The following is a 56,772-nucleotide window of genomic DNA, read 5'->3' as shown; positions in this document are numbered from 1 at the left end:
ACAGCTGGAGCCAGCAGCCGCTGTGGCAAGTGCTGGGCGCAGTGCGCAATCATCAGGTTGCAGAGGTCGACGGTGACACCTGGGCCCGCAACCGCGGGGTGATGGCGTCCGAGCAGATTGCCGAAGACGCCCTGGCCATTCTCAAGGGCGGCAAAGCCGCCATGACGCCCTGAATGAGGCGTTGGTGGGCGATGGCGCTGGGCACGGTGGTCGTCGCCGGGCTGTTCTGGATGTCGCTGTACGCCTGGTCGCCGTTCACGATCAGCCAGGCGGATGCCTTCAACGGGCTGTTCAGCCAGGGCCGTGAGGGCGGCAACATGGCCTATATCGTCGCCCAGCTGCGGGTGCCACGGGCACTTTGCGCGGCGTTGGTCGGTGCCTGCCTGGGACTGGCCGGTGCATTGATGCAGGGCATTACCCGCAACCGCTTGGCGTCGCCGTCCCTGTTCGGGGTCACGGCAGGCGCCGCGCTGGGCCTGGCGTTGTTCTCCACGGGCCTGGTGGCCCTGCCGTTCGCAGGCGGCGCGTTGCTGATGACGTGTGTGGGGGGTGCCCTGGCCTGGGTGATCGTTTTCAGCCTGGGTGGCGCCTGGTCTCCAGCGGCGGCGCAAGGCCGACTGGTGCTGGCCGGAGTGACCGTAGCGGCACTGTGTGCGGCGTTGACGCGGCTGACCGTGATACTGGTCGAGGCGCAGGCACAGAGCGTGCTCAACTGGCTGGCCGGATCGCTGGCCAACGTCGGTGCTGCGCAACTGCAACTGTTGTGGCCCTGCACTCTGATCGGTGCCCTGTGGGCACTCTTCTGCGCGCCACGCCTGAACCTGGTGAATCTGGGCGAGGATGCGGCTCGCTCGCTGGGCGTCGGTATCGCCGGCCTGCGCCTGCAGGTGTTTTTCGCCAGCCTGCTGCTGGTGGGCGCCAGTGTCTGCGCGGTCGGCCCGATCGGCTTCGTGGGCCTGATCGCACCGAACATTGCCCGGCAATACCTGGGCAACGACTATCGCTGGCTGATTCCGGCAAGCGCCCTGTTGGGTGCGGCGATCGTGCTGGCGGCCGATCTGGTCAGCCGCGCCGTGGCCTTCCCGGCGGAAACGCCGGCCGGGGTGGTGACCGCTCTGATCGGTGCACCGTTCTTCCTCTACCTAGCCAGGCGTACGCAATGACCCGGCCCTACCCTCGCCTGCTGATCCTGCTGGCACTGTTGCTCGCTGCCTTGTGGCTGAGCCTGAGCGCAGGCACCTCCTGGCTGGCGCCAAGTGCAGTGTTCGAGCTGTTGCTGGCGCATGACCCGCTGGACTTCGAGGTGTGGAACCACCGCCTGCCGCGCGGGCTGATCGCGATCCTGACCGGCAGCGCCCTGGGCCTGGCCGGCGCCCTGGTGCAGGGGGTGATTCGCAACCCGCTGGCTTCCCCGGAGATTCTGGGGGTGACCCAGGGCGCCGGGCTGGCCCTGACCATTGCCATCATCGCGGTACCGCAGCTGCCCTTTACCTGGCTGCCGCTGGTGGCCGGCGTGGGCGGCGCCGGCGGCGCACTGCTGCTGGCGCTGTACAACAGCGGTGTGAGTTTTTCCGGCGTGCGCTTTGCGTTGTCCGGGGTGGCGATCGCCGTGACCCTGTCGAGCATCACCGAGTTTCTGATTCTGTCGCACCCGCTGGACATCAACACGGCGTTGCTGGCCTTGACGGGCAGCCTGTGGAGCCGCAGTTGGCATCATCTGGCGCTGGCCCTGCCGTTCGTGGTGCTGATGCCATTGGCGCTGGGCCTGGCGAAACCGCTGAACCTGATCGGCCTGGGCGACGAAGCAGCCCACAGCCTGGGTACCGCACTCAAGCGCACACGCTGGCTGGCGATGGGCGCAGCGGTGCTGTTGAGCAGCCTGGGGGTGGGCATCATCGGCCCGGTTGGCTTTCTTGGCTTGGTCGCGCCGCACATGGCGCGCCGCCTGGTGGGCGGGCATCATCAGCACCTGCTGCCGGCCTCGATGCTGATCGGTGCTCTGTTGCTGGTGCTGGCCGACACGCTGGGACGCACACTGATCGCGCCCAGCGAGATCCCGGCGGGCGTTCTGACCGCGGTCATCGGCGCACCTTACTTTCTCTGGCTGCTGGCACGCTTCAAGGGCTGACATCATGAGCATCATCAAGGCCGACGGCGTCGATATCGGCTACGGCGCCACGCCTATCGTACGCAATCTCTCGTTCACCCCGCCTGCCGGGCAAGTCACCGCGCTGATCGGGCCCAATGGCTGTGGCAAGTCGACGCTGCTCAAGGCCCTGGCACGCATCATCACGCCGCAATGCGGGACGGTGAGCCTGGATGGCCAACCCTACGCGCAGCTGTCGTCGCGCGCGTTGGCGCAGCATGTGGCGTTCCTGCCGCAGGTATTGCCCATTCCCGAAGGGGTCAGCGTTGCCCAACTGGTGGCCTATGGGCGCAGCCCGCACAACAGCTTCTGGGGGCGCCTGAGCGGCACGGACCGCAATGCCGTGGAGCAGGCCCTGCAGCGCATGGGCCTGGAATCACTGGCCGACACCGCGCTGGCGGACCTCTCCGGCGGCCAGCGGCAAAGGGCCTGGCTGGCCATGGTGCTGGCGCAGGATACGCCGGTGGTGTTGCTCGACGAACCCACGACCTACCTGGATATCAGCCATCAGGTCGAGCTGCTCGACCTGATGCGCCAGCTTGCCGCCGAAGGCAAGACCGTGGTTACGGTGTTGCACGATATCAACCAGGCCTGCCGCTACGCCGATCATCTGGCGGTGATGCATCAAGGTCGCCTGGTGGCCGATGGTCCGCCTGGGCAGGTCGTCGATGCCCAATTGATGCAGCAGGTATTCGAGGTGCAGGTGCAGATCGTCCGTGAGCCGGTGGCGGGCACGCCGATGTGCGTGGTGGAAAAAAGCACGCGCGCCTCGACGTGAATGGCCTGGCATCCGACCGGGGCTGGCCCGCCGGGCGTCGGCACGAACCTGCCGGTTGGGCCCTCGCGGCTGCGAGTGAAGGGCAATACCTGTAGAATCGGGCACGATTGCACCTGATGAGAGAACGAAAACACCATGTACGACTGGCTCAATGCCTTGCCCAAGGCCGAACTGCACATGCACCTGGAAGGCTCGCTGGAACCCGAGCTGCTGTTCGCCCTGGCCGAGCGCAACAAGATCGCGTTGCCCTGGAATGATGTGGAGGCGCTGCGTGGAGCCTATGCGTTCAATAACCTGCAGGAGTTTCTCGACCTGTATTACCGCGGTGCCGACGTGTTGCGCACCGAGCAGGATTTCTACGACCTGACCTGGGCCTATCTGTTGCGCTGCCAGGCCCAGAACGTCGTACACACCGAGCCGTTCTTCGATCCGCAGACCCACACCGACCGCGGTATCGCCTTTGAAACGGTGCTGGGCGGCATCACTGCCGCACTGAATGACGGCCGTACCCAGCTGAACGTCGACAGCGGGCTGATCCTTAGTTTTCTGCGCCATTTGAGCGAAGACGAGGCGCAGAAGACCCTGGATCAGGCCTTGCCTTTCCGTGATGCGTTCGTTGCCGTGGGTCTGGACAGCTCCGAGATGGGCCATCCGCCGAGCAAGTTCAAGCGCGTGTTCGACCGCGCCCGCGACGAGGGCTTCCTGACAGTCGCCCACGCCGGTGAGGAAGGCCCGCCCGAGTACATCTGGGAAGCCCTGGACCTGCTCAAGATCCAGCGCATCGACCACGGCGTGCGTGCCATCGAGGACGAGCGCCTGATGCAGCGCATCATCGACGAGCAGATTCCACTGACCGTATGCCCGCTCTCCAATACCAAGCTGTGTGTGTTCGATCACATGAGCCAGCACAACATTCTCGACATGCTCGAGCGCGGCGTGAAGGTCACGGTCAATTCCGATGACCCGGCCTATTTCGGCGGCTACGTCACCGAGAACTACCACGCGCTGTACACCCATCTGGGTATGACCGAGGACCAAGCCAAACGCCTGGCGCAGAACAGCCTGGATGCTCGCCTGATCAAGCAATGAGGCCGGCGGGGTCGAACCCCGGCCTCACCCGCCCCATCACATACCCAAGCGACCGATCTCGCTCATGCCCAGACGGGTAACCTGCAGCGTGCGGCTGTCTTCGTTGAGCTTGAGCCAGCCCGACTGCAGGAACAGGGTCAGCAACCCTGCACCCAGTGCGCCGCCGACGTGCGGGCGCTGGGTGCTCCAGTCGCAACAGCTGTGCAGCGGCTGGCGCTCGCGATTGACCAATGCCTGCGTATAGATGCCTTGGCTGGCCAGGCGGCTGCTGCCCAGCGCCGTCACTTCGAGCCGCTGTTCATAGTGTTCGAGCCAGCCGTTCTGGACCATGCGCTGGAACAGGTCGGCCGCCAGCACGCCGCCCAGATGATCACCGCACAGCCGCACCTGATGCAGGGCCTTGGGCGAGCGCGGTTTGGGCACGCTGATGCGCGCCGCCATTCCCGCATTGGCTTGCACCAGCGAGACGCTGGCCAATGCCTCCACCGCCGCCCCTACTTCAGGCTTGGCCAGACGGAAGAAACGCTTGCGCCCACGCGCTTCGAGGGTCAGCAGACCACCTGCCGACAGCCGCGCCAGATGCGCGCCTGCCGACGAGGGCGAGACACCTGCCAGCGATGCCAGCTCGTCGGCGCCTCGCGTGGTGCCGTCGATGAGCGCCCAGAGCATGGCGCTGCGCTTGGGGTCGGCCAGCAATGTGGCGATCCGGCTGATGCAAGGTGTTGGTTGCATGTGTTCACTCCCTGTGGAAACGTTCGTCAATCTGGCAATGGTTGCCGGGGTGATTATATGCACCCCGCCGTTGTACGGAATTGGACGAAAGCGCCGGGGACGAGCATCGAATGCGAGGGGTGTGCAATACCCTGTACTTGTATGGCCCGCCCTTACCGACGGCATTTTCCGGGACGCTTGCTCAAGCGCCCGCAACGCGTCGCTCTGTTGCCTGAAGACCGGTTGGATACATCATTCATTACAGGTTTGACCCCACAGCCGGGGCGGACTTTTCCCGCAATGTCCGTCCTTGCAGACCTACATGATTGTTTGGTTCGCGCTGCCTCGCCGTCAGTCTGACGGGCACCCGATGACACTCGCACGCCCGAAATGAGGACTACACTGGGTCCTCATCTCGAGCCCGAGGACATCGCAATGAAAGTTCTTCTTTCTGAGTTGAAGCAACCACGTGGCAGCTGCTGGCAGGTGCGTATGGACCAGCATGCGGTGTCATTCCGCAGCGAAGCCGAGGCGCGGGCCTTCATCGCCACCCTCGAAGCCCGCTTGCAGGCGCCCCACGGCCTGCCGCAGGCGCGGGGGGCCAGCGCCGGTTAGCGGGCTGTCTGCAGGTCGCGCCGTTGCTGGCAGCGGCGTGTCAGTACTGCCGCACAGACGGCAAGGATGCCGCAGCCAGCGATCACCCAGGCCATCGGCATTGCCGTGCCGTCGTGCAGTAATCCGACCAACGACGCGGCGGCGGCGGCAAGACTGAATTGCAGGCACCCCAACAGCGCCGAAGCGCTGCCGGCGCGTGAGCCCTGCCCGCTCATGGCACACGCCGAGGCGTTGGGGATGATCCCGCCCAGGCTCGCCAGACAGACGAACAATGGGATCAGCAATGGCCACAAGACCGTTGGCCGCAGCGCACTGAGTGCCAGCAGCACAGCACCCGCTGCCATGTACACCCATACGGTGCGTGACAGCAGCAACGCCGGACCGCGGCGCGACAGAAGGCGCGCATTGACCTGCGCCATCAGGATGAACCCTGCGGCATTGCTGCCGAACAGCCAGCCATAGTGTTCGGCAGGTACGCCGTAGAGCTTGATGAATACGAACGGTGACCCGGCGATGTAGGCGAACATGCCGGCCATGGCGATTCCGCCGGTCAGCGCATGCCCCATGAACACAGGGTCCAGCAACAAGCCGCCGTACAGCCTGGGGGCGCCTGCAAGGGGGCGTCTGGGTCTGTCGGCGGGCATGCTTTCCGGCAGGCCCAAGGCGACGGCCAAGGTGCAGGCGGCGCTGAACAGGGTGAGCAGGATGAAGATCCACTGCCAGCCCCAACTGTTGACCAGTACGCCACCGAGCATAGGTGCCAGGATCGGCGCCAGGCCCATGACCAGCATCAGTTGCGAGAACACCTTGGCCGAGCCGACTGCATCGCACTTGTCGCTGACGATGGCGCGGGCCAGCACCATGCCAGCGCAACCGCCCAGGGCCTGGACGAAACGGGCAACGATGAGCCAGTCCAGGGTGGGTGCGAAGGCACAGGCCAGCGAAGCTGCGGTGAACAGCGAAACGCCCACGAGCAGGGGCACCCGGCGACCGAAGCGATCGGCGACCGGGCCGTATATCAGTTGGCCGATCGACAAACCGAGGAAGTAGGCAGCCAGGGTGGTCTGGATGTGCTTTTCGTCGGTGCCGAAGGCAAGTGCCATGGCAGGGAAGCCCGGCAGGTAGAAGTCGATCGCCAGGGGGCCGAATGCGCTGAGCGCCCCCAGGATCAGAATGGTCTTGAAGTTCATCGGGTATTCACTACGTCCTGACAATACAGGCGACGTAGTCTAACCGGGTTACGCGGGTGTCGCGCTGTAGCCTTCTTCGCTGATCAGCTGGACGATTCGCTCGGGCGGCAGGTTGCTGTCGATTTCGACCTTGCCGACTGCCAGGTCGATCTGGACCTGGGCAGCCGGATCCTGAGCGGTGATTGCCTGGGTCACGGCGCGTACGCAGTGGCCACAGGTCATGCCTTGCACGGTGAACTGTTGCATGGGTGATATCTCGCGGGACGGGATTGCGATCATTCTCAACCTTCCCATCGGGGCAAGGTCAAGGTAAAGATCAAGTTCTGCACGGATCGGCCGGGCTGGAATTCCCCGTGCAGCTCGTCCAAGCTGGACGCTTGCCACCCTGCCAGGAGTAACTCGATGCGCCCTACCACTGCATGGCTTTTCGGAATATGTGCCCTGGCAGCGCAGAGCTGTTGGGCCGGTGCCAGTACCGGTCAGCCATACGGCATTCTGATCGTTTCCCGCGAGCGCCTGGAAGTCGCCACGTCCTGCGAGATAGGGGTGTACCTGCAGGACCAACTGGTCGGGCGGCTGTTTCAAGAGCAGGCCACATCGTTCAACCTGCCGCCAGGCCCCGTGTCGGTCGGTTTGCGTCAGCTTCCGGGGCAAACGCCTGGGTGTGCGCCGGGCATGACCGAGTACAAACCGGTAATCGTGACCCTGCAGGCCGGGCAGATTCAGAAATTCCGTATCGCTGCAGGCAGCGCCGGCTTGTACTTGAAGCCCGAGCCACTGGAGTATTGACCTTGCCGGAGGGGCAAGGTTGATACTGGCGCAAACGCATCCGAGGACATTTCGAGCATGAACATTGGCCAGGCCGCCCGTGAAAGCGGCCTCAGCGCAAAGATGATCCGTTACTACGAGTCGATCGGCCTGCTCGCGCCAGCCGTGCGCAGCGACAGCGGCTACCGCCTGTATCAGGCAGCGGACGTGCACACGCTCGGTTTCATCAAGCGCTCGCGCGACCTTGGGTTTTCCCTGGAGGAAGTGGCCAGGCTGCTCACGCTGTGGCAAGACCGCAAGCGTGCCAGCGCCGACGTGAAGCAGCTGGCTCGCCGGCATATCGACGAGCTCGACCGCCGCATCGGCGAGCTGAGCAGCCTGCGCAACACCCTTGAACACCTGGTGGAACACTGTCACGGCGATGACCGCCCGGACTGCCCGATCCTTCAGGAGCTGGCATCCGGGGGCTGTTGCAGCTGACAAGGGGAAAACGGCGTCAGCTGGCAAGCAGGCCGCTTATTGCAACCAGGGCGGAGGCGGTTCTTCCGTTGTCTTGGTCGGCTGGTCATCGGCCTCGCGTGCGGCGCGTCGGCGAATGTCGTCCAGGCGCGCGGCCTCGATTTCACGCATGACCCCGCCCACATCGGCTTCCACTTCTTCCTCTGCGAACTCGCCGGTCAGCACACTGGCCGGGTGCAGTTTGCCTTCTTCGTACAACGCCCACATTTCCTTGGCATAACGCGTCTGGCGAAGCTCGGGAGCGAACCTGCCGAAATAGCTGGCCATGTTGCCGACGTCACGCTCGAGCATGCTGAAGGCATGGTTGTTGCCCGCCGCATCCACAGCCTGCGGCAGATCGATGATCACCGGGCCATCGGGCGTCAGCAGCACGTTGAACTCGGAGAGGTCGCCGTGCACCAGGCCTGTGCACAGCATCAGCACGATCTGGTGGATGAGGAACGCGTGGTACTCGCGCGCCTGGTCCGGTTCCAGCTCGACGTCGTTGAGACGTGGGGCTGCATCGCCGTCGCCGTCGCAGATCATCTCCATGAGCAAGACGCCCTCGAGAAAATCGTACGGCTTGGGCACACGCACACCGGCACTGGCCAGCCGGAACAACGCCGCGACCTCGGCGTTCTGCCAGGCGTCCTCGGTTTCCTTGCGGCCGAACTTGGAGCCCTTGGCCATGGCCCGAGCCTGTCGGCTGTTGCGCACCTTGCGGCCTTCCTGATATTCGGCCGCCTGGCGAAAGCTTCGTTTGTTCGCCTCCTTGTAGACCTTGGCGCAGCGCAATTCCTTGCCACAGCGCACCACATAGACAGCTGCTTCTTTACCGCTCATCAGCGGTCGCAGCACCTCGTCCACCAGACCGTCCTCGATCAGCGGTTCAATGCGTTTTGGAGTCTTCATCAGCTTTTATTCTGGGTCCTTCGTAGCCAAACACGCGAATTCTGGCGGCATCGTCTCACAGCGAGCGCGGCTTGCCGACCCGAGCCTGTAAAAGGATGCAAACAACTCGCCAAGCGGTGGACGATCATAGCGCTTTCGCAGCTGATGGACAGCGGCGCTCATGCATTAAAGCTCGCCCGGGGTGAAACCGAACAGCGCCTTGAACGCTGCGATGAAGGCCGATGTGGATTCGTAGCCGTTGTTCAATGCGGCCGTGGTCACACTGTCACCGTTTTCCAGCGCCTGCAGCGACGACAGCAGCCGCATGCGCTGCCGCCAGGCCCGATAGCTCATGCCGGTTTCGCGCTGGAACAGGCGCATCAGGGTCTTTTCCGACGTCCCCAGGCGATGCGCCCATTGGGTCAGCGTGGTGGCCTGATCGGGGGCGGCAATCAGCTGGTTGCACAACGCCAACAGCCGATGATCCCTGGGCAGGGGCAACGAGAACGCCACCTCGGGCAGGCCTGCCAACTGATCCAGCAATACCTGCACCAGACGTGACTGAGCGGTGTCACCGGCTGGGTAGTCATGGGGCAACTCGCAGAAACCCTTGATCAGTTCGCGTGCCAGCGGGGTGACCTCAAGCACCTTGCAGTGCTCCGTGAGGAAGGGCGACTCTTCTCTGCGCACGTACAGACTGCGCATCTCGGCGCGCATCGAGGTGACGACCTTGTGTTCCACTCCCGCCGGAATCCAGATACCCCACTGCGGCGGCGCGAAGAAACTGCCTTCATCGGTGTGCACGCCGAGGACGCCGCTGATGGCGTAGGAAAACTGCGCCCAATCATGTCGATGGGCGGGCGTCCACGATCCCGCACCCAGGCTTTCGGCACGCGCATACAACGGTCGAGGCAGGCTTGCCAGGGCGGGTATGGGGCGTGGTGACGATGCATGTCCGTTTGGCGGCATTGATTGGCCCTCTGTCGCAAGACGGCAATAGAGTGCCTGAGTTAGCCTGCCGTTCTCAATGTCCATCGACGCACAGGCGATTCATTCATGCACATTCTCAAACACCTCAAGCGCGTGGTAACCGATTGGTTCCTCTGCGGCATGGTGCTGGCAGTCCTGCTGGCCTGGATTTTTCCAAGGTTCGGCGCCACCGGCGGTGCCATGCACGCCGGTCTGGTGACCAATATCGGCGTGTTCGTGGTGTTCTTTCTGCATGGCATGAACCTGTCCAGCGAGCAGATCCGTCACGGATTGAAGAACTGGCGCCTGCATGTGATGGTGCAGGCCTTCACCTTCGTGGTGTTCCCGCTGCTGTGGCTGGCCTGCGACAAGACCCTTGGCGCGTTCATTCCCGGCACCTTGATGGTGGGCTTTCTGTACCTTGCCGCCCTGCCCTCGACCATTTCGTCATCGGTGGCATTGACGGGCAGTGCGGGCGGCAACGTGCCGGCAGCGATCCTCAACGCCAGCCTGTCGAGCGTGCTGGGTATCTTCATCACGCCGTTTCTGTGCGCGCTGGTGGTTGGTGGCGGATCGGGGGGCATCGACCTGGGGGAAACCCTGCTCGACCTGTGCGCCATGCTGCTGTTGCCGCTGGTGCTGGGGCAACTAATGCGGCCGTTGTTCGGCAAATTCTTCGGCCGGCACAAGCGCTACACCAACTTGATCGACAAGGCCGTGATCCTGCTGCTGGTGTATGCCGCCTTCTGCAATTCGATGGTATCGGGGCTGTGGCAGCAGCAGGGCGCATCGGTATTGGCCATGGCCGTGGGCGGGAGCGCCTTGCTGTTGGCGCTGATCCTGCTGCTGACCACACGCACCGCCAAACTGCTGGGCTTCAGCCACGCCGACAAGGTGGCCGCCGTGTTCTGCGCCAGCAAGAAGTCATTGGCGGCGGGAGCACCGATGGCGGCGCTGATCTTCGGCAGCAACCCCGGACTGGGCTTGATTCTGCTGCCGATCATGATCTATCACCCGCTGCAGCTGATCGTGTGTTCGATCATGGCGGAAAACTATGCCAACCAACTGCGTGTGGAAGCGACCAGCGTGCCCGTGGACGCAACCGTCAGCGCTCGATGATTGCCGTGACGCCCTGGCCACCGGCTGCGCAAATCGAAATCAGGCCTCGACCGCTGCCTGCGTTGTCCAGAAGCTTGCTCAGGTTGCCGAGGATGCGCCCACCGGTGGCCGCGAACGGGTGCCCTGCCGCCAGTGAACTGCCCTTGACGTTGAGGCGGCTGCGGTCAATCGAACCCAGCGGCGCATCCAGGCCCAAGCGCGTGCGGCAGTAGTCTGCATCCTCCCAGGCCTTGAGGGTGCAGAGCACTTGTGCGGCGAAGGCCTCATGTATTTCGTAGTAATCGAAATCCTGGAGGCTCAAGCCGTTGCGCGCCAACAGCCGCGGAACCGCGTAGACCGGCGCCATCAGCAGCCCTTCCTGCCCCCCCACGAAGTCCACTGCAGCGGTTTCCCCATCGCGCCAGTACGCCAACACCGGCAGCCCGCGCTCCCTGGCCCAGGCTTCGCTGGCCAACAGCACCACCGACGCGCCGTCGGTCAAGGGCGTGGAATTGCCTGCCGTGAGCGTGCCCTGCCGGTTTTTCTCGAACACGGGCTTGAGCGCCGAAAGTTTTTCCAGGGTCAGGTCGGGACGCAGATTATGGTCGCGGACCAGCCCGCCGAATGGCGTGGTGAGATCGTCCTGCCAACCTTGCGCATAGGCGGCGGCCAGGTTCTGGTGACTGCGCAGCGCCAGCTCATCCTGTTCGTGACGCGGGATGTTCCAGTGCTGCGCCATCAGCTCGCAATGCTGCCCCATCGACAGACCGGTGCGCGGCTCGCCATTGCGCGGCAGTTCGGGCCGCAAATGCTGCGGCCGCAGTTGCAGCAATGCCTTGGCCCGTTCGCCGAGCGATTTGGCCCGATGCGTCTGCAACAGGATCTGACGCAAGCCTTCATCGACCGCGATGGGCGCATCGGATGCACTGTCGACACCGCCGGCAATGCCGCATTCGATCTGGCCCAAAGCAATCTTGTTGGCCACCAGCAGCGCGCTTTCCAGACCTGTGCCACACGCTTGCTGAACATCGTAGGCGGGCGTTTGTGCCGACAGCCGCGAGCCCAGTACGCTTTCACGGGTCAGGTTGAAATCGCGGGAATGCTTGAGCACCGCACCGGCCGCGACCTCACCCAGGCGCAGGCCGTGCAGACCATAACGTTCGATCAGGCCTTCGAGTGCGGCCGTGAGCATGGCCTGATTGCCGACTCGGGCGTAGGGCCCGTTGGCGCGAGCGAACGGGATACGATTGCTGCCAACGATGGCAACCCGGCGCACCGTATGCGTGTCTAGGTTCATGTCGAACCTCCTGGATTGAAAGGCGGAAGCGAGATTCCGGGTCGAGCATGATGCATGGCACGGGGCCCGGGCGAACGACGCGCGCCTTGCCGTGGTCCACACTTTGAACCCTTTGAACCGGAGCACGTTCCATGTCCGATCGATATATCGACTTCGCCAACTCCGACCTCGGTCGTCGCCTGGTAGGGGCCATCGGCCTGCCTTTGCCGGCACGCCTGGAGCGCTGGCAAGGCGGACGGTTGCGACCGGTAGAAGGTGCTCTGCTGCTGGGCGGCGGCGGGCTCGCCGACAAGGTGGCAAGCTTCGCTTCGCGCTTGACCGACACCGCGTACGGCGCCGCCGACCTGCCGAGCTGGACCGCTGGCCTGGGGCCCAAGCTCAAGGCCGTGGTGTTCGACGCCAGCGAGATCGTCGATGGTACCCAGCTGGCACGCTTGCGCGAATTCTTCCAGCCGGTGATCAAGAGCCTGGACCACAACGCGCATATGGTCATTCTGGGACGCAACCCCCGCGACCTCGAAGACCCTGAAGCACACATCGCCCAGCGCGCCGTGGAGGGTTTCAGCCGGTCGCTGGCCAAGGAGTTGCGCAACGGTGGCACCTTGCAGCTGCTGTACGTCGCGCCTGACGCCGACGAACAGCTGGAAGGTGCGTTGCGCTTCTTCCTTTCGCCCAAGAGTGCGTTCGTGTCGGGCCAGGTGCTGTCGCTGCAGGCCAGCGCCCGCCAGGTCACTGACTGGACCCGCCCGTTGGCAGGCCGCAAGGCGCTGGTCACCGGCGCCGCACGCGGCATCGGTGCGTCGATCGCGGAAACCCTGGCGCGCGACGGCGCCGAAGTGATCCTGCTCGATGTGCCCCAGGCACGCCATGACCTTCAAGCGCTGGCGGCACGGCTGGGCGGTCGCACGATAGACCTGGACATCTGCGCCGACGACGCTGCAAGCCAGCTGATCGCCGCGCTGCCGGAGGGAATCGACATCGTGGTGCACAACGCCGGCATTACCCGCGACAAGACCCTGGTCAACATGACACCCGACTATTGGGACTCGGTGCTCGCGGTCAACCTGCTCGCTCCGCAACGGCTGACCCAGGCGCTGTTCGACAGCGGCACGCTGCGCGATGACGGGCGCGTGGTACTGCTTTCCTCGACGTCAGGGATTGCCGGCAACCGTGGGCAGAGCAACTATGCCGCGAGCAAGGCCGGACTGATCGGCCTGGCGGAAGCGTTCGCCGCCAGGCTGGCCACGCGCGGTGCGACCATCAACGCCGTGGCCCCTGGCTTCATCGAAACCGGCATGACGGCGCAGATGCCCTTTGCCCTGCGCGAAGCCGGGAGGCGCATGAGCTCACTGGGCCAGGGTGGCCAACCGCAGGACGTTGCCGAGGCCGTTGCCTGGCTGGCGCAGCCCGGCAGTGGTGCGGTCAATGGCCAAGTGCTGCGCGTGTGCGGCCAAAGCATTCTGGGGGCCTGACATGGCAATCCACTGGCAGACTTTGGCACGCAATCCCGACCTGCCCAGCGCCTATCTGAAAGCAGCGCTCAACCGCAAGATCACTGGTGAGCGTCTGCCTGAGCTGGGCCTGCGTTGCAGTCTGTCGGCAGACCCACGACACCTGGCGGCCTACCGCGAACTGTGCGGGTTCGGCGAAGGCGGCATGCTGCCGGCCACTTACCCGCATGTGCTGGCGTTTGCCTTGCAGATGCGCTTGATGACCGATAAAAGCTTTCCGTTTCCCCTGCTGGGCCTGGTGCACCTACGCAACCGCATTCAGGTGTTGCGGCCCTTGGGCGGGGTGGCCGGTGTACGGGTCAGCGTGCATGCGCAGAACCTGCAGCGCCATGAAAAAGGCGTGACGTTCGATCTGGTGACCCAAGTCGATGACCCCTTGGGGCCGCTGTGGCAGGAACACAGCACCTTTCTGTGTCGCCATGCCAGAATCGAAGGCCTGCAAGAGCCCGTGCACGCTCCTGCCCAGCATCAGGACCAGGCTCTGATGGAGGTGCATCGCTGGTATGCGGCGGCGGACACCGGACGCCGTTACGCACGCGTCTCCGGCGATTACAACCCGATCCATCTGAGCGCCCTGAGCGCGCGTCTGTTCGGCTTTCCCACTGCCATTGCCCATGGCATGTGGAGCCTGGCGCAAAGTGTGGCAGCCCTGCGCGAACGCCTGCCGTTGAGCAATTACCAACTGGCGGTGGAATTCCACAAACCGGTACGCCTGCCCAGCGAGTTGATCTTGCGCGCCAGCGCTGCAGGGCTCGGCGGGCAGTTGGCATTGCATGGGCGCGACGAGCTGTTGCACATGAGCGGCACCTGGGGACCTCTGGCTCTGTAGCTATTGCGTTCGGCAAAGTTCGGCTTGAAGCTATGCGCCTTCAGGAGCTTTGCAATGAACCTAGACGCACTTACCCAACGCCTCCACCAGATACGCGAAAACAACGATTGGCGGCGCTTTCACAGCCCGAAGAACCTCGCAATGGCGGCCAGCGTGGAAATGTCCGAGCTGCTGGAAATCTTCCAGTGGCTGACCGAAGACCAGTCACGACAACTGTCGGCCGAGCAGCTCGAACATGCCGGCCAAGAAGTCGGTGACGTGGTGCTGTACCTGTTGCTGCTGTGCAGCGAACTGGGCCTGGACATGGACCAGGTGGTACGCGCCAAACTCGCTGACAGCGAGCGGCGGTTCGCTCGATGAACGATCGCCATTTCGATCAACTGGCGACCCGCTTTGCCGAAAAGATCTATGGCGGCGCCAAGGGCGCGATCCGCCTTGCCGTGCTCCAGGCCGACCTGCGCGAAGCCCTGCCTCAGCGCTCCCTGCGCGTGCTGGACATTGGCGGCGGCCTGGGCCATATGGCCTTGTGGCTGGCCGAGCAAGGTCACCAGGTCACCTTCAGCGAACCGGCCGAACCGATGCTCGAGGGCGCGCGCGCGCGCTTCGCGGCAGCGGGCCAGAGCGCCACGTTCATCCAGGCGTCCTGGCAGCAGCTGCCCGCGCTCGGATTGCCCGCATTCGACCTGGTGATCTGCCACGCCGTGCTGGAATGGCTGGCCGAGCCCCATGCCATTCTGCCCGTCCTGCATTCGCTGACTGCCGCCAACGGCTGGCTGTCATTGGCGTTCTACAACCGCGATGCGCTGGTTTACCGCAATCTGCTCAAGGGTCACTTTCGCAAACTGAACAGCAATGAACTGGCAGGCGAAAAGCAGAGCCTTACGCCTCAGCAGCCATTGGACCCGCGCGAACTGGCCGCGCAACTTGACGGCGCTTGGCGTGTCGAATCCAGAAGCGGTGTGCGCGTGTTCCACGACTACATGCCCATCGATTTCCAGAAGCGCGCCGACTTGGAACAACTGGTGACAATGGAGCTTGCCCATCGGCGACATCCGGCGTTTGCCGGTCTGGGTCGCTACCTGCACTGGATCTGCCGCCCCGCTTGACCGGTATTTCGGAGACTGCCATGCGTCGCCTGTCCCTATCCGCTGTTTGCCTGACCCTGGCGGCCTGCCAGAGCACCAATCCCTATGTCGCCAGCTCCAGGCCCCTGCCACCTGCCCCCCCGCAGGCAGCGCAGACGTTCGATGCCAGTGCCTACCCCGCGCCTCCGCGCGACTATGCCCGGTATCGCAATTGGGCCTGGGCCAACGGGCAGCTACCGGCCGGAACCAGTTGGGCGGACTCTGCGCAGATCGCCGAAGCGGTCAGCAATGCCCTCGACCAGCGCGGCTTGCGCCCCCAACGCAGTGGCGACAACGCCGACTTGCGGGTCGGCACCAGCCTGCGCATGGAAACCCGCCTGCAACAAACCCGCGACGATGTCGGCTACGGTGCCGGCTACGGACGCGGTTACGGCGGCTATGATCGCTACGACCGCTATGGCGGCTATGGCGGCTATGGCAGCTATCCGGTGGTACGCACCTACCAGATCCAGGTGATGGTGGTGCGCATCGACCTGTTCGACGGCAAGAGCGGCCAGCCCGTCTGGAGCGCAAGTGCTGAAACCAGCAGCCAGGGCAGCCTGAGCGATCGTAACGAGGCGTTACGCAACGCTGTGCAAAAAGCGCTGACGGCTTATCCTCCGTCCTGACCCACAGGAGATTTCACCATGTTGCGTCGCCTTGCCGTTCTACCGCTGGCGCTGTTGCTGAGCGCCTGTCAAACCCCTCGAGTCAATCATGATTTCGATGCCAGCCGTGACTTCGCGGCCTACCGCAGCTGGGCCTGGAAAGAGCCGGCGGTGCAATATCGGCCGGACGATCCACGGGTGCGCAGCGACCTCACCGAGCAGCGCATCCGCCAGGCCGTGAGCAGTCAGCTCGACCAGCGTGGACTGCGCCCAGCGGCTGCCGGTGGCCGTGCCGACGTCACGCTGCAAGCCTACTTGATCGTCGACAACCGTCAGCAGCAGGTCACCACCAATTATGGCGGTGGCTGGGGTGGGGGCTACTGGGGTCCGTATTGGGCCTCGCCCGCCATGAACGAAACACGCAGCGTCGATTACAAGGTCGCGACCCTGCAGCTGGACATGCTCGATGCACGGGACGGCAAGCTGGTGTGGCGCGGCAGTACCGAGCAACTGGTCAACGACAATGCCGTTTCGCCGAGCGAGCGCAGCACTGTCATCCAGAAGGCGGTGAACGACATCCTGTCCACCTACCCGCCTCGCTGAGCCTGCCGCCAGCAGCAAAAAAAGTGTCGCAGCAACCCCATCGTCAGCGTCAGGCGTCTAATCTGAAACACAAGGTCTGTTTCAGAAGTGAGCCACTGCCGTATTCAAGTGGGTGCTGCCATGCCAAGTCTCGTTCTTCTCCTGTGGTTTACCCTGTGCGCCGAGCAGGACATCCGGCACCGGCGCATCGCCGACAAACTGACCGTCGGCGCAGGGGTGCTGGCGCTGGTGTGCCTGTTCGCCACCGGGCATACCTGGATCGGCTCGAGCATGGTCGAGGCGGCCGCAGCGCTGGTATTGAGCATGGCGTTGACCTTGCCTGGCTACCTCAATGGCCGCCTGAGCTGTGGCGAGGTCAAGCTGCTCTGGGCATTGGCGCTGGCTTCGGACAGCAGTCACCTGGTTGGCACGCTGATCGGCGGTATCGTGGCCCTGGTGCTGTGGGTCTTCGTGTCACCGATGATCTGGTACCGCTTGAGCATTCGCTATAGGCGCAAGGTGGAGTACCTGAACCCCGAGTCGGCAGCCGTGCTGCCGCTCACCCCGTTTCTGCTGGCAGGGTTCGTGCAGACATTGTTCTGGCTGAGCTGATATGCCGGGTTGGCATCCGACAGGCTCAGTCCACCACGGTCAGCTCGGCCCTGGCAGTCTGCCCCGCCTCGTCCAGCACCGTGACCTGATAACGTCCCGTGCGCTCGAACACCGCGTTCAGGCCAGTGCCCTGCGCACTGCTTTGCTGGGGCATGCCATTGATGAACCACCAACGCTGCCCCTGCCCGCCGAGCGTTTCGAGGTGTATCCGCAGCGGGCCGGCATCGGCGGCCGGATGGCGCAGCCGATCACCGCTGCGCACGCCGACGATCGACAAGGGTGCCATGGCCGGCAACGGTGGCGCGGGGCATTGTGGATCCGAGTCCGGCACCCGCATCCGGCGATGTTCGGCCTTGGCCAGCCAGGGTTCGAGTGCGGCCGGCCACAGGGCGATGGAGCGTGCCTGGGCGCCGGGGCAGGAGGCACTGGTGCGCAGCCCTGCAGGCGAGAGCCAGACCTGTTCCTGCAGCCCGGTACCCAGCGGTTGGTCCAGCGCCTGCAAAGTGGGCGGGATGGTCTTGTCCAGTGTCCAGGCAAAGCGCTGGCGCCGACAGTTGGGGTCGCGGCGATCCAGTGCTTGACCCAGCGGCCAGCATATCGCAGCCACGCCGACGCTGGACGGTACGCGCTGGACAGGCGTCGAGATGGCCCGCTGCGCATCGCGGTTGCTCAGGACGTCGTGTACCTGCAGCATCAACGGCGCGGCCGAAGCCAGGCCGAACTGGCCGGGTACCGGGGTGCCATCCGGGCGACCGATCCATATTCCGATCAGATAACGCGGCCCGATGCCGATCGACCAGGCGTCACGAAAACCGTAACTGGTACCGGTCTTCCAGGCCAGCGCCGGACGCTGGACGAGTTCGGCGTGCAGGTCTTGATCCGGGCGTGCCTGCCCGCTGAGGATGCGCCGCACGATCCACGCCGCGCCCGCCGACATCATCGGCCGCTCGCGCAGTACATCCTGCGGTTGCCAACGCAGTGAGGCACTGTTGCCGCTGCGGGCGAAAGCACTGTAGGCGGCGACCAGATCGTCGAGCCGACTGCCCATCCCGCCCAGGATCATCGCCAGGTTGGGCTCGGCGGCCACGGGCCAGCTCAGGTGCAGGCCGCCGTTGCGCAACTGCGCGGCAAAGCGCTTGGGACCCAGCGCCTCGAGCACCTGCACCGCTGGCAGATTGAGCGACAGGGCCAGCGCCGAACTGGCCGCGACCGGACCGCTGAACCCTGCGGAAAAATTGCCGGGGCGGTAATCACCGTAGCGGCGCGGGACATCCTGCAACAGAGACTCGGAGTGAATCAGGCCGGCATCCATGGCCATGCCGTAAAGAAACGGCTTGAGCGTGGAGCCTGGCGACCTGACAGCACTGACCATGTCGACGTGACCGAAGCGCCGGTCATCGGCCAAGTCCACCGAGCCCAGGTAGGCACGCACGGCCATGGTCTGCGCATCCACCACCAGGATGGCCGCCGAGGTTCGCTCGGGCAGCCGCGCACGCCAGCCCAGCAGCAGGTCTTCCAGGCGCCGTTGCAGGCTGGCGTCGATCAAGGTGTGGATGAGCGGCGGGCTGTCGTTGCGGTTCAGGCGCCTGGCCAGCAATGGCGCCAACGCCGGCTCCTGGCGCGGGGCCAGCAACAAAGGCTCCTGTTGTGCTTCGCGTAACTGTGCAATGGGCCACACGCCGTGCTCGGCCATGCGCTTCAGCACTTTGTTGCGAGCGGCTTGCGCCTGCTGCGGATGGCGGTCGGGACGCAGGCGGCTGGGCGCTTGGGGCAACACCGCCAGCAAGGCGGCTTCGCTCCGGGTGAGCTGCGCAGGCGACTTGCCCAGATACGCCCAACTGGCCGCCGCCACACCCTGCAAGGTGCCGCCGAATGGCGCGCGGTTCAGGTACAGCGTGAGAATCTGCGTCTTGCTCAGGTGCCACTCCAGCTGCGCGGTTCGCCATAACTGATGCAGTTTGCCGGAGAAGGTCCGTGAATGCGGATCGAGCAAGCGCGCCACCTGCATCGACAACGTACTGCCGCCCGACAACACCCGACCGCCGCTGAGGTTGAGCCAGGCAGCACGAGCCAGTGCCAGCGGGTTGACCCCTGGATGCTGGTAGAACCAGCGGTCCTCGTAGGTCAGCAAAGCTTCGAGATAATAGGGCGAAACCTGGTCCACGCTGACCGGATATCGCCATACCCCTTCGGCATCGGCGAAACGCCACAGCGGTGTGCCGTCCTCGGCAAGTACCACGCGCGCCAGATCATCCCGGGGCAACGGTAGTGGCCAGAGGCGATCGGCCAGCCACAGAAGAACGACCGGCACACAAATCGCCAACAGCGCACGGCGCATGAATCTGCCTCGACGCGTTTTCGGAAAAACTGCAAAGCTGCGGCTCAAGTGCGCCAACCTTGCTGGCGCTGTCGGGAACTTGGTTCGCTGGCGCATGGCCAAAGGGGGCACAATGGCATGAATGCCACTAACCGAATCAGGACGCAACTATGCATGTAGAAGGCTTTTTCGAGTGGCTGGGGCAGGCCCTGGGCGCAATCATTCGCTGGGTGGTAGACAGCCTGAGCTGGCTGTTCAGCCTGCTCGGCAACGCGGGCGGAAATTTCGTCGACGGCCTGTCGAGGACCCTGGGCATGGACACCAATGTCGTTACCATCGCCGCGTTGATCGTCGGCTTGCTGTTCCTGTACTCCGCCGTCCGGGCTTTCATGCGTGCATCGATCATCATGGGTGTCATCTGGGCCGTACTGGGCCTGTGGTTGCTGAGCTGGATCATTCAGTGAGCCATGGGTCGAATGGCAAGGGCAGCCGTTCGCTGCCCCTGCCCGGCCTCACCTCGGGCGTACCGTCAGGTCCGCTGGCGTAGCACCGACAGCCTGCCAGTTGGGCCGGTACATCGATTCCACCTGCGGTGGCGGTACCTTGTAGATACCCGGCGTTACCGCACGCGCCAGATACAGCAGGTGGGTGCTGCCATAACCATCGAGCTTGAGTGCGGCCACGTAGCGGTCATCGCGAAACTCCTGATGCTGCAGATTGGCGTTTTGCATCGACTCACGCCACTGCCGGACGCTGCTGCTGGCGTTATCCAGGCTGGCGGCACTTTGCGCCAGGTTCTGGTTTTCGATTTCCAGGCCAGCGGGCAGCAGGTCGACGACCAGGGCATCGGGCACGCGCTGCTTGGCGCCCACCACCAGATGCACCAGCACCAGCTCGCCACTCTTGAGGGTATCGAGCTTGAGCGGCTCGCCGTCCAGGCCCAGGTATTGGCGACGGATCGACAGATTGTCTTGCTGCGGCGCCGGCGGCCGTACCGGATAGCCCGACAGCGTCACCTGCTGATACAGCGGCTGTTGTGCCTGGCTGGTAACGGTGAGCGACTCGGACAGCGCGCCGTCCGCCAGTTTCAGCGCCGGCTGGGCGTCACTCAACAGGTGACTGACGTCGGCGCTTTGTACCTGGGCAGTCCAGGCCTGCTCGGGCAAGGCCAGCGCATTGCGACCGGCCAGATACAAGGCATTGCGCTCCTGGGTCGATAGCCAACTGCTGCTGGCGAGCATATCCGAGAGGGTGAACAGGCGCTCTTCGAGTGTGGCTTTGCTCAGATCGTTCTCCTGCAGCAAGGCCAGGATCAACGCCTGGTCACGTAGCGGGCTGCCATAGTCGCCGAGCCAGTCGCTGTCGTTGCGTGCTGCCGCCAGACCGGCTTGCAGTACCTGATCGGCACGGGGCTGATCACCCATTTTCTGCAGGGCGATCGCCAATTGCACCAGTGGCAGGCCCGAGCGCGCATCGCTGCGCCGTTCGAACAGGCTGCGCAGTGCGCCTAGCGGTGCCTGTTGGCTACGCGCCAGCACCAGGCCGGCATAGGCCTGGACCGCAAAGCGGGTGTGGTCGAGATTGTCGCTGTAGTCAGCCTCGATCAAATCGCGCTCCTGCAGATAGCGCAACAGTCGCTCGCTGGCTTTCTTCACGGGCTCGGGCGGTACGGCGTAGCCCTGATCACGGGCACGCAGGAGGAAATCGGTCACGTAGGCAGTCAGCCAGTACTCTTCCTCGCCATCCGCACCCCACAGGCCGAAGCTGCCGTTGTAGCGCTGCATGCCCAGCAGCCGCTCGATACCGATGTCCATCTTGCGCGTGCGCTCGGCGTCGGTGTTGCTTTCCACACCTAGCTTTTTCAGGCTGGCGGCATCGGAATACAGCGACGGATAGAGGCCACTGACGGTCTGCTCGAGGCAGCCGTAGGGGTACGCCTTGAGCGCCTTGATCTGCTCGCCGATGTTCAGCGGCGGCCGGTTCGACAGGCTGAGCAGGGCTTCGCGCCCAGCGGGCTCGAAGGGCGACAGGGCACCGGCGGGAAGCGTCCAGGGCTGATCCTTGAGCACGTTGCGCAGATGCCTGACCAACGCCGGATAGGCGGGACGCACGCCCAGGGTCCAATCCCGGGTAATGGCAGGCAAGGTTTCGCCGGGGAGGTTCAGGCCGTCGATCCGTACCTTGATGTGCCCTTGGCCCAACCCGCCCGTAGCCTGTACCTGCACGTGCAGGGTCTGACGTTGCCCCTTGGCCAGTTGCAGCGGTTGCCGGGGGGCGTCCAGCAGGGTCAACGGGCCGTCTGCGCTCACCTGCACGGTCAGGGTTTGCGCTCGTTCGGTGAGGTTGGTGATGTCGAGCGCAATGCGGGCCTGGTCGCCACCGGCCAGGAAGCGCGGCGCGGACAGTTCTGCAACCAGCGGCGCGGCGACCACCGTGCGCGCCTCGGCCATGCCGAAGCGATCATCGGTCCAGGCCTGGGCCATCACGCGCAGTTCGCCGTTGAAGTCCGGGATATCGAGGGTCATCTGCCCCTCGCCTTGCTCGTTCAACGTCACCGGAGCGCTTTGCAACGCAACGATGGTGACGCTGGTCTGCGGGCGCTTGCCGCCCTTGGCCAAATCGGCCGCGTCGCCACCGAACGCCAGGCTGGCCAGCCGGCCCTGCCCCGCTTCGATCAACTGCCCATAGATATCCAGTTGGTCGACGCCATAGCCCTTGCGGCCGAACAGCGCAGCGAAAGGATCGGGGGTGGCGTACTGGGTGATATTGAGGATACCTACGTCCACCGCCGCCAATAGCACATGGGCCTGACGTGGGATGCTGCCGTCGCTGTTGCGGGCCGTCACCTTGACCGTGAGGGGCTGCTGCGGGCGCATGCTCGCAGGCGCGTCGAGAGTCACCGCCAGCTTGCGTGGGGCGCGATCGAGCGGCAGGTGCAGCAGGCCGACCGCACGCTTGGGGGTGACGTTGGCCTTGCGTTCGCCGGGGCGGACCACCAGCGCGCTGATGTAGAGGTCATGGCGGGCCCATTTCGGATCGACCTTGATGTCGAAGGCCTTGCCTTCGGCGGGTACGTCGATCTCCTGCCACCACAAGGGGCCCTCGGCGGACTCCACCAGCAGATAGCCGGTACCGGCGGCGGGCGGCGTCACTGTCACCCTGGCCGTATCGCCATCTGCGTAGTGGGGTTTGTCCAGGGCGAGCTTGACCTGATCGGGGCGTACCGCGCCGCCTTCGGTGTTGTCCTGCCAGCTGTAGCCGGCCCAGAAACGCAGGCTGCTGACCAGCCCGGTTTGCGGATCTTCGACCTCGACCCGGTACGGCCCCCACTCAACGGGAAAGCTGACCTTGGCGGTGCCACCCTCGGCAACTGCAACGGTTTCCTCGCTCAGGTTCAGGTATTTTTCGTTGTAGTTGTAGCTCCAGCCGTCGCTTTCGGAGTAGTTCCAGTAGTAATCGCGACGCTCGCGCACCAGGCGTACCTTGAGAGCATCGGCAGCCAGCTTGCGACCCTGAACGTCGGCGACGAGCAATTCGAACTCGGCCGGTCCATCGCCGTCCACGTTCTCGCCTTCGAACGTTCCTCGCACACCGGGCAGGCGGTCCGCAGGCCATACCGGTTGCACCAGGCGACGGGTGATGGGCCGGCCACCGGATTCCTGCAGGCTGGCTTGCAGCACGACCTGCAGCGGGGACCTGGTTTCGCTCCAGCGGCTGTCGATGGCCAGAGTCGCCCTGCCTTGCGCGTCGAGGGTGGTCTCGTCCAGCTCCAGGTCCTGACTGAGCTCGCCTTCGGTCAGCGAGCCGAACTGGAACCCGGGCAGCGTCGACACCGCTTCGCGCAGCGGACGCACGTAAACCTGGCCGCTCAAACGATTGCCCGCAGCCGGCGCGCCGTACAGATAGCGGCCGGTCACCTCGACAGCCAGCGCATCGGCGGGCGCGATGGGCGTGTCCGCGCCCTTGAGGTCCAGCGCCATGCGCTCGGGGAGAAAATCTTCCACCTGGAATTCGTGAACCTGAGGCTTGCCGTCGCCCAGGTCGAGCAGCAGTTGCCAGCGCCCGGTCGGCGCTTCGCCAGCCAGTGGCAACTGGTACTGATACAGGCCGGAGGCGTCTGGCTGCCAGACGAATTTGCGACTGAGCTGGTCGTCCGGGCGGCGCACCTCGACGCTTACCGGTTGCGGTTTGACCGGGTGCCCGTCGTTGTCGCGCAACAGGGCATTGAGCAGCACGGTTTCACCGGGACGGTAGAGGTCTCGCGGACCGAACACGAAAAACTGCAACGGGTGTGCCTTGGCTCCGGCGATGTCGAACTCGGCCAGATCCAGTGCCGCAGTGTTCAAGCGCAGCAGGCTGGTCTGGTCGCCCTGATGCGCCAGCAATACTTCGGCTTTCACCGGCGAGGCGAGTTCGGCATGGCCGGCGGCGTCGGTCTTGCCTTCGCCGATGACCCGGCCCTGGGCGTCGAGCAACTGCAGGCTGACGTCGGCCAAGGCCTTGCCGCCCTCCAGGGCCTGGGTGAATACATCCATGCGGTCGGCATAGCGATGCACGGACAGGCCGATATCGCTGAGGGTGAACAACGTCGCCGGCTGCGCATAGTCGTAGCTGCCGGAGGCACGCATCACCGCCAGATAGACGCCCGGTTGCTGCAATGGCTTGATGCCGCCGAGGGGCAACAGCAGGGTCTCGCGGGTATTGCGTGCGGGATCGAGATCGAAGCGACCCCCGTAGACCAGTTCGGCCATGGGCAACAGCTCGCGCGATTCGTAGCTTTGCAGGCTGCTGTTGCGGCCCCAGCGGCTGAGAAAGGCCGGCAGTTGCTCGGGTCGTACGCGGAAGAACTCGACGTCGACCTTGTCGACATTCAGGGCAATGACCGGCAAGCCTTCGGCCAGCCGGGTGGGCAACAACGAGCCGCGGCTGGCGAAGCCCACGGTGGGTTGCAGGTCTCGGGTTTCAAGACGAACGGTGTGTGGCGCACCCAGGGTGTTCTGGTTCACGGAGAGCAGCCCGGCATCGACCGTGAGCACCAGCTTGCGCTTGGGCTCCAGGTGGCGAAAGCGCAACTCCATGAGGTTGTCGGACAGTTCCCAGGCGCCGTCCAGCTTGCCGCGGGTGCTGTCGACCAAGTGAACCTTGTCGGCGAAGTTCTGCTTGGGATCCAGCGGTGCGGTGAAGGTCACTGAAAGGGTGCTGGCACCGTCCAGCTGGACTTCGGAGGCGTCGGCTACGGCGAGTTCACGGCCCTTGTAGCGTTGCGCCAGGGCCGGCAGATCGACGCTCGCCGCAGGCTTGGGCACCGCATTCACGGCAGCAGGGGGCGAGGGCTCGGCAGGTTTCTGCGATGTCGATGAATCGCACCCGCCAAGCAGGGCCAGGGCGCAGGCCAGAAACAGTCCTTTGTTCAATTCGAGGTACCCAAGGCAGTGAAAAGCAAGGCTGGGAATATATATCAATATTGATGGTTTCGTGGCCGGGGTTACCGGCTGAGACAAGTGTAGTGAAGTGTGTAGGGTATACCGCGCGGATTCCTTCGCGGCCACGGACCGCTCCTACAAGGATTGCGATCATCCTGTGGGAGCCGTCATCGGCTGCGAAATGAGCGCTGCGGTGTGTCAGGGGTATCGCAGCGTATTCTTCGCGGCCACGGACCGCTCCTACAGTGGGGTGGGCTACAATCGCGGCCCCGACTTCGGAGCTTACATGTCCATCCTACTGACCGATTGGCGCCATCGCCCTACTCACAAGAGGGTCTGGGCCCTGGCTGCGCCGATGATCCTGTCCAACCTGTCGGTGCCCCTGGTGACGCTGGTGGACAGCGCGGTGATCGGCCATCTGCCCCATGCCCACCAGTTGGGCGCAGTGGCCGTGGGGGGCAGCCTATTCACCTTCATGGTGTCGCTGATGAGTTTTCTGCGCATGGGCACCACGGGGTTCGCCGCACAGGCTGCCGGACGCCGTGATGGTCGTGCACTGCGCCAGATTCTGGTGCAGGGTCTGGCCCTCGGCCTGCTGTTCTCCTTGCTGCTATGCGTGCTGGCGCTGCCCTTCAGCCATCTGGCCCTGAGCTTCATGGCGCCGTCTGCGGCACTGGAACAAGCCACCCACGATTTCTTCCAGACACGTCTGCTGGGGCTGCCTGCCGCGCTGGCCAGCTACGCCTTGATCGGCTGGTTCCTTGGTACCCAGAATGCCCGCGCGCCGTTGCAGCTGCTGCTGACCACCAACCTGGTCAACATCGCCCTTAACCTGTGGTTCGTGCTCGGCCTGGACTGGGGCGTGATCGGCTCGGCGCGCGCCTCGGTGATAGCCGAATGGGTCGGCGCCCTGCTCGGCCTGGCACTTACCCGGCCCTCCCTGCGAGCGTATCCGGGAGCTATGGCCTGGGCGGCGCTGAGGTCATGGCGCAACTGGCGCCCGCTGCTGGGGGTCAACCGCGATATTTTCCTGCGCAGTCTGGCGCTGTCCGGGGTCTTTCTGCTGATCACCATCCAGGGCGCCCGCTTCGGCGACGCCACTGTGGCCGCCAATGCGCTATTGCTCAATGGCCTGTTGATAACTGCCTATGCGCTGGATGGCCTGGCCCATGCGGTCGAAGCCTTGTGCGGCCACGCCATCGGTGCGCGCGATCGGCAGACGCTGCGCCGCTCGATGGTGGTGTCCCTGGGGTGGTCGCTGATTGCCAGCGGCGGGTTTGCCGTACTGTTTCTGCTGGGCGGGCATGTGTTCATCAACCTGCAGACCGATATTGCCAGTGTCCGCGAGGCGGCCTACCCGTTCCTGCCATACCTGGCGGTGCTGCCGCTGATTGCGGTAGGCAGCTACCTGCTGGACGGCCTGTTCATCGGCGCCACCCGCGCCCGGGAGATGCGCAATGCCATGCTGGTCAGCGTAGCGGTGATGTTGCCGATCGGCTGGTGGAGCACCGGGTTCGGGAATCATGGCCTGTGGATCAGTTTCCTGCTGTTCATGGCGCTGCGTGCGGCGACGCTGGGGTGGATTGCTTGGCGATTGCAGCGCAGGGATGAATGGGTATCGTAGCGGATGGGTATGAACGATGTTCCACACTCCGTTCACAGCTTCTATACCTCGAACAGCACCCATATATCCCTATGGCAAGAATTTCAATACGATAAACTGACAATCAATCAGCTAAACGTTGTTGGTCAATGCCGGCACTTTCTTATAACAGGAAGAGTCAACATCCAATCTGCATAGAGTACAGCAAAACTTCGCGAGATCATTACTAGAGGTAACAAGGCCTTCCCTGCACTTTCACGACTCCGCCTCCAGCCAACTGTAACCATTAGTTAAAATCACGCTGACAAGCGATACATATTCATATCCTGCCTATAGACTACGCCGCCTTCCACTTCACTATCGATTGGAAATCCGTAAATAAGGAATAGGGATGCCTAAACTTCGCAGTTTGTTTGCCGCCACGCTTATCGTATTGACCACTGGCTGCGCGAGCGGACTCAACTCCGCCCAGCAATCCGAACTTGCCATGCTCCGCGCCAAAAACCTCGCCGTGGAAGTCAAACAACCCGTCCTCGGTGCCGGCCTTGGGCTATTGCCTGGCGGTGGGTCGTTTTATGGCCGCGCCTATGGCTGGGGCGTCGTCAACCTGCTTCTGTGGCCAGCGTCCATTCTATGGGACCCGGTCAGCGGCTACGACGCTGCCGAAACTTTGAACTATCACGCTAGCAGAGAGCATGTCGCCAGTTTGAGAAAACGTGACATGAATGAGCTTGACTCCAAACTCACCACCAATGAGATCGATCTGAAAGCCTACACACTAGAAAAGCGCAAGATCGAAGATAAATACCAGTGAGCCTTTGACCTCACAGAAAAAGCCTGCCATAGAGCGGGCTTTTTCCATATGGAATTTTGATAATAGCAGAATGCTTGGGCGCTGCTTCCAAGGCTTTTGCAACTGTAAGATTCCGCCCTCACCCTGAAACGCGCCAGGCTCTGGCTCAATGACCTCTGCACCCCGCACTTTCAGCATCTACCATAATAAAATCTGACAATAACGTCTGCGGCGAACCGGCAAGATTCATTTATTCGCGCAAACGGACTTCCGCTGCTCCAGGCTTGGCCTTGACGAACCGCTCGACGTCCTCCAGCACGGGTGCCAGCCAGCGCAGTGGCCAGGCAAAGGAGGCGATCAGGGTGCGATGGTTCAGGCGCCGGTAATAGCGCTCCTGCACGGGGACGCCGGCGGCGCGCAGCCGGCGGGCCAGGCCCTCACTATTGCGCACGGGGTCGACGGTGCTGTCGTGCGTGGCGGCGATCAACAGTGCCGGGGGCGAGCCTGCCAAAGACTGGTTGATGGGTTGCGATTGGGGCGGTGAATCGGGGAAGAAGAATACCGGCTTGGCTTCGGGATTCTCGATCGGCAAGAAATCATAGGGGCCGGCCAGGCCGATCCAGCCGCGCAAGGCATTGGCCGGCACGCCCGCATCGCGCAGCCAATGCCGGTCGAGGGCGAGCATGGCGGCGTTGTAGCCGCCGGAGCTGTGGCCCATCACGAACAGACGGCGAACGTCGCCACCGTACCGAGCAATGTTTCGATAGGTCCAGGCAACGGCATCGGCGCCGTCTTCGAGAAAGCTGGGATAGCGCACCTGTGGATAGAGGCGGTAGTCGGCGACCACCACCAGCAACCCACGGGCGGCCAACGCCTGGGCGACGAAACGATAGTCGCCTCGCTCGCCGCTGTTCCAGGTACCCCCATAGAAAAAAACCACCACCGGGGTTTCCGGCAGTGGTCGAGTGGGACGGTACACGTCTAGCTTCTGCCGCGGATCGGCGCCGTAGGCCACGCCCTGCGTGAGCTGGTAGCCGCCGGACGCCGTCACGGCATCCAGAGTGTGCAGCCCGGAACAAGCGCTTAGCAGCCCCAGCAGGGCGGCGAGCGCGAGGAGCCGGGCAACCAGACCCACTCGTTACGACGACAGGTAAGAAGAACGCGTCAAGCCCAGGCGCAAGGCGTCCAGGTACTGGGTGCGCTCGCGCGCGGTGATCTTGGCGCTGGCAACCTTGTCGCGGTAATGCGTCATCAACTCTTCGGGAGACAGATGCACGTAGCGCAGCATGTCTTCGATGGTGTCGTGGGTTTCGATGCCGGCGCTGTAGACGCTGCCGTCCTGGCGCTGATAGATGTTCACCGAGTCGGTGTCACCGAACAGGTTGTGCATGTCACCGAGGATCTCCTGGTACGCGCCGACCAGGAAGATACCCAGCAGGTAATCCTCGCCCTGGTTGACGGCGTGCACCGGCAGGCTGGTTTCGATGCTCTGTTCATCGACGTACTGCTTGATCTTGCCGTCGGAATCGCAGGTCAGGTCCTGCAGTACGGCGCGGCGCAGTGGCTCCTCGTCGAGACGGTGCAGCGGCAGGATCGGCAGGACCTGGCCGATGGCCCAGGTATCGGGCAGGCTCTGGAACACCGAGAAGTTGCAGATGTACTTGTCGGCGAGCTTGTCGTTGAGCTCGTCCAGCACCTGGCGATGCGAGCGCTGGCGGGCCTTGAGCGAGTTGTGCAGGCGGCGGCACACGGCGAAGTAGCACTGTTCGGCCAGGGCCTTCTGCGCCAGGGTGACCTTGCCGTCGGCGTACTGCGCCGCGATGTCGCTGATGTAGTGGGTCGCGCGCCAGTAGTTTTCAGTGACCATCTCGATGTCGGTCGGACCCAGCAGATCGACCAGCCACTGCAGGGTTTCGGGCAGGCTTTGCTTGTCGACGATCTCGGGCACTTCGTCGTTGTGACGCTCGACGTCGGTGACCTGCACCACCAGCATGGCGTGGTGCGCAGTCAGCGAGCGGCCACTCTCCGAGAAGATGTGCGGATGCGGCATGCCCTGGGCATCGCAGAACTCCTTGAGCATCCCCACCACGACACCGGCGTAGTCGTCCATGTCGTAGTTGATCGAGCTGGCATTGCGCGAGTGAGTGCCGTCGTAGTCCACACCCAGGCCGCCGCCCACATCGATGTGATCGACCGGCAGGCCCAGCGAACGCAGCTCGCCGTAATAGCGAATGGCTTCTTTGAAACCGTGCTGGTAGTCCGCCAGGTTGGCGATCTGCGAGCCCATGTGGAAGTGCAGCAGGCGGATGCCCTGGTCCACGCCCGCTTCGCGGAAGCGCTCGACGACCGACAGCAATTGGGCCGCAGACAGGCCGAACTTGGATTTCTCACCGCCGGTGTCGGCCCACTTGCTCGAAGCCAGGGACGACAGGCGCACGCGCAGACCGATCTGCGGCTTGACCTTGAGCTCGGCGGCCTCTTCGATCACCAGCGCCACTTCGGACTCTTTCTCGATGACGATGAAGACGTTGTGACCCAGCTTCTGGCCGATCAGGGCCAGGCGGATGAATTCGCGGTCCTTGTAGCCATTGCAGACGATGGTCCCGCCCTTGGGCGCCAGGGCCAGCACGGCCAGCAGCTCCGGCTTGGAGCCGGCTTCCAGGCCGATCGACACGCCTTCGGTGGCGATGATGTTTTCCACCACCGCTTCCTGCTGGTTCACCTTGATCGGATACAGCGCGGTGTAGCGACTCTGGTAGTCCAGGCGAGCGATGTTGGCATCGAATGCACCGGTCAACTGGCGTACGCGGTCTTGCAGGATATCGGGGAAGCGCACCAGCAGCGGCAGCGACAGGCCGCTCTTGCGCAGTTGGTCGACCTGCTCGTAAAGATCGATCGGCGAGCTGTCCGGGCCGTTCGGACGAACCTCGACACGGCCGGCCTCGTTGATGGCGAAATAACCAGCGCCCCAGTGGCGAATGCCATAAACGCTGCGGCTGTCGGCCACGGTCCATTGGCTGCCATCGTCTTTACGTGTGCGTCGTACGGACATCGAGGTCCCCTATGAAAAAAGTCGGTTGTCGCGGGCCGTGGGGCCCTGCGCAGTGTAGAGGGTAAAGATGACGATTGCTGCGCCTGCTGGGGTAGACCCCGGCGAGTACTTCAAGTTTACAGGGTGTGCGGCTCAACCACCGGACTTGCGGGCCTTGAAGCCCTGCTTGACCAGCTCGGCGAGCAGCAGCTCGACATGGTCGCCCTGGATTTCGATGACGCCGTCTTTCAACGCACCGCCTGTGCCGCAACGGCGCTTGAGGGTGGTCGCCAGCTCCTTGAGCGCATCGGCCGGGAGTGGGACACCGGTGATGGTGGTCACGGTCTTGCCGCCGCGACCTTTGCTTTCGCGCCGCACACGGGCGATGCCGTCGCCCTCGGGCACGGCCGTTTGCTTGCAGGTGCAGGCGTCGATGGGCTGACGGCAGTCCGGACAATGCCGACCGCTGTCGGTGGAGAACACCAGGCCGCCGAGGGCGGCGAAGGATGCGGCTTTCTTGGCCACCGGCATGCCTCATGTGAAGTGGATCAGGCCGAGCAGTTTAGCGGGAAACCGGGTGCATGCTAAGTGCCTGGTGGAGGCAATTGCCGAGGATCGAATGATTTCATGAAGTGCGAGGCTGTACAGGGAATACCGCGATGCCCGTTTCGCGGCCGATGACCGCTCCTACAGGGCGCAGGGGATGCACGTAGGAGCGGTCAGTGGCCACGAAAAGCACAGCGTGGTGTATCAGGCGAGCCGCGTCGTGTGATTCACGGCCGATGGCCGCTCCTACAGGGCGCAGGGGATGCACGTAGGAGCGGTCAGTGGCCGCGAAAAGCACAGCGTGGTCTATCAGGCGAGCCGCGTCGTGTGATTCACGGCCGATGGCCGCTCCTACATGATGCTGCACGGAGTCAGGCGTTGTCCCGGCAGGTTAGGAATCGCAGCAATGCAGCCAAAGAATCGGGGCAATAGGGCTCGGTGGTGCTCTCATCCAGAGCCTGCTGGACCGGGACGAACCGGGCCTCCAGCACTTCCTCGGGCTGCAGCTCCAGCGGGCCATCCCAAACCGCGGAGAACACCGCACACCAGACTCGGTTGCCTGGCTGGTCGAACAGAAAATGCTCGTGTGCAATCAGTTGGACGCCACGCACACCCAGTTCTTCCTCGAGTTCGCGCGCGGCTGATTCGATGTAGGTCTCGTTGCCCTGCACCATGCCACCTGCAGCCACGTCCCAGTAGCCAGGGTAGATCGCCTTGCTCAAGGTGCGCCGGTGCACGCACAGCTCGCCCTGGCTGTTGAACAGGAGGATGTAGGTGCCGCGGCCGATCAGCCCACGTTCGCGCAGCTCTGACCTGGGCAAGGTCCCCAGCAGCTGATCGGACTCGTCGACCCAGGCGATCGACTCGGCATCGGACGCTGCACGATGTTCGACCTCCTGGGTCGAGATCGGCATGTCTTCAGCCCTGCGACAGCAGTTGGCGCAGGTCGATGACGGCGGCGTTGGCCCGCGAGATGTAGTTGGCCATCACCAGCGAGTGGTTCGCCCACATGCCGAAACCGCTGCCATTGAGAATCATCGGGCTCCATACCGGTGCCTGGGACGCTTCCAGTTCACGGATGATCTGGCGCACGCTGACGGTTGCATTCTTCTTCGCCAATACATCGGCGAAGTCGACTTCGATAGCGCGCAGCAGATGCGACAGCGCCCAGGCCTGACCGCGTGCCTCGTAGAACACGTTGTCGATCTGCATCCACGGTGTCTCGACGATTTCTTCGTCGACCTGCGGCGCCTGGCCTGCAATCACGCTTTCGGTCTTGAGCGTGGTGTTCAGCTTGACGCGACCGACACTGGCAGACAAACGCTGAGACAACGAGCCCAGACGCGTACCGACGTCGCCCAGCCAGTTGTTCAGGTTGTCGGCACGGGTGTAGAACAATGCGTTGGTCTGGCTAGGATCGGACAGCCGATTCTGGTAGCGGGTAAGCAGGTTGATGCCTTCCTGGAACTCGGACTCGCTGGAAGGCAGCACCCAGCTCTTGTTGTCGAAGTTGAAGCGCGGCTCGGCGCGGGCCAGATCGGCGTCTTCGGCGGACTGCGACTGCGAACGAGCGAAGTCCTTGCGCAGCGCACGGCTCAGATCGCGGACCTGGACCAGTACACCGTATTCCCAGCTAGGCATGTTGTCCATCCACAAGCCAGGCGGAAAGCGGTCGTTGGAAATGTAGCCACCCGGCTTGTTCAGCAGTGTCGATGCCACTGTCTTGAGGGTTTCCACCGTGGTGTAGCCGACCACCATCTGACGGCCGTCACGTTGTGCGGCCGACTGGGCATTCTGCTGCACCGGGAACAGTTCGGGCTCTTCGCTCCAGTACCAGCCCAGCAACAGGGTCACCACCAGATAGACAGCCAGCGCACCCAGCACGGCCTTGCTCAGCAGCAGGCTCTTGACATGGCTGCGTGGGCCGCCACTGCTGTCGGCACGCTCGCGTGCTCCGCCGTTGCCCGCACGATTCTTCCAGTCCAGCATGACTTATGTCCTTTCTATCGCGGAATTCATGGGTTCTGACCTCGCCACCCGGCTAACGTGCCTCCCATGGGCAAAGTTTTCCAGGCAAGGCAGTATCGCCACTATAAAGGATGCATCGGCATGTCGCAGTCGCGGTAAAGACATCCGGATGTGTCTGAGCGTCGAATTCAATGGCCGACCTAAAATACAGGCCATATGCCATCTTTTTCAGATTGAAGTCACGCGTCTGTAACAGACCGCCCCTACCTTCACGCACTGACCATTTCGCTGTTGGTAGTGCCCCCCATGCGCCTGAAACTGCTTACCAATCTGAACACCCTGCTGCTGGTCGCCGTGTGCACCGCCCTGGCGGCGACGCTGTGGTGGTCGCAACGGGCGCTGGAAAAACCCTATCTGTTGATGGAGCGCTACCTGCAACTGTCCCGGCAGTTTCAGGACGACGTCGTGCGCAACGTCCAGGATTACCTGAACAGCGGCGATGCGCTGCGCCATGCCGAAGCGACCCAGGGCTTGATCCGGCTGCGTGAGGGGCTCGCCACCTTGCCCAGTGAACTGAGCGGCCCACTGCACGGCGATGCCGATGCGCTGAGGATCTTCACTGCCGAGCAGTTGCTCGCTGCCGGCAAGCTGGCGGGCGATCCACAGGCGCTGCTGGTGCAGGCCGAGCGCGAGCTGGGCGGTACGTTGGAACAACTGGCTCGGTATGCCGCGAGCAACGGGCCCTATCAGGCGGCACTGCTGCCTGCCAGCCAGCACCTGGCAAAACTGTCCCTGGCACGCGAGAAGATGATCAGCAGCGGGCGCAGCGAACTGGCTGCGGACGTCGAGCGCGAACTGGCCGGCATCAGGGCCCAGGCCGATACGCTGCAAAGCCTGCCGCTGCTGGGCGTGGCCAGCTCCACCGCGTCGGGGGCCGATGACTTTGCGGCGCTGATGGGTTTGCAGAACGAAAACACCGGCGAGGCTCAGGATGATGGCGTGGACCTCAAGCGTGAGCTGGCCAGCTTGCTGACGCGCTATCCAGCCGAACTGGGCCGTACCCGCGAGCTGATCCAGCGGCGTACCGAACTGGCCGATGCCGCCCAGCAACGCATCGGCGCAGTCCAGCATGGCCTGAGCGAACTGGAACCGGCCGTGCGTGGGGAGCACGCCAGAATCCAGGGTGAAGTGCGTCTGCTGCAAGGGGCCATGATCGGCCTGATCCTGTTGATCGCATTGCTCATCGACCGCATGCAGCGCCGCCTGGCCGGTGCGCTGACACGCCTGGATCCGGCCCTGTCGACCTGGGCCGAGGGGGATTTCGCCAAGCCCGTCGCTCTGGGCCGTACCAACCATGAGTTACAGGCCATCGAAGCGTCTCTGAACCGCTTGCGCCTGTATCTGGTCGCGTTGGTCGGCACCATTCGCCAGAACGCCGAGCAAGTGGCCGGCAGCAGTCACCAACTGGCCGAACTCAGCGGTGGCCTGCACCAGGGGGCACTGCGTCAGGCCGGCGATACCGCACAGATTCGCGATGCGCTGGGCGAGCTGGAGGCAACCATCGGCCAGGTAGCGGACGATGCCAGCCAGGCAGCTGCGGCCAGCCGATCGGCGGGCGAAGCGGTGGAGCATGGCAAGCATGTCATCGGGCAGAGCCTCAAAGGGCTGCATGCGCTGGTGGGTGAAGTGCAGGGCAACGCGCAGATGATCGAGCAGCTTGCCGAGGAGTCGGCCACCATCGGTGGCGTGCTGACCGTTATCCGCTCGATCGCCGACCAGACCAACTTGCTGGCCCTCAATGCCGCAATCGAAGCGGCGCGTGCCGGAGAAATGGGCCGCGGCTTCGCGGTGGTTGCCGAAGAGGTCCGTTCGCTGGCGTCGCGCACGACCGGGGCGACCCATCAGATCCAGAGCTTGATTGGCAACCTGCAGACGGCGGCGCGCGAGTCCGTGCACGGCATGCGCGCCCAAGTCGTTCATGCCCAGGCGACGGCCAGCCAGGCCCAGGCAGCGGACGGGGCGTTGGCGCAGATCGTCGCGGCCATCCAGACCATCTCTGCCACCGCCGTGCGCATCGCTGATTCAACCGCGCAGCAAAGCGGTGCCGTGGGCGAGATTCGCGAGCACGGCGAGCGCATTCATGGCTTGGGTGAAGACAACCTGCTGCGCATCGGCCAAGGGCGCGCGCAGGGCGAGCATCTGTTGCGTCTGGGTGGCGAATTGCGCACGGCGGTGCAGGCGTTCAGGGTCTAGGGCTTGTAGCGGACTGGGCGACCCTGTACAGGCGACCCTATCTGGGCGACCCATCCTGTTACATGAAATCGGGCCCTGGCGATTCGGCAGTACCGCATCGCTCCAGTATGATGCGCGCTCAATTGCTGTTCGAGAACTGTCATGCGCCGCCTGCTTTGCCTTCTGTTGTTGGTTTTCGCACTGCCCGTCGCGGCTTCCGGCCTGCTCGACGCTCGGCCCAGCGCCACTCTGGGCGGTGCTTCGCTGAACAACGGCGCCGACTTCCTGCCGGTCGGCCAGGCGTTCCAACTCGAACAGGTAGAGGCTTCTGCGCAGGACATCACCCTGCGCTTCGTGATTGCCGAAGGCTACTATCTCTACCGCCATCGCTTCGAATTCAAGGCCGAGCCTGCCGACATCGCGCTGGGGGCCGCGCAACTGCCGGCCGGCGAGCAGAAACACGACGAGTATTTCGGCGATGTCGAGGTCTACCACGGCATTCTCGACGTGAAGATCCCTCGCCCCGCCGGAGACTCGCGCGCCTTCACCCTGGCTGTAGGCTTCCAGGGCTGCGCCGACAAGGGCCTGTGCTACCCTCCGGAAACCCAGCGCCTTTCCGTACCTGGCATCGGCCAGGCTGCCCCGGTGGCGAGCGATGCCGGGGCCTCAGGAGGCTGGCAATGGCATGAATTGGCATTGTTCTTTCTGACCGGTATCGGCCTGACCTTCACGCCCTGCGTGCTGCCGATGCTGCCAATCTTGTCCGGCGTGGTGCTGCGCGGGCAGGTGGGCGGGCTGCGCGGCTTCAGCCTGTCGCTGGCCTATGTGCTGCCGATGGCCGTCTGTTTCGCCCTGTTGGGTGCGCTGATGGGCAAGTTCGGCGCCGAACTCAACCTGCAGGCACGGCTGCAGTCGATGTGGGTGCTGGTGCCGTTCTCCCTGTTCTTCGTGGTATTCGCGCTGGCCATGTTCGGCCTGTTCGAGCTCAAACTGCCGGCTGCCGTGAGCCAGCGCCTCGACCGCGTGGCCGGCAATGCCAAGGGCGGCTCGCTGTGGGGAGCCGCCGTGCTGGGGGTCGTGTCGAGCCTGCTGGTGTCGCCGTGCGTATCGGCGCCGCTGGCCGGTGCGCTGCTTTATATCAGCGCCAGCGGCGATGCCCTGGGGGGCGGACTGAAACTGTTTGCACTGGGTCTGGGCATGGGTGCGCCGTTGCTGCTGGTGGCTACCGGTGGCGCGGCCTGGCTGCCCAAAAGCGGGCCGTGGCTGGTGACCGTGAAGAACGCCATCGGCGTCTTGCTGCTGGGCCTGGCCATCGCCCTGCTCGCTCGGGTGCTGCCAGGCAGCGTGACCCTGCTGCTGATCGGCCTGCTGGCAGCCGGCATCGGTGTGTTCATGGGGGCTCTGGAGTGGGTGGCCAAACCTGCGCGCCAGCGTCTGCAACAGGTGCTCGGGCTGGCCTTCGTGTTTTATGCCCTGGCATGCTGGCACGGCGCTTTGAGCGGCCAATCCGATCCGTTCCAGCCGCTGGCGCGCCCGGCCACGACCGGTGCACCAGCGACTGCCCCGACGGCTGCGCAGGACGCCTGGCAGACGGTCACCACCACCGAAGGCTTCGAGCTGGCACTGCGCCAGGCAACTGCCGCCGGGCAACCGCTGGTACTGGACTGGTATGCCGACTGGTGCATCAGCTGCAAGGTCATCGAGCATGAAGTGCTGACCGATGCGCAGGTGATCGCAGGGCTGCAGGGTTACCGCAAGGTGCGCCTGGACATCACCCAGAGCAACGCGGAACAGCGTGCCCTGCTCGATCGCTTCAAGCTGTTCGGGCCGCCCGCATTGCTGTTCTTCGACGGCAACGGCAATGAACAGGCAGCCTCGCGTGTCGTCGGTGAAGTCGATGCGGCAACGTTCCTCGGGAAAATACCTCCCGCCGGCAATCCATGACTCGGGTGGTGACCGAAACCGACAAGCGAGTCACAAATTTTGCGCAAACATCGGACAACGTGCGGGCTATTGCGCTTAACTGGACATACGCCTGAGGTTTCCGGCATAGTTCGCCCGCTTTGCCCGTGAAGCCGAAGGCGAGACACCGCTTGAAATGGACATGACTCGACAGCTTTTCATGACCGATGTCACCCCTGACGTGACGCGCTGCTGTCGATGAGCATCCCACTGTTCGACGTGCGTATTTTTCACCGGCACGTTCGAGAATTTTCGCCGTCACTCGGCCCTTTTCAACGGCACATGAGTGTTTGCAGCCTTCTTCGAAAGGCGCATGGCAAGAACACCTACTGAACGCCCCTGACCGACCCTTGGGAGTTGATGATTGATGGATATTCGTAAAGTCAAGAAACTGATCGAGCTGCTGGAAGAGTCCGGCATCGACGAGCTGGAAATCAAGGAAGGCGAAGAATCCGTACGGATCAGCCGTCACAGCAAGACCCCGGCCCAGCAGTACTATGCACCGGCGCCGATGGCCGCGCCTGCCGCAGCGCCCGTCGCCGCTGCACCTGCCGCCCCGGCCGAGCCTGTGGCTGCCAAGCTCAACGGCACCGTGGCCCGTTCGCCGATGGTCGGCACCTTCTACCGCAAGGCGTCGCCAGCCTCGCCGGCCTTTGCCGAAGTAGGCCAGACGGTCAAGAAAGGCGATACCCTGTGCATCGTCGAAGCAATGAAAATGATGAACCACATCGAAGCTGAAACCAGCGGTGTGATCGAATCGATCCTGGTAGAAGACGGTCAGCCGGTTGAGTACGACCAGCCGCTGTTCACCATCGTTTGACCAGCGGAGAGCCTGCGATGTTGGAAAAAGTTCTGATCGCCAACCGCGGCGAAATCGCCTTGCGGATCCTGCGTGCCTGCAAAGAGCTGGGCATCAAGACCGTTGCCGTCTACTCCAAGGCCGACAAGGAGCTCATGCACCTTGGCCTGGCTGACGAGTCGGTGTGCATCGGGCCGGGGCCTGCAAACCTGTCCTATCTGCATATCCCGGCGATCATTGCCGCGGCCGAAGTGACTGGCGCCACTGCCATTCACCCAGGCTACGGCTTTCTCGCCGAGAACGCGGACTTCGCCGAGCAGGTCGAGAAATCCGGTTTCGCCTTCATTGGCCCGACTGCAGAAACCATTCGCCTGATGGGCGACAAGGTGTCGGCCAAGCACGCGATGATCGCGACGGGCGTACCGACGGTGCCCGGCTCCGATGGCCCGCTGCCCGAAGACGAGGAAGAGGCCCTGCGCATCGGCCGTGAAGTCGGCTATCCGGTGATCATCAAGGCCGCTGGCGGCGGCGGTGGTCGCGGCATGCGCGTGGTGCACAAGGAAGAAGACCTGATCGCCTCGGCCAAGCTGACCCGCACCGAAGCCGGTGCCGCGTTCGGCAACCCGATGGTGTATCTGGAAAAATTCCTGACCAACCCGCGTCACGTGGAAGTCCAGGTGTTGTCCGACGGTCAGGGCCAGGCAATCCACCTGGGCGACCGTGACTGCTCGCTGCAGCGCCGGCACCAGAAGGTGCTGGAAGAAGCACCGGCACCGGGCATCGACGAAGCAGCGCGCGAGGAAGTCCTGGCGCGTTGCGTGAAGGCCTGCATCGAGATCGGCTACCGCGGCGCCGGTACCTTCGAGTTCCTCTACGAAAACGGCCGGTTCTACTTCATCGAGATGAACACTCGCGTGCAGGTAGAGCATCCGGTATCGGAGATGGTCACGGGTATCGACATCGTCAAGGAGATGCTCAGCATCGCCGCCGGCAACAAGCTCTCGTTCACCCAGGACGACGTGGTCATTCGCGGTCACTCGCTCGAGTGCCGGATCAACGCCGAAGACCCGAAGAGCTTCATTCCGAGCCCCGGCACCGTGAAGCATTTCCACGCACCGGGCGGCAATGGCGTTCGCGTCGATTCGCACCTGTACAGTGGCTATGCGGTACCGCCGAACTATGACTCGCTGATCGGCAAGCTGATCACCTGGGGCAAGGACCGCGACGAGGCCATGGCCCGTATGCGCAACGCCCTGGACGAGATCATCGTGGACGGCATCAAGACCAACATCGCACTGCACCGCGACCTGGTGCGCGATGAAGGTTTCTGCAAGGGCGGCGTCAACATCCACTACCTGGAACACAAGCTGGCCGGTCAGAAGTGATTCGGTTGGCGACGTGAAGGTGTAGATGTAAAAACGACCCGGCTTTCGAGCCGGGTTTTTTTTGGTCCTCGCGCCTGTCCTCGCGTAAACTGGCGCGCTTGTCGCAGCGAACGTGCTGCGCCCCCCGTTTAGATCGAAGGTGCCCGCCATGCCTTGGCTGCAAGTCCGTCTGGCCATCAGCCCAGAACAAGCCGAAACCTATGAAGACGCCCTGCTGGAAGTCGGTGCCGTGTCCGTGACGTTCATGGATGCCGAAGACCAGCCGATCTTCGAGCCCGAACTCAATACCACGCCGCTCTGGTCGCACACCCACTTGCTGGCGCTGTTCGAAGCCGACACCGACGCCGGCGCAGTCTTCGCCCACTTGCAGTTGTTGACCGACGCCGCCCTGCCCGAGCATCACGCCGAAGTGATCGAGGACCAGGACTGGGAGCGCAGCTGGATGGACAATTTCCAGCCCATGCGCTTCGGCCGCCGTTTGTGGATCGTGCCCAGCTGGCACCAGGCCCCGGAACCCGAGGCGGTCAACCTGCTGCTGGACCCAGGCCTGGCGTTCGGCACCGGCACCCATCCGACCACGGCACTGTGCCTGGAATGGCTGGACGGGCAGCAGCTGCAGGACACGCAGGTGCTGGATTTCGGCTGCGGGTCGGGCATTCTGGCCATCGCTGCGTTGCTGCTGGGCGCGCGTCAGGCGGTTGGCACCGACATCGATGTGCAGGCGCTGGAGGCTTCACGCGACAACGCCCAGCGCAATGGCATTGCCGACGATCGCTTCCCGGTGTACCTGCCTGCCGACCTCCCCGCTCAGCAGGCCGATGTGCTGGTCGCCAACATTCTTGCAGGTCCCCTGGTCAGCCTCGCACCCCAGCTCAGCGGATTGGTCCGGCCTGGCGGACTGCTGGCGCTGTCCGGCATCCTCGCCGAACAGGGCGAAGAAGTCGCGGCAGCCTACGCACAGGACTTCGAGCTGGATCCGATTGCCAACCGTGACGGCTGGGTACGCATCAGCGGCCGTCGCCGCTGAGCTCCATCCAGAATGTCCCCCGGCCCTACCAGGACCTGCGCATGAGCGAGAGTTTCGTCACCCAGTGCCCGCATTGCCAAAGCAGCTTCCGCGTCAGCCACAACCAGTTGAGCGTGGCGCGCGGCGTGGTTCGCTGCGGCTCCTGCCTGCAGGTCTTCAATGCGGCCCGACAGCTGCTCGAACAGAGCGCGACCCTGACCCCGGCCAATTTGCCCAGACCGCCGGAGCTGGCTCCGCGGCCGTGGACCAATGGTGACATAGACCTGGATCGGCTCGAGCTGGGTGACACTCCCAGAATGGACAGCCTGAGCGCGCGCCGGGACGACGCCGATACCGATGCGGCGGCCTTGCCACCGATCATCGAACGGCTGCCGGCACTGGACGAAGACCAAGCGCCGACACCTGCCAAGCGGACAGAGCCTTCGTTTTCCCATTCCGAGGCCCTCGACCAGGCCCACGTCGATGACGAGCCGTCGGTGGATGGCCACGGCCGGTTATCGGCACTCGACGAGCATGATCGAGACGAGCCGCCTCTTGCTGCCGCCACCAGCACTCGCAAGGGCCAGGCAACCCGCAATGAACCTGCCGTGCGGGATGAGGACGATCTGGCCGACCTGCTGGACGAGCCGATGCAACTGGCCTGGGAGAAGCCCCGCTCGCACTGGGGCAAGCGCCTGTTGTGGCTGGGCCTGGCGATCGTTGCCGCGTTGGGCCTGGGCGTGCAGTACGTGGTCTATCATTTCGCCGAACTGGCCCGTCAGGACCAGTACCGGCCGCTGTTCCAGCAGCTGTGCCCCGTTATAGGCTGCAGTGTGCCGGCCAAGGTCGATATTGCCCTGGTAAAAAGCAGCAACCTGGTGGTGCGCAGCCATCCCGAGTTCGCCGGGGCGCTGGTGGTGGATGCGATCATCTACAACCGCGCGGCGTTCTCGCAGCCTTTTCCGTTGCTGGAGCTGCGCTTTGCCGACCTCAATGGCCAGTTGATCGCCAGCCGTCGCTTCAAGCCCAGCGAATACCTCGACGGCGAGTTGGCCGGCAAGGCCGAGATGCCGCCGCAAACGCCCATCCACATTGCCCTGGACATCCTCGACCCAGGCCCTTCGGCGGTCAATTACAGCCTCAGTTTCCGCTCGCCCGAATAGCCAGATGCTCTGGGGCAAGGGTGGACTGCGCCTGTTCAAAGCTGTCCGCGCGGGCAGATAACTGTTCAGATTTTATCCAAATCTATCTTTAACCCGTCATCGAGAGCGGGTATTATGCCAACCCTTTTTCGAACTCTCATGATCCGGCCCCACAACAGGGAAGTCCTATGTCGGCGGTACGCATCGGCCCATACACCTTGAACAACTCGCTGATCCTGGCCCCCATGGCCGGGGTTACCGACCAGCCCTTTCGTCAGTTGTGCAAACGCCTGGGCGCAGGCCTGGTGGTGTCGGAAATGGTCACCAGCGACATGAGCCTGTGGAACAGCCGCAAGTCCCGTCTGCGCATGGTCCACGAGGGCGATCCCGAGCCACGCTCGGTGCAGATCGCCGGAGGGGACGCGCAGATGCTGGCCCAGGCAGCACGGGCGAACGTGGAGGCCGGGGCGCAGATCATCGATATCAACATGGGCTGCCCGGCGAAGAAGGTGTGCAACAAGGCGGCGGGGTCTGCCTTGCTCAAGGACGAAGCGCTGGTGGCGCAGATTCTGGAAGCTGTGGTGGCCGCCGTGGATGTACCGGTGACCTTGAAGATTCGCACGGGCTGGGACCGCTCCAACCGCAATGGCATCGCTGTTGCAAAGATTGCCGAGCAGTCGGGCATCGCCGCGTTGGCGGTGCACGGTCGCACACGCGCCGACCTCTACACCGGCGAAGCCGAATACGACACCATCGCTGCGATCAAGCAGGCGGTGTCCATCCCGGTCTTCGCCAATGGCGACATCGATTCACCGCACAAGGCCCGGCAGGTACTGCAGGCGACCGGTGCCGACGGCCTGCTGATAGGGCGCGCGGCCCAGGGTCGGCCCTGGATCTTCCGGGAGATCGAGCATTACCTGCGCACCGGCGAGCTGCTGCCGGCACCGCAGTTGAGTGAAGTGGAAAGCATTCTGCTGGAACATCTGCAGGCCCTGCACGCCTTTTACGGCGATGTGATGGGCGTGCGCATCGCCCGCAAGCATGTTGGCTGGTATCTGTGTACACAGCCTGGCGGGCGTGAATTTCGCAGCCATTTCAATGGGCTGCAAGAGACGCAAGAGCAATGCGCCAACGTTCGCGAGTTTTTCGGCGAGCGCTATAGAAGCCTTGGTGAAAGGGACGCGAAAGAGGTGGCCGCATGACGATGATGAGCGAGACTTTAGTGAGTGGAACAACGCCTGTGAGCGACAATGTAAACCTCAAGCAGCATCTGAACACGCCGAGCGAAGAGGGCCAGACCCTGCGCGGCAGTGTCGAGAAGGCGTTGCACAACTACTTTGCCCACCTCGAAGGCGCCTCCGTCACGGACGTGTACAACCTGGTGCTGTCCGAAGTCGAAGCTCCCCTGCTTGAAAGCGTCATGAACCACGTCAAGGGCAACCAGACCAAGGCCAGCGAGATGCTGGGCCTGAATCGAGGCACCCTGCGCAAGAAACTCAAGCAGTACGACCTGCTGTAACCGAAGCATTCAAACCAGAAAAGGCGACCCAGCGGTTCGCCTTTTTTGTTGACTTCTACGCTTTGAAGATGGAAATCGTGATGACCGACCAGACCACCCGCCTGCCGATCCGCCGCGCCTTGATCAGCGTTTCCGACAAGACCGGAATCGTTGAATTCGCCCGCGAACTGGAAGCCCTTGGCGTCGAGATCCTGTCCACCGGCGGTACCTTCAAGCTGCTGCGCGACAACGCCGTGGCCGCCGTGGAAGTGGCCGACTACACCGGCTTCGCCGAGATGATGGACGGCCGCGTGAAAACCCTGCATCCGAAGATCCATGGCGGCATCCTCGGCCGTCGCGGTACCGACGACGCGATCATGGCCGAGCACGGCATCCAGCCGATCGACCTGGTGGCGGTCAACCTCTACCCCTTCCAGGCGACGATTTCCAAGCCTGGCTGCGACCTGGCCACGGCCATCGAGAACATCGACATCGGCGGGCCGACCATGGTCCGTTCCGCGGCGAAGAACCACAAGGACGTGGCCATCGTGGTCAACGCCGGTGACTATGCCCAGGTGCTGGCCGGGCTCAAGGCCGGCGGCCTGACCTACGCGCAGCGCTTCGACCTGATGCTCAAGGCGTTCGAACATACCGCCGCGTACGACGGCATGATCGCCAACTACATGGGCACCATCGACCAGACCGGCGAGCGTCTGGGCACCGAAGGCCGCGGCGAGTTTCCGCGGACCTTCAACAGCCAGTTCGTCAAGGCGCAGGAGATGCGCTACGGCGAGAACCCGCACCAGAAAGCGGCATTCTATGTGGAGGCGCAGCCGGCCGAAGTGGGCATTGCCACGGCAACCCAGCTGCAGGGCAAGGAGCTGTCCTACAACAATGTGGCCGATACCGACGCCGCCCTGGAGTGCGTGAAGAGCTTCGTCAAGCCGGCCTGCGTCATCGTCAAGCATGCCAACCCCTGCGGCGTGGCCGTGTGCCCGGACGCCGAGGGCGGCATCCGTCAGGCGTACGAACTGGCCTACGCCACCGATACCGAATCGGCGTTCGGCGGCATCATTGCCTTCAACCGCGAGCTGGATGCGGCCACTGCCAAGGCCATCGTCGAGCGTCAGTTCGTCGAAGTGATCATTGCCCCGAGCGTCAGCGAGGAAGCCCGCGCCATCGTGGCGGCCAAGGCCAATGTGCGCCTGCTGGCCTGCGGGCAGTGGTCGGCCGAGCGTGCCGAGGCGTGGGACTACAAGCGCGTCAACGGTGGGCTGCTGGTGCAGAGCCGCGACATCGGCATGATCGGTGCCGATGACCTCAAGGTCGTGACGCGCCGGGCACCCAGCGAGCAGGAAATCCATGACCTGATCTTTGCCTGGAAAGTCGCCAAGTATGTGAAGTCCAACGCCATCGTGTACGCCAGGAACCGCCAGACCATCGGCGTCGGTGCTGGGCAGATGAGCCGGGTGAATTCGGCGCGCATCGCGGCGATCAAGGCTGAACATGCCGGCTTGCAGGTGCAGGGCTCGGTCATGGCGTCGGATGCGTTCTTCCCGTTCCGCGACGGCTTGGACAATGCCGCCAAGGTGGGCATCACCGCCGTGATCCAACCGGGCGGCTCGATGCGCGATGCCGAGGTGATTGCGGCCGCTGACGAAGCCGGCATCGCCATGGTATTTACCGGCATGCGCCACTTCCGCCACTGATCTGGCGACGGCCGCATTGAAGATGCGGCCTCCTACAGTGATGTTTCACGGGTACGCCGCCCCTGTAGCAGCGGCGCAAGCCGCGTCAGGTCGTTACGCGGTGTACCGCGAACACCCCTAGAATTCCGCTTTACCGAGGTTTTGAACCATGAACGTATTGATCATCGGCAGCGGCGGGCGCGAGCATGCGCTGGCCTGGAAAGTCGCCCAGGACCCACGGGTCCAGAAAGTTTTCGTGGCACCGGGCAATGCCGGTACCGCCACCGAGGCCAAGTGCGAGAACGTCGCTATCGACGTGCTGGCATTGGAGCAACTGGCGGACTTCGCCGAACAGAACGTTTCGCTGACCATCGTCGGCCCTGAAGTGCCGCTGGTGGCTGGCGTGGTCGACCTGTTCCGCGCGCGCAACCTGGACTGTTTCGGCCCCACCGCAGGCGCGGCCCAGCTCGAAGGTTCGAAAGCCTTCACCAAGGATTTCCTCGCGCGGCACAAGATTCCTACCGCCGATTACCAGAATTTCACCGAGATCGAGCCGGCACTGGCCTATCTGCGTGAAAAAGGTGCGCCGATCGTGATCAAGGCCGATGGCCTGGCTGCGGGCAAGGGCGTGATCGTTGCCATGACCCTGCAGGAAGCCGAAGACGCCGTACGCGACATGCTCGCCGGCAACGCCTTCGGTGACGCGGGTTCGCGGGTGGTCATCGAAGAATTCCTCGACGGCGAGGAAGCCAGCTTCATCGTCATGGTCGATGGCAAGAACGTGCTGCCCATGGCCACCAGCCAGGACCACAAGCGCGTGGGCGACGGCGATAGCGGCCCGAACACCGGCGGCATGGGTGCGTACTCCCCTGCCCCGGTGGTGACCGCCGAGGTTCACCAGCGGGTCATGGATCAGGTCATCTGGCCGACCGTGCGCGGCATGGCGGAAGAAGGCAATGTCTACACCGGTTTTCTCTATGCCGGGCTGATGATCGACAAGGCCGGCAACCCCAAGGTCATCGAGTTCAACTGCCGTTTCGGCGACCCCGAAACCCAACCGGTCATGCTGCGCCTGCAGTCGAGCCTGATCCTGCTGATCGAAGCGGCTTTCGCCCAGGCGCTGGACAAGGTCGAGGCTCAGTGGGACCCACGGCCGAGTGTCGGCATCGTGCTGGCGGCGGGTGGCTATCCGGGCGACTATGCCAAGGGTGATGCGATCGGCGGCCTGGACGCGGCGGCTGCCGAGACCGGCAAGGTGTTCCATGCGGGCACCGCGCTCAAGGATGGCCAGGTCGTCACCGCAGGTGGCCGCGTGCTGTGCGCCACGGCACTGGGCGACAGCGTCGGCGCCGCGCAGCGCCAGGCCTATGCGCTGGCCGCGAAGATCGATTGGCAGGGTTGTTTCTATCGCCATGACATCGGCTACCGGGCCATTGCCCGCGAAAGCGGCAAATAAGCGTGGTGACTGTCGGGGGCTTCAAGCCCCCGACACACGTTTCATGGCGCACGCGGCTATAATCAGGCATTCATCTACGAAGGGATTTCGCCTTGCGCTGGCTCAGGACTGCCATAGGATTCACCGCCGGCCTGCTGGCCCTGCTCTGTGTGCTCGGCGCCCAGGCAGAGTCGGTGGGCGGCTGGTCGATGTTGATGGACGAAGACGGCCGGCTGCAGTTGGGCGACGTGCGCTCCGAACGCTTCCAGAACCAGTTCGCCCCGGTGCAACTGCGCCAGGTCAACGCGGCCGGGCCCAACGGCGCGTTGTGGCTGCACTATCGCCTGCCGCCGACCGACCAGGAATTGTTGCTGCGTATTTTCTGCCCTGACCTGAAGGCCCTGGATTTCTATGTGCTCGACGCCGACACGCTGATCAGGCGTGTGTCGTCGGACACCGATGCCAACACCGAGGCGCCGCTGGCCAGCAGCGACCATCTGCTGACCTTGCCGGTGAGCCAGAAGCATCTCGACGTGTACCTGCGTATTGCCTCCGAACACCAGATCCGCCCCAGCATCGTTCTGCAATCCTCTTCCGCAGCGGCCGCCGATCAACGGGAGCCGTTGCTGTTCGGGCTGCTGCTGGGCTGCGTTGCCATGCTCATCCTGCACAACCTGATGTGCTTCGCCCATCGCCGCTCCAGCAGCAGCCTGTGGCTGGCCTGCTCCCAGGCCTGCCTGCTGGCCTCGGCCCTGATCCTGTTCAACTTCACCGGGCCCTGGGTTTCGCTGTGGCCGGCAGCGCGTACACCCGCCGCCTACAGCGCACTGCTGCTGGCATCGATGACCGGGCTGATGTTCTGCCTGCGTTTCTTCGCCGTACGCGGCCATCAGCGCTCCAACCGCATCATCAAGGCCGAGGTTGCCCTGATCGCCCTGTGCGGGCTGTTGTTGCTGTTCATCGACGGCCTGCCGTTCAACTTCTTCGCCTACGGCCTGCTGGCCCTGACCAGCATGACCATGCTGATGATCGGCATCTGGCACTGGCTGCAGGGCTATCGCCCGGCACGCACCTTCTGCCTGGGGCTGCTGGTGTGCAACCTGGGGTGCCTGGTGGTATTGCCGGCGCTGCTGGGCCTGACCCGCACACCTTCGCAGTGGCTGATTTTCACCTTGCTCGGGTTTGCCATGGTGGGCGGGGTGATCCTCAACGCCGCGCTGACCCAGCGCCTGCGCAGCATCAGCGAGGATCGCTTCAGCGCCAGCCGGCAGCTGGCGGCCAGCACTGCCGAGATCAACGCCAAGGCGGAATTCCTGGCCAAGCTCAGCCACGAGATCCGCACCCCCATGAACGGCGTCCTGGGCATGACCGAACTGTTGCTGGGCACACCGCTGTCGGTCAAGCAACGCGACTACGTGCAGACCATCCACAGTGCCGGCAATGAGCTGCTCGGTCTGATCAACGAGATCCTCGACATCTCCAAGATCGAATCCGGGCAGATCGAACTGGACGATGTGCAGTTCGACCTGCACGCCCTGATCGAAGACTGCCTGAACATCTTTCGCGCCAAGGCCGAGCAGCAGAACATCGAGTTGATCAGTTTTACCCAGCCCCAGGTTCCGCGAGTCATCAGTGGTGATCCGACACGCCTGCGCCAGGCGCTGCTGAGCCTGCTGGACAATGCGCTGAAGAAGACCGACCAGGGCGAGATCCTGCTGGTGGTGGCGCTCGACCAGCGCAGCGCCACCCCGCGCCTGCGCATCGCCGTGCAGGACAGTGGCGAACCAATGCCCGGCGCCGAACGCGAAGCGCTGCTGCACACCGAATTGCGCAGTACCAACCTGCTCGACGGCAACCGCCTGAGCGGGCATCTGGGGCTGGTGATCGCCCGCCAACTGGTGCTGTTGATGAAGGGAGATTTCGGCATCAAGAGCGGCAGCGAGCATGGCAGCACCCTGTGGCTGACCCTGCCGCTGGATCCGCAACGCCTCGAGCAGCCCTCTTCGGACCTCGACCTGCCGCTCAAGAACGCGCGGGTGCTGGTGGTCGACGACAACGAGACCTGCCGCAAGGTACTGGTGCAGCAGTGCAGTGCCTGGGGCCTGAATGTCAGCTCCGTGCCGTCGGGCAAGGAGGCCTTGGCCTTGCTGCGAACCAAGGCGCACCTGCGTGACTATTTCGACGTGGTCTTGCTGGACCAGAACATGCCCGGCATGACCGGCATGCAGCTGGCCGCGAAGATCAAGGAAGATCCAAGCCTGAACCACGACATTCTGTTGATCATGCTTACCGGTATCAGCAATGCGCCGAGCAAGGTGGTCGCGCGCAATGCCGGGATCAAGCGCATCCTGGCCAAACCGGTGGCCGGGTACACCCTCAAGACCACCCTGGCCGACGAGCTCAGCCATCGTGGAGAAAGCGAGGCACCGCCACTCGCTGCCGCCCACCTGGCGCCGATCGATGTGCCAGGTGACTTTCGTATTCTGGTGGCCGAAGACAACAACATTTCCACCAAGGTGATCCGCGGCATGCTCGGCAAGCTCAACCTGCATCCCGACACGGCCAGCAATGGCGAGGAAGCCCTGAAGGCGATGAAGGCCCAGCGTTACGACCTGGTGCTGATGGACTGTGAAATGCCGATTCTCGACGGCTTCTCGGCGACCCGTCAGTTGCGTGCCTGGGAAATGGGCAACCAGCGCGTGCGCACACCGGTGGTGGCGCTGACCGCGCATATTCTCAGCGAGCACAAGGAGCAGGCGCGCCAGGCCGGCATGGACGGGCATATGGCCAAGCCGATCGAAATGTCGCAATTGCGCGAACTGGTGGAGCACTGGGCCTCCCAGCGCGAGGCCATCATCCCCCCCGTTGAAAACCCCCTGACCCCGTAGCAGCGGCGCGAGCCGCGTCGGCGTCACACGCGGTACGTCAGGAAATGCGCGGTGCAGCCTGACGCGGCTTGCGCCGCTGCTACAGGGGGCGTCCGGCAGCGGTTGGTGTTCGTTTGTAGATCAGGGCTTGGTGCCGTACCAGCGTGGGGTGTATACCCAGGTGCCGCCTGCGGCCTTGGCGAAGGTGCAGGTAGTGGAAGAACCCACCAGCACCATGGTGCGCATGTCCACTTGCTCAGGCGTCAGCTCGCCCAGCGTGATGACCCGCAAGGTCTGGCCGGGACGGCCGATGTCGCGGCCCAGCACCACGGGGGTGGCAGGCGTGCGATGCAGGCGAACGATGTCCAGCGCCTTGCCCAGTTGCCACGGCCGCGAGCGGGAAATCGGGTTGTAGAACGCCAGGGCCAGATCAGCCTGACAGGCCAGGTCCAGGCGCTTCTCGATGATGGCCCAGGGTTTGAGATTGTCGGACAGCGACAATACGCAAAAATCGTGGCCCAGCGGTGCGCCGGCCTGGGCCGCCGTGGCCAGGGAGGCCGAGACGCCTGGCAGCATCTGCAGCTCTACCGCGTGCCAACTCGGGTCGGCGGATTCGTGCAGCGCTTCCAGCACCGCAGCCGCCATGGCGAACACGCCGGGGTCACCGGACGACACCACCACCACCGAGCGACCCTGAGCGGCCAATTCGAACGCGTGCCGGGCACGCTGCATCTCTTCGCGATTGTCGGTGCAGTGCAGCACCTGATCGGCGCGGAACGGGCCGGCCATGCGCACGTAGGTCTCGTAGCCCAGAATGTCGTTGGCACGCGCCAGCTCCGTCTTGACCGCCGGGACCATGAGGTCGGCGGCGCCGGGGCCCAGGCCGATGACGGCCAGACGTCCGCGCGGCCGGCCAATACCTGACAGGTCCAGTGGCTGCTCGGCCATGGCGACTGCCATGTGTTCGCCGATCGCCACGGGCGACGACTGCGGCACCGCGTGGCCGGCCATCTGCACCAGCGAGCCTTGCGCCGGGGCAAACCGCAGCGGCACGCCCAAGTCGGCGGCAGCATCGTGCAGCGCAGAATCGGCCATGGCGCCCTCGTCCGCCAGCAGGCACGCCAGTGATGGCAGGGCAATACGACGGCCCTGCAGTGCGTCACGCACGGCCTCCGCCAAATGGGGCAACGCTGAATTCACCGCCACCAGCACGTTGCGCGGATGGATGAGCAGTTCGTGGGCAACCGGTGCCCGCGCCTCGCTGCCAACATGAATGGCCAGGCGCGCCTGTGCGTCTTCGGGCAGCCGTGCGTCGGCGAGCCAGGGCGCGGCGCCTTCGACGCGCACCCGCTCACCGGCGAGCAGGTCGGAAACGAAGCGCTTGCCCAGTTCCAGGTCGGCCAGGGCATAGCCGCTGGGCGGGTTGAGCAGGCAGGTACCGAAGCGCAGCTCGCCGCTGGTGGTGATCGCAGCCGCAATTCCCAGGCCTGCGCCAATCTCGCGAGCCAGCACGTTGACCCCGGCCAGGCCACCCAACAGCGGCACCACCGCGCTGCCATCTTCGGCCACGGCCAGCACCGGCGGTTCGGCGCCCTTCTCCAGCAGGAGCGGCGCCAGGCAGCGGATGACGATGCCCGCCGCGCACAGGGCAATGATCGGGGTGTCCTGTCGATACAACTGACGCAAGGTGGCGCCGAAGTCCTGATAGCTGCGCTCGACACCGGTCACGCGCTCGGCCAGGCCGTGGATCAGCGCCTGTGGATAGAGTTGCTGCAGGCGCCGCGCGGTGGTCAGGGCACCGCTGCCGAGAATGACGATTGCTGGGGCGTTCATCAGCCTTGCCACCTCTCACCCGGAACGATGATCAAGGAAAAATAGGGCGACGAGGTCGGATCGACCTCGGCCAGGGGGACGATCTTCTGGTTGGCCATGGTGGCGCGCTCGACATACAGGGCGCGCTCGCCCAGGCCCAGTTCGATCAGCACCTGGCGGACCTTGGGAAAGTTGCGGCCCAGCTTCATGATCACGGCGGCGTCGGCGTCGGCCAGGCGACGCTTGAGGTCGTCCGCCGGCAGCACGCCCGAGAGCACCGAGAGGCTCTGGTTGCGATACACCAAGGGTGCGCCCAGCACCGAAGCACCGCCGAGCATCGAGCAGACGCCAGGGATCACCTGGGCTTCATAGCGCTCGGCGAGCCGGTCGTGCAGGTACATGTAGGAGCCATAGAAGAACGGATCGCCCTCGCAGATCACTGCCACGTCGCGGCCGGCATCCAGGTGCGCGGCGACGTCCAGGCTGGCGGTGTCGTAGAAATCGCTGATGACCTGCTCGTAGGACAGCGGCGCTGGCAGCGCTTCGGTGGTCACCGGGTAGACCAGCGGCAGCAAGGTTTGCAGAGCCTGCAGGTGGCCCTCGATGATGCCGAAGGCGTTGCCCTTCTTGCCCTTGGCGACGAAATAGGCCACCACCGGCGCCTCGCGCAACAGGCGCAGCGCCTTGACGGTGATCAGTTCGGGATCGCCCGGGCCTACGCCCAGTCCCAGCAGACGGCCACGCGGTTGCATCACTCGACCTCCGTGGCCAGTGCATTGACCGCGGCGGCGGCCATGGCACTGCCACCCTTGCGGCCTTCGACGATGACGAACGGCACGCCACGGCTGTCCGCCGCCAGCATCGCCTTGGACTCGGCCGCGCCGACGAAACCGACTGGAAAGCCGAGGATCAGGGCGGGCTTGGGCGCGCCGGCATCGATCATGTCGAGCAGGTGGAACAGCGCAGTCGGCGCGTTGCCGATGACCACGACCGAGCCCTCCAGATGGGGCCGCCACAGCTCCAGCGCAGCCGCCGAGCGGGTGTTGCCCAAGGCTTGGGCCAGGGCTGGCACGCTGTCGTCCTTGAGGGTACAGATCACCTGGTTGTTCGCAGGCAGCCGGGCGCGGGTGATGCCTTCGGCGACCATGCGCGCGTCGCACAGGATCGGCGCGCCGGCGGCAAGGGCGTCGCGGCCGGCTTTGCCGGCGCCGGGCGAGAAGCGCAGGTCCTGCACGACATCGACCATGCCGCAGGCGTGAATGACCCGTACGGCGAGCTTTTCCAGGTCTGCGGGGATCTGATCCAGCTTCGCTTCGGCACGAATGATGGCGAAGGAGTTGCGATAGATCTCCTGACCATCGCGGATGTAGTCAATCATGGGTGTCGCTCCGTGAGCGGTCGCGCAGCAGGGCAGCGGCCGCATCCAGTGAAAGATGGCGCGCGAGCAGAGTCCCGAATCCGGGTCGTTCGGCGTCGCGCAGATACAGGTCATAGTGGCCGGCGCTACTGGCCAGCAGGGTCGCCGGGGCGACGTGGGCCGCAGCGCAGGAACGCGGGCAGCCACTCAGGTGGACGCTCAAGGGGGCCCGTGCAGGCAGCAAGGTGGCAAGGCGAACGGCGTCCGCCTTGGTGTCGGCCAGGCCCTTGGCACAGCCGCTGGCGCCCGTGCAGGCGATCATGGCCGCCAAGGGCTGTTGCGGCCCGGTGATGAAGCCCAGCTGGGTCAGGGCCTGGAGCACGGGTTCGGGATCGCGCAGGTCAGGTAGCAGCAGGCCCTGCCACGGGGTCATGCGCAGGGTGCCGTTGCCGTGTTCGCGAGCGAGCTGGGCGGCGCCGCGCAGCATCGCTGGGGTCAGCCGTCCCAGGGGGGCCAGGGTGCAGATGAAGCTCAGGCCCGGTTGGCGCTGTGGCTGGATGCCCAGTTTGAAGGTGGCCAGCGGCCTGCCAAGTGGTGCAGGGCAAACAGGCAGACCCAGGGTGCTGAGGAATGCCTGGGTAGTGTCAGTGGCGGCCTCTTCGCGGGCAGGGCCCGCTCCCACAGGTGCAGCAATCTTGCCTGCCTTGGCTGTGGTGGCTGGCATGCTGGTATCAGCGACGAGGATCCTGTGGGAGCGAGGCGGGCGGCTGAGCCCCTTGCCTGCGAAGAAGGCGTCGGCAAGCAGATCGCGCATTCGCGTGTGTTCAGGGCGCGCCAATTCGAGGAAGCGGTCCAACACCGCCGCCACCAAGGCATGGCCTTGGTCGAAAGGCACGGCGCCCACGGCAGGGTCGCTCCCGGGACAGCCGGCCAGGCCGAACGCCCACCAGCACTGTCCATCACGCTCGAAGGCCGACAGCCACAGATCGTGGTGATGCTCGAGCATCGCCAGGCGCTCGCCGCCGTGCAACTGCACCGCGAACTTGGCCGACAGCGCATGGAAGCGCGGCTCGGTTTCCAGGCTGTGGATGACCTGGGCCGCCAGTGGGCGCGTGTCGACGACCTGGCGGGGGTCGATGCCGGCGGTGGGGCCGAGCATGACATTGCGCACGTCGTCACCGGCCGCGTCCCGTGGACCCAAGCCAGCCTGCAGCAAGTGCTCGATCAAGGCCTGATGACGTTCACCGATACCTCGAATCTGCAGATTGCTGCGGTTGGTCGCCTCGATCGTTCCCCCAGCATACCGCTCGGCGGCTTCGGCGACGGCCTCGGCCTGGTCCGCACCCAGTTCGCCGCCGGCGAGTTTGATACGGCAGATCCCCCCGTCCAATGCCTGCACGATACGCAGCAACCCCGGACACGCCGAGGGGCGGACAACGTTCGAAGTCTTGTTCAAAGGGGCACCGGACACGCGCGAAAAACCACTGGAATGGGTAAGGCGCGGTATTATGCCTGCTTTGGCCGAAGGCATGAAAAGTCTGCCCGTCGGAATAGTTTTGTATGAGGAATATTCATGTCGGCCTGGCTGACCCTGGTAGGTATCGGTGAAGACGGATTTGCGGGCCTGGGCAAACAGGCGCGACGTGCGTTGTTGAGCGCGCGGCGCATCGTCGGCTCGCCACGCCAGCTCGAACTGCTGCCGCGCTGCATCGTCGGTACCCGCGTCGCCTGGCCCAGTCCGTTCAGCCTCGATGCGGTACTGTCCGAGCCCGGCGAGGCGGTCTGCGTGCTGGCCAGCGGTGATCCGATGCTCTATGGCGTCGGCGCGAGCCTGGCGCGGCAGGTCCCGGCTGCGCAGATGCACGTATTGCCCTCGCCGTCCTCCTACTCTCTGGCCGCTGCTCGTCTGGGCTGGGCCCTGCAAGACGTGGTGACCCTGTCGGTGGTCGCCCGTCCGGTCGCGGCGCTGGCGGCACACCTGTACAGCGGCCAGCGCCTGTTGGTCTTGAGCAACGACGGGGCAAGCCCGCAAGCCGTTGCACGGTCGCTGCGCGAGCGCGGCTTCGGTGCCAGCCGCATGACCGTGCTCGAACACCTGGGGGGGCCCGGCGAACGTCGTATCGACGGTACCGCCAACGATGATTTCAGCGAGATCGCCGCGCTCAACCTGATCGCCCTCGAATGCCAGGCAAGCCCGGACGCTCCGCGGCTGTCTCCCCTGGCCGGCCTGCCCGACACTGCCTTTCGCCACGATGGCCAACTGACCAAGCGTGACATTCGCGCGGTGACCCTGGCACGCCTGGCACCCCAGCCGGGCGAGTTGCTGTGGGACGTCGGTGCCGGCTGTGGCTCGATCGGCATCGAGTGGATGCGTGCCCACCGCAGTTGCCGCGCCATCGCGGTCGAATCCGACGAGGGCCGCCAGGCCTTGATCGAACACAACCGCGATGCCCTCGGCGTGCCAGGCCTGCAGCTGGTGCGCGGTCGGGCGCCGCAGGCCCTGGCCGGGCTGGCCACGCCTGACGCGATCTTCATCGGCGGTGGCGTCACCCGCGAAAACGTCCTGGCCGACTGCTGGACGGCGCTCAAACCCGGTGGCCGTCTGGTGGCCAACGCGGTCACGCTGCAAAGCGAACTGGCGCTGGTGCAGTGGCGCGAGCACCACGGCGGCGAACTGACCCGCCTGCACATTGCCCAGGCCTGCCCGTTGGGCGAGTTCGACACCTGGCGCCAGGCGTTGCCGATCACCCTGCTCGAAGCGGTCAAACCCCTCGATGCGTGAAGAAACAGCGGAACAGCCGGCACCACTGCGCAGCGGCCTGACCACCGGCAGTTGCGCCACGGCCACCAGCCTGGCCGCCGCGCGCCTGTTGCTCGGCGGTGGCGCCAGCGATGCGGTGCATATCGTGTTGCCCAAGGGCAAGCAGGTGTCGATGCGCCTGGAGTTCTGCCGGCTGAATGCCGACGGCGCTGAAGCCGGTACGCTCAAGGATGGCGGCGATGATCCGGATGTGACCCACGGCGCCTTGCTGTACACCCAGGTGCGCCTGCTCGATGAGCCCGGCATCCATTTCGTGGCTGGCGTCGGCGTAGGCACGGTCACCCGGCCAGGGCTGGTGCTGGGTGTCGGTGAACCGGCGATCAATCCGGTGCCGCGGCGGATGATCGGCGAGCACCTGGCGCGCTTGGCCGAGGAACATGGCTACGGCGGCGGCTTCGAGGTCACCGTCAACGTCGAGAACGGCGCTGGCCTGGCGCTCAAGACCATGAACCCGCGCCTGGGCATCCTCGGCGGGCTGTCGATCCTGGGCACCAGCGGTATCGTGCGGCCGTTCTCGTGCGCCGCTTACATCGCCTCCATTCATCAAGGCATTGATGTGGCGACCACCAACGGCTACCGGCACATCGCCGCGTGCACCGGCAACGCCAGCGAGGACACCATGCGCCAGGTCTACGCGTTGCCCGAGATCGCCCTGATCGAGATGGGCGACTTCGTCGGTGCGGTACTCAAACATCTGCGCAAGGTGCCCGTGGACAAACTCAGCCTGTGCGGCGGTTTCGGCAAGATCAGCAAGCTGGCGGCCGGACACATGGACCTGCACAGTCGTCATTCGAGTATCGATCTGGCACAGCTGGCGGGTTGGGCCAGCGACGTCGGCGCAGGCAGTGACCTGCAAACGCGGATTCGCGCGGCCAACACCAGCCAGCAAGCCTTGGCCCTGGCCCATGCCGAGGGCGTGAAGCTGGGCGATGAGGTCTGCCGCCATGCCTGGCAATTCGCTTGCAGCGTGGTACAGGATCGGGTTCAGGTGGAGGTGTTCGCCATCGATCGCCAGGGCGGGATCGTCGGGCAGGCGGGGGTGAGTCCATGAAGCGCATCCTGCTGCTGGGTGGCGTGACCGAGGCCCTGGCGATCGCGCGGACCCTGGGGCCTGAACATGTCTACAGCCTGGCGGGCGTGGGCCGCGTGCCGACCGACCTGCGCTGTCAGGTGCGCGTCGGTGGGTATGGCGGTGCCGAAGGGCTGGCAGCCTACATTCGTGGCGAGGGCATCACGCTGCTGGTGGACGCGACTCATCCCTATGCGGCGCAGATCAGCGCCAATGCGGCGAAGGCGGCGGGCCTGGCCGGCATCGAGTGCTGGGCCTTGCGCCGTCCGGCCTGGGCGCCTCAGGCGGGTGACGATTGGAGAGAGGTGGTCGACTGGGCTGAACTGGTGCAGGCGCTGGCACCGTTCCAGCGACCGCTGTTTACCCTGGGTCGCGAACCTCTGCAGCACCTCCACGAGATCCCGCCGCATCAGCATTGGACCCTGCGGGCGCTGGACCCCTACCCAGGCACGGCGCAATGCGAGGTCATCGGCGCCCGTGGTCCCTTTTGTCTGGACGCCGAACGCGCCTTGTTCGCCCAGCGCAGCATCGACGTGCTGATCAGCAAGAACAGCGGCAGCGGCGCGACCGAACCCAAGCTGCAGGTGGCGCGGGAGATGGGGTTGCCGGTGTTGGTGCTCAAGCGCCCGGCGCTGCCCGCGGTGGATCGCATGTTCATGGATGCGGCCTCATTGCTGGTGCAGATGAATCGCGGCGCCTGAT

General features: G+C 64.4%; 50 protein-coding genes (1 of these 50 running past the window's edge). 33 read left to right on the top strand and 17 right to left on the bottom strand.

Annotation, left to right across the window (positions count from 1 at the left end; all coding sequences use genetic code 11):
• The 5 genes from IFT44_RS13030 to IFT44_RS13010 form a co-directional block, all read left to right on the top strand.
• Nucleotides 1–173, top strand: partial view of a Fe(3+) dicitrate ABC transporter substrate-binding protein gene (locus IFT44_RS13030; protein ID WP_244652161.1) — the final stretch only. It extends 724 nt beyond the left edge of the window; the window shows 173 of its 897 coding nt (coding positions 725–897); its start codon lies off the left edge, out of view; it ends in the stop codon at nt 171–173.
• Nucleotides 174–1,163 carry an iron-dicitrate ABC transporter permease FecC gene (gene fecC, locus IFT44_RS13025; protein WP_163007692.1) on the top strand — a complete coding sequence of 330 codons (990 nt, stop codon included), beginning with the start codon at nt 174–176 and terminating at the stop codon, nt 1,161–1,163.
• Nucleotides 1,160–2,128 (top strand): iron chelate uptake ABC transporter family permease subunit, encoded by a 969-nt coding sequence (locus IFT44_RS13020; RefSeq protein ID WP_192137625.1) that lies wholly within the window; start codon nt 1,160–1,162, stop codon nt 2,126–2,128. The genes fecC and IFT44_RS13020 overlap by 4 nt, the downstream gene beginning before the upstream one ends.
• Nucleotides 2,129–2,132: 4 nt before the next feature.
• Nucleotides 2,133–2,924 carry a Fe(3+) dicitrate ABC transporter ATP-binding protein FecE gene (gene fecE, locus IFT44_RS13015; RefSeq protein ID WP_192059159.1) on the top strand — a complete coding sequence of 264 codons (792 nt, stop codon included), beginning with the start codon at nt 2,133–2,135 and terminating at the stop codon, nt 2,922–2,924.
• Between the two features lie 135 nt (nt 2,925–3,059).
• Nucleotides 3,060–4,013, top strand: coding sequence for an adenosine deaminase (locus IFT44_RS13010; protein ID WP_192175999.1), 954 nt, complete (start codon nt 3,060–3,062; stop codon nt 4,011–4,013).
• Nucleotides 4,014–4,049: 36 nt separating this feature from the next.
• Here the strand turns inward: IFT44_RS13010 and IFT44_RS13005 are convergent, their stop codons facing one another.
• The gene (locus IFT44_RS13005; RefSeq protein ID WP_192175998.1) at nt 4,050–4,745 is read right to left on the bottom strand and encodes an ArsR/SmtB family transcription factor; all 696 of its coding nucleotides are present in this window, start codon (nt 4,743–4,745) and stop codon (nt 4,050–4,052) included.
• Between the two features lie 414 nt (nt 4,746–5,159).
• Between IFT44_RS13005 and IFT44_RS13000 the strand changes: the two genes are divergently transcribed.
• Nucleotides 5,160–5,339, top strand: a complete 180-nt coding sequence (locus IFT44_RS13000; protein WP_122480281.1) for a hypothetical protein — start codon at nt 5,160–5,162, stop codon at nt 5,337–5,339.
• Here IFT44_RS13000 and IFT44_RS12995 read toward each other — a convergent pair.
• On the bottom strand, nt 5,336–6,529 hold the full coding sequence (locus IFT44_RS12995; protein WP_185795255.1) for a multidrug effflux MFS transporter: 1,194 nt from the start codon (nt 6,527–6,529) through the stop codon (nt 5,336–5,338). The genes IFT44_RS13000 and IFT44_RS12995 overlap by 4 nt on opposite strands.
• 48 nt (nt 6,530–6,577) lie before the next feature.
• Entirely contained in the window at nt 6,578–6,775 is a 198-nt protein-coding gene (locus IFT44_RS12990) for a heavy-metal-associated domain-containing protein (RefSeq protein ID WP_122480283.1), read from the bottom strand.
• Between the two features lie 156 nt (nt 6,776–6,931).
• Here IFT44_RS12990 and IFT44_RS12985 point away from each other — a divergent pair, with 156 nt between their 5' ends.
• Together IFT44_RS12985 and cueR are read left to right on the top strand one after the other, a co-directional pair.
• Nucleotides 6,932–7,318 (top strand): hypothetical protein, encoded by a 387-nt coding sequence (locus IFT44_RS12985; protein WP_192059155.1) that lies wholly within the window; start codon nt 6,932–6,934, stop codon nt 7,316–7,318.
• Between the two features lie 57 nt (nt 7,319–7,375).
• The gene (gene cueR / locus IFT44_RS12980) at nt 7,376–7,777 is read left to right on the top strand and encodes a Cu(I)-responsive transcriptional regulator (protein WP_185795256.1); all 402 of its coding nucleotides are present in this window, start codon (nt 7,376–7,378) and stop codon (nt 7,775–7,777) included.
• A 36-nt stretch (nt 7,778–7,813) separates the two neighbouring features.
• On the opposite strand, the gene IFT44_RS12975 is transcribed toward cueR, so the two are convergent.
• Both IFT44_RS12975 and IFT44_RS12970 read right to left on the bottom strand, forming a co-directional pair.
• Nucleotides 7,814–8,707, bottom strand: a complete 894-nt coding sequence (locus IFT44_RS12975; protein WP_192059153.1) for a PA4780 family RIO1-like protein kinase — start codon at nt 8,705–8,707, stop codon at nt 7,814–7,816.
• Nucleotides 8,708–8,872: 165 nt separating this feature from the next.
• Nucleotides 8,873–9,655: an AraC family transcriptional regulator gene (locus IFT44_RS12970; protein ID WP_192059151.1), complete on the bottom strand. Its 783-nt coding sequence runs from the start codon at nt 9,653–9,655 to the stop codon at nt 8,873–8,875.
• 87 nt (nt 9,656–9,742) lie between these two features.
• Between IFT44_RS12970 and IFT44_RS12965 the strand changes: the two genes are divergently transcribed.
• On the top strand, nt 9,743–10,774 hold the full coding sequence (locus IFT44_RS12965) for a bile acid:sodium symporter family protein (protein ID WP_192175997.1): 1,032 nt from the start codon (nt 9,743–9,745) through the stop codon (nt 10,772–10,774).
• Here the strand turns inward: IFT44_RS12965 and IFT44_RS12960 are convergent.
• Entirely contained in the window at nt 10,761–12,050 is a 1,290-nt protein-coding gene (locus tag IFT44_RS12960) for an acetyl-CoA C-acetyltransferase (RefSeq protein ID WP_192102946.1), read from the bottom strand. The genes IFT44_RS12965 and IFT44_RS12960 overlap by 14 nt on opposite strands.
• 131 nt (nt 12,051–12,181) lie before the next feature.
• On the opposite strand from IFT44_RS12960, the gene IFT44_RS12955 reads away from it, so the two are divergent.
• From IFT44_RS12955 to IFT44_RS12925, 7 genes are all read left to right on the top strand, one after another.
• The gene (locus tag IFT44_RS12955) at nt 12,182–13,522 is read left to right on the top strand and encodes a 3-oxoacyl-ACP reductase (RefSeq protein WP_192175996.1); all 1,341 of its coding nucleotides are present in this window, start codon (nt 12,182–12,184) and stop codon (nt 13,520–13,522) included.
• A gap of 1 nt (nt 13,523) precedes the next feature.
• The gene (locus IFT44_RS12950; protein WP_192175995.1) at nt 13,524–14,390 is read left to right on the top strand and encodes a MaoC family dehydratase; all 867 of its coding nucleotides are present in this window, start codon (nt 13,524–13,526) and stop codon (nt 14,388–14,390) included.
• 54 nt (nt 14,391–14,444) lie between these two features.
• Nucleotides 14,445–14,750: a MazG-like family protein gene (locus tag IFT44_RS12945; RefSeq protein WP_122480292.1), complete on the top strand. Its 306-nt coding sequence runs from the start codon at nt 14,445–14,447 to the stop codon at nt 14,748–14,750.
• Nucleotides 14,747–15,496, top strand: coding sequence for a methyltransferase (locus IFT44_RS12940; RefSeq protein WP_192175994.1), 750 nt, complete (start codon nt 14,747–14,749; stop codon nt 15,494–15,496). Before IFT44_RS12945 ends, IFT44_RS12940 begins: the two co-directional genes overlap by 4 nt.
• A 20-nt stretch (nt 15,497–15,516) precedes the next feature.
• On the top strand, nt 15,517–16,143 hold the full coding sequence (locus IFT44_RS12935; RefSeq protein ID WP_192175993.1) for a DUF4136 domain-containing protein: 627 nt from the start codon (nt 15,517–15,519) through the stop codon (nt 16,141–16,143).
• Nucleotides 16,144–16,161: 18 nt separating this feature from the next.
• On the top strand, nt 16,162–16,725 hold the full coding sequence (locus IFT44_RS12930; RefSeq protein WP_122480295.1) for a DUF4136 domain-containing protein: 564 nt from the start codon (nt 16,162–16,164) through the stop codon (nt 16,723–16,725).
• Between the two features lie 120 nt (nt 16,726–16,845).
• On the top strand, nt 16,846–17,316 hold the full coding sequence (locus tag IFT44_RS12925; RefSeq protein WP_192059136.1) for a prepilin peptidase: 471 nt from the start codon (nt 16,846–16,848) through the stop codon (nt 17,314–17,316).
• A 25-nt stretch (nt 17,317–17,341) separates the two neighbouring features.
• Here the strand turns inward: IFT44_RS12925 and pbpC are convergent, their stop codons facing one another.
• Complete coding sequence (gene pbpC / locus IFT44_RS12920; RefSeq protein WP_446730951.1) at nt 17,342–19,750, bottom strand: peptidoglycan glycosyltransferase PbpC; 2,409 nt, start codon at nt 19,748–19,750, stop codon at nt 17,342–17,344.
• Nucleotides 19,751–19,803: 53 nt separating this feature from the next.
• On the opposite strand from pbpC, the gene IFT44_RS12915 reads away from it, so the two are divergent.
• Nucleotides 19,804–20,097, top strand: coding sequence for a hypothetical protein (locus tag IFT44_RS12915; RefSeq protein WP_122480298.1), 294 nt, complete (start codon nt 19,804–19,806; stop codon nt 20,095–20,097).
• A 48-nt stretch (nt 20,098–20,145) separates the two neighbouring features.
• On the opposite strand, the gene IFT44_RS12910 is transcribed toward IFT44_RS12915, so the two are convergent.
• Nucleotides 20,146–25,047, bottom strand: coding sequence for an alpha-2-macroglobulin family protein (locus IFT44_RS12910; protein WP_192175991.1), 4,902 nt, complete (start codon nt 25,045–25,047; stop codon nt 20,146–20,148).
• A 295-nt stretch (nt 25,048–25,342) separates the two neighbouring features.
• Between IFT44_RS12910 and IFT44_RS12905 the strand changes: the two genes are divergently transcribed.
• Nucleotides 25,343–26,680, top strand: coding sequence for an MATE family efflux transporter (locus IFT44_RS12905; protein ID WP_192059130.1), 1,338 nt, complete (start codon nt 25,343–25,345; stop codon nt 26,678–26,680).
• A 370-nt stretch (nt 26,681–27,050) separates the two neighbouring features.
• Nucleotides 27,051–27,473 (top strand): hypothetical protein, encoded by a 423-nt coding sequence (locus IFT44_RS12900; protein ID WP_192059128.1) that lies wholly within the window; start codon nt 27,051–27,053, stop codon nt 27,471–27,473.
• Nucleotides 27,474–27,702: 229 nt separating this feature from the next.
• Here IFT44_RS12900 and IFT44_RS12895 read toward each other — a convergent pair whose 3' ends face one another.
• The 5 genes from IFT44_RS12895 to IFT44_RS12875 form a co-directional block, all read right to left on the bottom strand.
• Nucleotides 27,703–28,587: an alpha/beta hydrolase gene (locus tag IFT44_RS12895; RefSeq protein WP_446730950.1), complete on the bottom strand. Its 885-nt coding sequence runs from the start codon at nt 28,585–28,587 to the stop codon at nt 27,703–27,705.
• A 3-nt stretch (nt 28,588–28,590) separates the two neighbouring features.
• The gene (gene speA / locus IFT44_RS12890; protein WP_122480302.1) at nt 28,591–30,504 is read right to left on the bottom strand and encodes an arginine decarboxylase; all 1,914 of its coding nucleotides are present in this window, start codon (nt 30,502–30,504) and stop codon (nt 28,591–28,593) included.
• Between the two features lie 132 nt (nt 30,505–30,636).
• Complete coding sequence (locus IFT44_RS12885; RefSeq protein ID WP_122796597.1) at nt 30,637–31,008, bottom strand: translation initiation factor Sui1; 372 nt, start codon at nt 31,006–31,008, stop codon at nt 30,637–30,639.
• Nucleotides 31,009–31,400: 392 nt separating this feature from the next.
• Nucleotides 31,401–31,943 carry an NUDIX hydrolase gene (locus IFT44_RS12880; protein WP_192059125.1) on the bottom strand — a complete coding sequence of 181 codons (543 nt, stop codon included), beginning with the start codon at nt 31,941–31,943 and terminating at the stop codon, nt 31,401–31,403.
• A gap of 4 nt (nt 31,944–31,947) precedes the next feature.
• Entirely contained in the window at nt 31,948–33,018 is a 1,071-nt protein-coding gene (locus IFT44_RS12875) for a DUF2333 family protein (protein WP_122480304.1), read from the bottom strand.
• Between the two features lie 285 nt (nt 33,019–33,303).
• On the opposite strand from IFT44_RS12875, the gene IFT44_RS12870 reads away from it, so the two are divergent.
• The 11 genes from IFT44_RS12870 (at nt 33,304) to IFT44_RS12820 (ending at nt 49,032) form a co-directional block, all read left to right on the top strand.
• Entirely contained in the window at nt 33,304–35,250 is a 1,947-nt protein-coding gene (locus IFT44_RS12870) for a methyl-accepting chemotaxis protein (protein ID WP_192137614.1), read from the top strand.
• Between the two features lie 141 nt (nt 35,251–35,391).
• On the top strand, nt 35,392–37,173 hold the full coding sequence (locus tag IFT44_RS12865; RefSeq protein WP_192175990.1) for a protein-disulfide reductase DsbD: 1,782 nt from the start codon (nt 35,392–35,394) through the stop codon (nt 37,171–37,173).
• Between the two features lie 385 nt (nt 37,174–37,558).
• The gene (gene accB / locus IFT44_RS12860) at nt 37,559–38,011 is read left to right on the top strand and encodes an acetyl-CoA carboxylase biotin carboxyl carrier protein (protein ID WP_122480307.1); all 453 of its coding nucleotides are present in this window, start codon (nt 37,559–37,561) and stop codon (nt 38,009–38,011) included.
• A gap of 17 nt (nt 38,012–38,028) precedes the next feature.
• Complete coding sequence (accC, locus tag IFT44_RS12855; protein WP_122480308.1) at nt 38,029–39,375, top strand: acetyl-CoA carboxylase biotin carboxylase subunit; 1,347 nt, start codon at nt 38,029–38,031, stop codon at nt 39,373–39,375.
• 148 nt (nt 39,376–39,523) lie between these two features.
• Complete coding sequence (gene prmA, locus IFT44_RS12850) at nt 39,524–40,402, top strand: 50S ribosomal protein L11 methyltransferase (RefSeq protein WP_122480309.1); 879 nt, start codon at nt 39,524–39,526, stop codon at nt 40,400–40,402.
• A 41-nt stretch (nt 40,403–40,443) separates the two neighbouring features.
• Nucleotides 40,444–41,544, top strand: coding sequence for a DUF3426 domain-containing protein (locus tag IFT44_RS12845; RefSeq protein ID WP_192059119.1), 1,101 nt, complete (start codon nt 40,444–40,446; stop codon nt 41,542–41,544).
• Nucleotides 41,545–41,711: 167 nt separating this feature from the next.
• The gene (dusB, locus tag IFT44_RS12840) at nt 41,712–42,725 is read left to right on the top strand and encodes a tRNA dihydrouridine synthase DusB (protein ID WP_192059117.1); all 1,014 of its coding nucleotides are present in this window, start codon (nt 41,712–41,714) and stop codon (nt 42,723–42,725) included.
• On the top strand, nt 42,722–43,042 hold the full coding sequence (gene fis / locus IFT44_RS12835) for a DNA-binding transcriptional regulator Fis (protein WP_049861977.1): 321 nt from the start codon (nt 42,722–42,724) through the stop codon (nt 43,040–43,042). The genes dusB and fis overlap by 4 nt, the downstream gene beginning before the upstream one ends.
• An 80-nt stretch (nt 43,043–43,122) precedes the next feature.
• Nucleotides 43,123–44,730, top strand: coding sequence for a bifunctional phosphoribosylaminoimidazolecarboxamide formyltransferase/IMP cyclohydrolase (gene purH / locus IFT44_RS12830; protein ID WP_122480312.1), 1,608 nt, complete (start codon nt 43,123–43,125; stop codon nt 44,728–44,730).
• 148 nt (nt 44,731–44,878) lie between these two features.
• A complete protein-coding gene (gene purD / locus IFT44_RS12825) occupies nt 44,879–46,165 on the top strand; it encodes a phosphoribosylamine--glycine ligase (RefSeq protein WP_185795277.1) in 1,287 nt (428 codons plus the stop codon).
• Between the two features lie 92 nt (nt 46,166–46,257).
• A complete protein-coding gene (locus IFT44_RS12820; protein WP_192059115.1) occupies nt 46,258–49,032 on the top strand; it encodes a hybrid sensor histidine kinase/response regulator in 2,775 nt (924 codons plus the stop codon).
• Between the two features lie 120 nt (nt 49,033–49,152).
• Here the strand turns inward: IFT44_RS12820 and cobJ are convergent, their stop codons facing one another.
• Genes cobJ through cobG form a run of 4 tightly spaced genes read right to left on the bottom strand, consistent with a single transcriptional unit; the run spans nt 49,153 to nt 53,711 of the window.
• Complete coding sequence (gene cobJ, locus IFT44_RS12815) at nt 49,153–50,844, bottom strand: precorrin-3B C(17)-methyltransferase (protein WP_192059113.1); 1,692 nt, start codon at nt 50,842–50,844, stop codon at nt 49,153–49,155.
• A complete protein-coding gene (locus IFT44_RS12810; protein WP_122480316.1) occupies nt 50,844–51,575 on the bottom strand; it encodes a precorrin-2 C(20)-methyltransferase in 732 nt (243 codons plus the stop codon). The genes cobJ and IFT44_RS12810 overlap by 1 nt, the downstream gene beginning before the upstream one ends.
• Nucleotides 51,575–52,201 carry a precorrin-8X methylmutase gene (locus IFT44_RS12805; protein ID WP_122480317.1) on the bottom strand — a complete coding sequence of 209 codons (627 nt, stop codon included), beginning with the start codon at nt 52,199–52,201 and terminating at the stop codon, nt 51,575–51,577. The genes IFT44_RS12810 and IFT44_RS12805 overlap by 1 nt, the downstream gene beginning before the upstream one ends.
• Nucleotides 52,194–53,711 carry a precorrin-3B synthase gene (gene cobG / locus IFT44_RS12800; protein WP_192102917.1) on the bottom strand — a complete coding sequence of 506 codons (1,518 nt, stop codon included), beginning with the start codon at nt 53,709–53,711 and terminating at the stop codon, nt 52,194–52,196. Before cobG ends, IFT44_RS12805 begins: the two co-directional genes overlap by 8 nt.
• Before the next feature lie 42 nt (nt 53,712–53,753).
• On the opposite strand from cobG, the gene cbiE reads away from it, so the two are divergent.
• From cbiE to IFT44_RS12785, 3 genes are read left to right on the top strand one after another with little or no spacing between them, the layout of a single operon-like run.
• On the top strand, nt 53,754–54,962 hold the full coding sequence (gene cbiE / locus IFT44_RS12795; protein WP_192102915.1) for a precorrin-6y C5,15-methyltransferase (decarboxylating) subunit CbiE: 1,209 nt from the start codon (nt 53,754–53,756) through the stop codon (nt 54,960–54,962).
• The gene (locus IFT44_RS12790) at nt 54,955–56,052 is read left to right on the top strand and encodes a cobalt-precorrin-5B (C(1))-methyltransferase (RefSeq protein WP_192059108.1); all 1,098 of its coding nucleotides are present in this window, start codon (nt 54,955–54,957) and stop codon (nt 56,050–56,052) included. The genes cbiE and IFT44_RS12790 overlap by 8 nt, the downstream gene beginning before the upstream one ends.
• The gene (locus IFT44_RS12785; RefSeq protein WP_192102913.1) at nt 56,049–56,771 is read left to right on the top strand and encodes a cobalt-precorrin-6A reductase; all 723 of its coding nucleotides are present in this window, start codon (nt 56,049–56,051) and stop codon (nt 56,769–56,771) included. Before IFT44_RS12790 ends, IFT44_RS12785 begins: the two co-directional genes overlap by 4 nt.
• Nucleotide 56,772 lies beyond the last annotated feature (1 nt).

The organism is Pseudomonas sp. CFBP 13710 (genome assembly GCF_014842235.1).
Lineage (GTDB): Bacteria > Pseudomonadota > Gammaproteobacteria > Pseudomonadales > Pseudomonadaceae > Aquipseudomonas > Aquipseudomonas baltica.
The sequence above is the reverse complement of the archived record's forward strand: the minus strand, read 5'-3'. Positions and strand labels throughout refer to the sequence as shown.

What these genes read in the sequence shown, in the direction of transcription:
- fecC (WP_163007692.1), top strand. Translation starts at nt 174, where the DNA reads ATGAGGCGTTGGTGGGCGATGGCGCTGGGCACGGTGGTCGTCGCCGGG.
- IFT44_RS13020 (WP_192137625.1), top strand. Translation starts at nt 1,160, where the DNA reads ATGACCCGGCCCTACCCTCGCCTGCTGATCCTGCTGGCACTGTTGCTC.
- fecE (WP_192059159.1), top strand. Translation starts at nt 2,133, where the DNA reads ATGAGCATCATCAAGGCCGACGGCGTCGATATCGGCTACGGCGCCACG.
- IFT44_RS13010 (WP_192175999.1), top strand. Translation starts at nt 3,060, where the DNA reads ATGTACGACTGGCTCAATGCCTTGCCCAAGGCCGAACTGCACATGCAC.
- IFT44_RS13005 (WP_192175998.1), bottom strand. Translation starts at nt 4,745, where the DNA reads ATGCAACCAACACCTTGCATCAGCCGGATCGCCACATTGCTGGCCGAC.
- IFT44_RS13000 (WP_122480281.1), top strand. Translation starts at nt 5,160, where the DNA reads ATGAAAGTTCTTCTTTCTGAGTTGAAGCAACCACGTGGCAGCTGCTGG.
- IFT44_RS12995 (WP_185795255.1), bottom strand. Translation starts at nt 6,529, where the DNA reads ATGAACTTCAAGACCATTCTGATCCTGGGGGCGCTCAGCGCATTCGGC.
- IFT44_RS12990 (WP_122480283.1), bottom strand. Translation starts at nt 6,775, where the DNA reads ATGCAACAGTTCACCGTGCAAGGCATGACCTGTGGCCACTGCGTACGC.
- IFT44_RS12985 (WP_192059155.1), top strand. Translation starts at nt 6,932, where the DNA reads ATGCGCCCTACCACTGCATGGCTTTTCGGAATATGTGCCCTGGCAGCG.
- cueR (WP_185795256.1), top strand. Translation starts at nt 7,376, where the DNA reads ATGAACATTGGCCAGGCCGCCCGTGAAAGCGGCCTCAGCGCAAAGATG.
- IFT44_RS12975 (WP_192059153.1), bottom strand. Translation starts at nt 8,707, where the DNA reads ATGAAGACTCCAAAACGCATTGAACCGCTGATCGAGGACGGTCTGGTG.
- IFT44_RS12970 (WP_192059151.1), bottom strand. Translation starts at nt 9,655, where the DNA reads ATGCCGCCAAACGGACATGCATCGTCACCACGCCCCATACCCGCCCTG.
- IFT44_RS12965 (WP_192175997.1), top strand. Translation starts at nt 9,743, where the DNA reads ATGCACATTCTCAAACACCTCAAGCGCGTGGTAACCGATTGGTTCCTC.
- IFT44_RS12960 (WP_192102946.1), bottom strand. Translation starts at nt 12,050, where the DNA reads ATGAACCTAGACACGCATACGGTGCGCCGGGTTGCCATCGTTGGCAGC.
- IFT44_RS12955 (WP_192175996.1), top strand. Translation starts at nt 12,182, where the DNA reads ATGTCCGATCGATATATCGACTTCGCCAACTCCGACCTCGGTCGTCGC.
- IFT44_RS12950 (WP_192175995.1), top strand. Translation starts at nt 13,524, where the DNA reads ATGGCAATCCACTGGCAGACTTTGGCACGCAATCCCGACCTGCCCAGC.
- IFT44_RS12945 (WP_122480292.1), top strand. Translation starts at nt 14,445, where the DNA reads ATGAACCTAGACGCACTTACCCAACGCCTCCACCAGATACGCGAAAAC.
- IFT44_RS12940 (WP_192175994.1), top strand. Translation starts at nt 14,747, where the DNA reads ATGAACGATCGCCATTTCGATCAACTGGCGACCCGCTTTGCCGAAAAG.
- IFT44_RS12935 (WP_192175993.1), top strand. Translation starts at nt 15,517, where the DNA reads ATGCGTCGCCTGTCCCTATCCGCTGTTTGCCTGACCCTGGCGGCCTGC.
- IFT44_RS12930 (WP_122480295.1), top strand. Translation starts at nt 16,162, where the DNA reads ATGTTGCGTCGCCTTGCCGTTCTACCGCTGGCGCTGTTGCTGAGCGCC.
- IFT44_RS12925 (WP_192059136.1), top strand. Translation starts at nt 16,846, where the DNA reads ATGCCAAGTCTCGTTCTTCTCCTGTGGTTTACCCTGTGCGCCGAGCAG.
- pbpC (WP_446730951.1), bottom strand. Translation starts at nt 19,750, where the DNA reads ATGCGCCAGCGAACCAAGTTCCCGACAGCGCCAGCAAGGTTGGCGCAC.
- IFT44_RS12915 (WP_122480298.1), top strand. Translation starts at nt 19,804, where the DNA reads ATGCATGTAGAAGGCTTTTTCGAGTGGCTGGGGCAGGCCCTGGGCGCA.
- IFT44_RS12905 (WP_192059130.1), top strand. Translation starts at nt 25,343, where the DNA reads ATGTCCATCCTACTGACCGATTGGCGCCATCGCCCTACTCACAAGAGG.
- IFT44_RS12900 (WP_192059128.1), top strand. Translation starts at nt 27,051, where the DNA reads ATGCCTAAACTTCGCAGTTTGTTTGCCGCCACGCTTATCGTATTGACC.
- speA (WP_122480302.1), bottom strand. Translation starts at nt 30,504, where the DNA reads ATGTCCGTACGACGCACACGTAAAGACGATGGCAGCCAATGGACCGTG.
- IFT44_RS12880 (WP_192059125.1), bottom strand. Translation starts at nt 31,943, where the DNA reads ATGCCGATCTCGACCCAGGAGGTCGAACATCGTGCAGCGTCCGATGCC.
- IFT44_RS12875 (WP_122480304.1), bottom strand. Translation starts at nt 33,018, where the DNA reads ATGCTGGACTGGAAGAATCGTGCGGGCAACGGCGGAGCACGCGAGCGT.
- IFT44_RS12870 (WP_192137614.1), top strand. Translation starts at nt 33,304, where the DNA reads ATGCGCCTGAAACTGCTTACCAATCTGAACACCCTGCTGCTGGTCGCC.
- IFT44_RS12865 (WP_192175990.1), top strand. Translation starts at nt 35,392, where the DNA reads ATGCGCCGCCTGCTTTGCCTTCTGTTGTTGGTTTTCGCACTGCCCGTC.
- accB (WP_122480307.1), top strand. Translation starts at nt 37,559, where the DNA reads ATGGATATTCGTAAAGTCAAGAAACTGATCGAGCTGCTGGAAGAGTCC.
- accC (WP_122480308.1), top strand. Translation starts at nt 38,029, where the DNA reads ATGTTGGAAAAAGTTCTGATCGCCAACCGCGGCGAAATCGCCTTGCGG.
- prmA (WP_122480309.1), top strand. Translation starts at nt 39,524, where the DNA reads ATGCCTTGGCTGCAAGTCCGTCTGGCCATCAGCCCAGAACAAGCCGAA.
- IFT44_RS12845 (WP_192059119.1), top strand. Translation starts at nt 40,444, where the DNA reads ATGAGCGAGAGTTTCGTCACCCAGTGCCCGCATTGCCAAAGCAGCTTC.
- dusB (WP_192059117.1), top strand. Translation starts at nt 41,712, where the DNA reads ATGTCGGCGGTACGCATCGGCCCATACACCTTGAACAACTCGCTGATC.
- fis (WP_049861977.1), top strand. Translation starts at nt 42,722, where the DNA reads ATGACGATGATGAGCGAGACTTTAGTGAGTGGAACAACGCCTGTGAGC.
- purH (WP_122480312.1), top strand. Translation starts at nt 43,123, where the DNA reads ATGACCGACCAGACCACCCGCCTGCCGATCCGCCGCGCCTTGATCAGC.
- purD (WP_185795277.1), top strand. Translation starts at nt 44,879, where the DNA reads ATGAACGTATTGATCATCGGCAGCGGCGGGCGCGAGCATGCGCTGGCC.
- cobJ (WP_192059113.1), bottom strand. Translation starts at nt 50,844, where the DNA reads ATGAACGCCCCAGCAATCGTCATTCTCGGCAGCGGTGCCCTGACCACC.
- IFT44_RS12810 (WP_122480316.1), bottom strand. Translation starts at nt 51,575, where the DNA reads ATGCAACCGCGTGGCCGTCTGCTGGGACTGGGCGTAGGCCCGGGCGAT.
- IFT44_RS12805 (WP_122480317.1), bottom strand. Translation starts at nt 52,201, where the DNA reads ATGATTGACTACATCCGCGATGGTCAGGAGATCTATCGCAACTCCTTC.
- cobG (WP_192102917.1), bottom strand. Translation starts at nt 53,711, where the DNA reads ATGCCTTCGGCCAAAGCAGGCATAATACCGCGCCTTACCCATTCCAGT.
- cbiE (WP_192102915.1), top strand. Translation starts at nt 53,754, where the DNA reads ATGTCGGCCTGGCTGACCCTGGTAGGTATCGGTGAAGACGGATTTGCG.
- IFT44_RS12790 (WP_192059108.1), top strand. Translation starts at nt 54,955, where the DNA reads ATGCGTGAAGAAACAGCGGAACAGCCGGCACCACTGCGCAGCGGCCTG.
- IFT44_RS12785 (WP_192102913.1), top strand. Translation starts at nt 56,049, where the DNA reads ATGAAGCGCATCCTGCTGCTGGGTGGCGTGACCGAGGCCCTGGCGATC.